A 57671-nucleotide genomic window follows, 5' to 3' on the forward strand; every position below is an offset into this window, starting at 1 on the left:
GCGTCGCGGTGCGCCGGGCCGTGGAGCAGAGCCTGGTGCTGGAGAAGGAACTGCTCGTCGATCCGGAGTACTTCGGGGCGCTCGTGCACCGCGTGCCGCAACTGGCCGGAGCCGACGTCCGGCTCAAGCACGGTGCCACCCACAACGAACTGACCCGCTACCGCTACGACGTCACCCTCTACAAGTCCGGCGTCGTCTGCCAGTCCCTGGCCGAGGCACCGGCGCGGCCCTGGGCCCGGGACCTGGACGCCCTGGCCGATCAGCTGCGGTCCGCGCGGCCCGACCGGCTGCGGGTGACCGGCGTTCCCAACGCGCGGATCTCGAAGGACCTGGCCGTACAGCGAGCGCTGGATGCCGGGAGTGCGGCGGCCGGTCCGGTCACGCCCGGCGTGGAGCCGGAGGAGTTCCGGCGCCTGGGCGAGGCGCACGGCTATTGGACCGCGATCAGCTGGAGCACCCACGATCCGGCCTCCGTCGACGTGGTCTTTCTCAGGCGGGAACTGCTCGGCGACGGCGTGCCCGTCGGGCTCTACGTGCCCGCGGGCCCGGCGGACACCGGTACTCCGCTGTCCGCGTGGACCACCAGCCCGGCCACCGGACGGGACACCGGTGCCCTGCTCACGGCCCTGCGGGAGCACGTGCGCCGGCAGCTGCCCGAGTACATGCGTCCCGCTGCGATCGTGCCGCTGGACCGGCTCCCGCTCACCGCCAACGGCAAGCTCGACCGTGCCGCGCTCCCGGACTTCGCCCCGGAGCCCGCCGATGTCGGCCGGGCTCCGGCCACCCCGCAGGAGCAGGTCGTGTGCGAGCTGTTCGCCGAGGTGCTGGGCCGGCCGGTGGTCGGGGTGGACGAGGACTTCTTCGACCTGGGCGGGCACTCCCTGCTGGCCACGCGGCTGATGGCCCGGCTGCGGTCCTCGTTCGGTGTCGAGCTGGGGCTGCGGCACCTGTTCGAGGCGCCGACCCCGGCCGGGATCAGCGCCCGGCTGGATGTCGACGACGCGGACGGCTCGTACGAGGTGGTGCTGCCGCTGCGGACCGGGGGCGGCCGGCCGCCGCTGTTCTGCATCCACCCGGGCGGTGGCCTCAGCTGGTCGTACAGCGCGCTGATCAAGCACGTCGATCCGCAGTACCCGCTGTACGGCATCCAGGCGCGCAGCCTGGCCCGTCCGGAGCCGCGGCCGGCCAGCGTGGAGGAGATGGCGGTGGACTATGCCGACCAGATCCAGACGGTGCAGCCGCACGGCCCGTACCACGTGGCCGGCTGGTCGTTCGGCGGGCTGTGCGCGCACGCCCTGGCCGCGGAGTTCCAGCGGCGGGGCGAGCCGGTGGCGCTGGTCGCGGTGCTCGACGTGATCCCCGACTGGCAGGGCCTGACCCATGCCGATGTGCCGGCCCCCGACGACCGGGTGATGCTGCTGTACCACGTGGGTCTCGTCGACGACGGCCACCGGTCCGACGACACGGAGCTGACCTTCGCCGAGGCGCGGGACATCCTGCGCCGCCAGGGCAGTGTGCTGGCCAACCTGGAGGAGGACCGGCTCGCGACGATCACCGAGATCTCGGCGAACAACACTCACCTGACCATCGACTACCGGCCCGGCCCGATCGACGCCGACCTGCTGCTGATCGCCTGCTCGGAGCAGCAGGACCCGCCGGTCGAGGCCGCAGCCTGGCAACCGTACGTCCGTGGCACCGTCGAGGCCCACGTGGTGCCCGGCGAGCACGGAACCATGCTGACCCGGCCGGACACGCTGGCCGAGGTCGGCCGGATCCTGTCGGCCAAGCTCCAGCAGCTCGCCGGCGACCGATGACGTGCGGAGGCCGCCCACGAGGCACTCCACCGTCCGCTTTCTGCGGGACCTACGCCCGAGGACTGACTACATGCTGACCGACGTGCTCTCCGTCGACCTGACCAAGGCCCTGGCGGCCGTGGACGGGTGGCTGAGCGACTACATCCGCAAACCGCACCCCCGATTGGGACGCCCCGGCCCGGTCTGCCCGTTCGTCGAACCGGCCCAGCGCGCCGACGCGCTGGAGATACGGGTCAGGCTGGTGGGCCCGACCCCGAGCCAGGCCCTGATCGACGAGGTGATCCGCTGTGCCCTCGACGAGTTCAGCGAGGTCGACTGGAAGGCCGGCAACCCGAACCTGCGCTCGCTGCTGCTCGTCCTGCCGGATCTGCCGCCCGAGCACCTGCACCTGCTGGACGCGGCGCACGCCGCGCTCAAACCGGAGACCGTGCGCCGGGGTCTGATGATCGCCCAGTTCCACGAGAGGTGCACCGAGAAGGCGGCCCGCAACCCGCACTTCGAGGTGAGCTACGCCCCGGTGCCGATGATGGCGGTGCGGTCCATGGCGATCCACGACGTGCTGTTCCTGGCGGACCGGCGGGAGTGGTTCGAGCAGTACGCGCAGCGCTTCGGCTCCCGCTACCGCGACTCGGGGCACGGTATCGACCCGCTGCTGACCGAGGTCTACGAGCGGGCCCGTGCCGCCCACGGTTCGGGGAGCTGAGCGGATGAGCGTCGGACCACGGTCCGCCAGGCGGGCGACGACCGGTGCCCCCGTGTACCGGGGTATGGATCGGGCCACGCTCGACCTGCAGTACTCGCCGAGTTCCCGGGTGCCGAGTCTGGACGCCTACCTCCGCGAGTACGCGCGGCTGAGCGAGGCGGCCCGCCGGGACCGGCCGGTGCGTGCCTCGCTCGCCTACGGCCCGCACCCGGCCGAGCTGCTCGACTACTTCCCCGGCGCGGGTCCCGGGTGTCCGCCGCTGCTGGTCTTCGTGCACGGCGGGAACTGGCAGGCGCTCGGCCGGTCCGAATCGGCGTTCGCGGTACCGCCGTTGCTCGAGGCGGGGGCGGCGGTGGCGGTGATCGAGTACGGTCTCGCCCCCGGTGTCGGCCTGGACGCGATGGCGGGCATGGTGCGGCGCAGCGTGGCCTGGCTGCTCGGGCACGCGGACGGGCTCGGGTTCGATCCGCGGCGGCTGCATCTGTGCGGCACCTCGGCCGGCGCCCACCTGGCCGCGATGGCCCTGCTGCCGGGCCCGTCGGACGGGCCCGACGTCTCCGCGCGGATCGCCGGGGCGGTGCTGCTCAGCGGCATGTACGACCTGGAGCCGGTCCGGCTGTCGTACGTCAACGAGGCGCTGCGGCTGGACGAGGCGGGGGCGCGTCGTAACAGCCCGCTGCATCGGCTGCCGGCCCGGCTGCCCCCTCTGGTGGTCGCCCGCGGCGGCAACGAGACCGAGGAGTACGTCCGCCAGCACGACCGGATGGTGAGGGCGCTGCGGTTCCGGGCCGCGGTGAGGGAGGTCGTCGCCGAGCGGCGCGATCACTTCGATCTCCCCTACGACCTGGGGGTGCGTGGCACCGGACTGGGCGACGCGGTCCTGGCGCACATGGGACTGGGAGGAACCACCGCATGACCACCGAGCAGACCGCACGGGACACCGGGCGGGCCGCACAAGGCAGCGAGCAGACAGCACAGGACACCCGGCGGACCGCACAAGGCAGCGAGCAGACAGCACAGGACACCCGGCGGGCCGCAGAGGGCACCGGGTCCGGGTCCGGGTGCCCGCTGGCCGCCGGCCCGCCGCCGGGCACCACGCCGTACGCACACTATGCGCGGATGGACGAGCTGCTGGCGCTGCAGCATCCGCTCAGTCCGGCGAGGACCGAGCCGGGCTTCATCATCATGAGCCAGGTGAAGGAGCTGCTGTTCAAGCTGCTGCACACCGAACTCACGGCGGCGCGCGACCAGTTGGCGGGCGACCGGCTCGGCGAGGCGCTGTGGACCCTGCGCCGGTCCGCGCGGGTGCAGCAGGTGCTGCTGGTCTCCTGGGAGACGTTCTCGGTGCTGTCACCGGTGGAGTTCGCCGAGTTCCGGGACGTCCTCGGATCGGCGTCCGGGTTCCAGTCGGCCGGATACCGGCGGCTGGAGTTCCTGCTCGGCAACAAGAACCCGGCCATGACCGGGCCCCACCGGGACACGGCCGGCTACGCGGCGGTGACGGCCCAGCTGTACGAGCCGAGCCTGTACGACGCGGCGCTGGCGCTGCTGGTGCGCCGCGGGCTGCTCGCGCCGGACGGCCCCGGGAACCGGGACGCGGCGCAGCCGTACCGCAGCGGCCCGCAGGTCGAGGAGGCATGGCGGGCGGTCTACCGGGACCCGGCGCGCCATCACGACCTGCACCTGCTGGCCGAGGCGCTGATGGACACCGCGGACCAGTTCGCCCGCTGGAGGTACACGCATCTGCTGACGGTGCAGAGGATGCTCGGCGACAAGCCGGGCACCGGCGGCACGGAGGGCGTGGCCTGGCTGGCCCGGATCAGTGAGCACCGCTTCTTCCCGGAGCTGTGGTCGGTGCGTTCGACGCTCTGACCCGCCGACCCACTTGAGAGAAGGAGGGCCCATGACGAGCGGGATCACACGCGCGGCGGCCGAGGAACTGGACGCGGCCGATGCGCTGGCCGGGTTCCGGGAGCGGTTCGTCGTCGACGATCCGGAACTGATCTACCTGGACGGCAACTCGCTGGGGCGGCTGCCCGCCGCGACCCCGGACCGGCTGCGTGAGGTGATCGAGGACGGCTGGGGCGCCGGACTCGTGCGGTCCTGGCAGGGCTGGATCGACTGGGGCGCCCGGCTCGGCGACCGCCTGGCGGCCCATGTGCTGGGTGCCCGGCCGGGCGAGGTGGTGCTCTCGGACTCGACGTCGGTCAACCTGTACAAGCTGGCCGGGGCCGCCCTGGACGCGGCCCCGGGACGGGGCACGGTGCTGATCGACGCCGAGGACTTCCCGACCAACCGGTACGTCCTGCAGGGGCTCGCCGGTCAGCGGGGACTGCGGCTGCGCCGGCTGGCCTCCGACCCGGACGGCGGACTCGACCTGGATCTGCTGCGGTCCGCCCTGGACGGGGACGTCGCGCTGGTGGTGCTGTCGCTCGTGTCCTACCGCAGCGGCGCGCTGCTGGACATGGCGGAGGTGAACGAACTGGCCCGGGCGGCCGGCGCGCGGGTCCTGTGGGACCTGTCGCACGCGGCCGGGGCGGTCCCCGTCGACCTGACCGCGACCGGTGCGGAGCTGGCCGTGGGCTGCACCTACAAGTACCTCAACGGCGGCCCCGGTTCACCCGCCTTCCTGTACGTGCGGCGGGAGCTGCAGGCCGGACTGCGGCAGCCGGTGTGGGGCTGGTTCGGGCAGCGCGAGCAGTTCCGGATGGGGCCCGACTACGACCCGGTGCCGGGCATCGAGCGGTTCCTGGTGAGCACGCCCCCGCTGTTGTCGCTGGCGGCGGTCGATCCGGCGCTCACGCTCGTCGAGGAGGCCGGTGTGGCGCGGATCCGGGCGAAGGGGCTGCAGCTAGGCCGGCTGGCCGACGAGCTGGCGGACGCCTGGCTGAGACCGCTGGGGTTCCGGCGCGCCTCGCCCCGCGAGCCGCAGCGGCGCGGCTGCCATGTGTCGATGTACCACCCCGATGCCTGGCGGATCTGCCAGACGCTGGCCGCGGACGCGAAGGTCGTGTGCGACTACCGGGTCCCGGACCGGCTGCGGATCGGCCCGTCCCCGCTGTACACGCGGTTCACCGAGGTCTGGGACGCGCTGGACCGGATCCGCGCCGTCACGGCCGACCGCACCTACACGTCCCGCTCCGCCGACCTGGCCCGGGTGACCTGACCGCCGTTTCCCAGCGGTCACCGCCCCGGCCCGGCCCCGCACCATCTCCCCCGACCACCCCGATACGGAGTGCCCATGGCAGACGCATCCCCGCTCAGCACCGACGGACTGGTCCAGATCCTGTTCGGCTCCTCGGCCTTCCAGATGCTCAACGCGGGCCGGAACCTTGGCCTGTTCGCCCTGCTCCACCGGCAGCCCGGGCTCACCGCCGGAGAGATCGGCCGGGAACTCGGCCTGGCGGAGCGCCCGGTACAGATCCTGCTGCTGGGCACCACCGCCCTGCGGCTCACGACCCGTCAGGGCGAGGGTTACGCCAACGCCGGCCTGCTCGACGCACTGTTCGCGGACGGAACCTGGGAGATCATCGAGGATCTGATCGAGTACGAGGAGCGGATCGTCCGCCCCGCCGAGGTGGACTTCACCCAGTCCCTGCGCGAGAACACCAACGTCGGCCTGCGGCGGATCAAGGGGACGGGCCCGGACCTGTACCACCGGCTGTCCGCGGACCCCGGTCTCGAGCAGCTCTTCTACCGCTGCATGCGGTCCTGGTCGCGGCTGTCGAACCCCGTCCTGGTGGGGAAGGCCGATCTGAAGGGGGTGCGCCGGGTGCTCGACGTGGGCGGCGGCGACGGCGTGAACGCCATCGCCCTCGCCCGGGCGAACCCGGGCGTCGAGTTCACCGTGCTGGACCTTCCCGGCACGGCCGAGATCGCCCGCCGCAGGATCGCCGAGCACGGGCTGAGCGACCGGATCTCCGTCCGGGCGGCCGACATCTTCGCCGACACGTATCCGCCGGGGCACGACTGCGTACTGTTCGCCAACCAGCTGGTGATCTGGTCGCCGGAGGAGAACACGAGCCTGCTGCGCAAGGCCTACGCCGCCCTGCCGGACGGCGGGCGGGTCCTGGTGTTCAACGCCATGTCCGACGACAGCGGCGACGGTCCGCTCTATGCGGCGCTGGACAACGTGTACTTCGCGACGCTGCCCGCCCGCAGCAGCACCATCTACCGGTGGGACCAGTACGAGGAGTGGTTCGCCGCGGCGGGTTTCGTGAAGTCCGAGCGGCTGCCGGGCGGCAGGTGGACGCCGCACGGCGTGATCAGTGCGGTCAAGTGACGACCCGTCACCGGACGTTGCCGCGCGCCGAGGGCTCCACGACGGTCGTCGTGGAGCCCTCGGTCCGGGGTGGTCGTCGGCCGGCCGGGTCAGCCGGCGGGTGTGAGGGCCGTCAGTGCCCGAGTTCGTCCGCGGCGGCCCGGTCGAGCGTGAGCAGTATCCATTCCTCGAAGTCCCGGTCGTCCTTGGACGCCGCCTCGCGCCAGCGCTCGACGCGGTCGGTGGGGACGCTGATGCGGGGCAGACTGGCGCGGGCGGGCACCCCCGTCCGGTTGCCGCGGCGGTTCTCCCGCAGCCGGAGTCTGAGTTCGTTCCTGGACCAGCCCTGCCGCTCGGCCCGGTCCAGCCAGCTGTCGGCCTCCGCGGGCGGCAGCGAGGCGACCTCGGCGTGGTGCCCGAAGCTCAGCGCCTCGCGCCGGCGCCAGAACTCGAAGTGCCGTGCCACCCATGCGTAGTTGCGCAGGGTCTGGTAGTCGAGCCCGGCGGCCTGCACTCCGGTCTGGTACCGGTCGGCATAGCGCTCCTGGCCGTAGACGAGCCAGTCGCCCAGACACCAGGCGGAGGAGTCGGCGATCTGGAAGATGTGCAGTCCGGCCTTCTCCCACCGGTCGTACGGAAGGGTGGCCGGGATCTTGAGGCCGACCCGGGTGGTCATGATCCGTTCCTGGCCCCCCGCGCTCCTGCGGGGAAGCGCCGCGTCCTCCGCTCTGCGGCCGGCCGGTAATGGACGGGCCCGCTGGTCCTGCTTGGCGATTTGCTGCACCGGCTTTCTCCTGGGATTGAGGCACTGACGCATCTCGCACCAGTCGTCGCGGCCTTGCGTCATCAAGGTGTCAAGCTGAAAAAACCGTAGATCACCGCCAAAGATGCCGTCAATGAACATTTCCGGCCGTGATCGATCCGATTGCGGCGCAATCTTTCACTGGAAGGGGATCCTCGGTCACCGCGCCTTTTCCGCCGCCGCCTCGACGCCGTCGAGGATCACCTCCAGGCCGACCCGGAACGCCTCCTGGGCCTCCCGCTCCATGTAGGGGGCGGCACCCTCCGCGTCCGCCTCCGCGCCGGTGTCGGCAGCGAGGGACGCGCGCGCCTCCAGCGCCGCCAGAGCGGGGAAGCGCTCGGCGAAGTCGGGCGCCACCTCCTTGAGCAGAGCGGACCGCTCCGCCCACCACTCCTCGTCGGACACCCCGGTCTCGGGCGCCGCCTGCCGGTGCTCGGCGGCGACCCGGGCCATGCCCCGCACGAACTGGAACAGCACGGCGATGACACGACGGAGCCGCAACGGGTCCAGGCCGGCCCCGTCGAGGATCCGCACCACCGTCTCCAGCTGCGCGTACTCGCCCGGCCCGAGCACGGGTCTGGCCTGGGACACCTGGAGCACCCAGGGGTGGCGCAGATAGAAGGCCCAGGCGTCGTCGGCCCACTCCGTGATCGCCCGGCGCCAGCCCACGCCCGTGTCGTAGGCGGTGGGCAGCTCGGCCAGCACCCGGTCGTGCATGAGGTCGACCAGTTCGCTCTTGCTCGGCACATAGGTGTAGAGCGCCATGGCGGTCCGCTTCAGCCGCGCCCCGACCGCCCGCATCGACAGGGCCGCCATTCCCTGCTCGTCGGCCACCGCGACACCCGCGGCCACGATCGTGTCGACATCGAGCCCGGGCTTGGGACCGGGCCCGGTTCTGGCGACCCCGGAAACGGCCGTACGCCACAGCAGGGCCATGGAGCGGCGAGCGTCTCCCTGTCCGGCAAAAACAACCACCTTGCAACTCCTTACTGCATAAAGTAACCTCACGCGAGGCATCTCTTTACGGTGTAAGGATATCAGGTGGACACCGGTCCGCCCCGGGATGCCCGACGTTCGCGGAAGGTTTTCGATGGCAACGCTCCCCGTCTCGTTCATCCAGGTCACCGACATCACGCGCATCACTCCCCGGATGGCGCGCGTGACCTTCGAGGCTGATCACCTCGAGGACTCCGTGGGCCTGAGTCCGGACCAGCAGCTCAAGCTCTGCTTCCCCAGGGCGGGTCAGGAGGTGCCCGTCCTGCCGGAGCAGACCGACGACGCGACGAGCTGGTACCAGGCGTTTCTGGCCATCCCGGAGGAGGAGCGGCCGTGGATGCGCAGCTTCACCCTCCGGCGGCGCGTCCCCGGAACCAGGACCATCGAGGTCGACTTCGTCCTGCACGGCGACACCGGCCCGGCCACCAGCTGGGCCGGCTCCGCCCGCCCCGGCGACCGGCTCGGCATGGTGGGCCCGTCGGCGGTGTACGCCCGGCCGGTCTCCCTGACCGACGCGATCACCGACGCCGACTGGCTCCTGCTGGCCGGCGACGAGACGGCGCTGCCCGCCATCGGCACGCTGCTGGAGGCCCTGCCGAAGGGGACACCCGCGGTGGCCTACATCGAGGTCGCCGACGGCGCCGAGCAGCAGGCCTTCGAGACGCCGGGCGAGGTCACCGTCCACTGGCTGCACCGCGACGGCGCTCCGGCGGGCCGCAGTGAGGTACTGACCGAGGCCGTCCGCACCGCCGAGTTCCCGCCGGGACGCGCGTTCGCCTGGCTGGCCGGCGAGTCGGGGGCGGTACGGGCGCTGCGCCGGCACCTGGTCGACGACCGTGGCGTGGACAAGCGGTCGATCGAGTTCAGCGGCTACTGGCGGTTCAAGCTCACCCAGGACGACGCACCCACCGCCGAGGACATGGCCGAGGCCCAGGAGCGGCTCGCCGAGTACCAGGCCACCGCCGATGACAACTCCTGACGAGCCACGCGGCGGGGTCCGGCTGCCGGCCGGACCCCGCGGGGAACCGGCCGCACGACGGCCGGCAGGAAAGAAGGGTCCCATGATCACAGTGCGAGGTCTCGCCCGTCGGTTCACCCTGCGCGGACGCAGCGTCGACGCGGTCAAAGGCATCGACTTCGACGTGGCGGACGGGGAACTGGTCGGCTTCCTCGGCCCCAACGGCGCCGGCAAGACCACGACCTTACGGATGCTCACCACGTTGCTCCGCCCCACCGGCGGCAGCGGCACCGTGGCCGGGTGCGATCTGCTGACGGACCCTCAGGGCGTCCGGCGCAGGATCGGCTTCGTCGCCCAGGGCGGCTCCAGCTGGCCGGAGTCCAAGGTCGCGGAGGAGATCGAACTGCAGGCCCGGCTGTACGGCCTGTCCCGGACCGAGGCGCGGCGGAGGGGGGCGGCACTGGCGGAGCGGCTCGACCTGGCCGGCCTGGACCAGCGGCCCGCCAAGACGCTTTCCGGCGGCCAGCGCCGTCGGCTCGACATCGCACTCGGACTGGTCCACGACCCGGCGCTGGTCTTCCTGGACGAGCCCACCACCGGCCTGGACCCGCAGAGCCGGGCCAACCTCTGGGACCACGTCCGCCGGATGCGCGCCGAGCAGGGCACGACCGTCTTCCTCACCACCCACTACCTCGACGAGGCCGACGCCCTGTGCGACCGGATCCTCGTCACCGACCACGGCACGATCGTCGCCGAGGGGACCCCGGACGAACTCAAGGCCCGCGTCGCCGGGGACGCGATCACCGTGGAGGTCGCCGCCGACCGGTCCGCGGAGGCGGCCGAACTCGCCGGACGGCTGCCCGGCGCGCACGAGGTGACCGTCGTCGCCGAGACAGTGCGGTTCCGGGTGCCGCGCGGCGACGCGGCCCTGCCGGATCTCCTGCGCACCCTCGACGGCCGTGGGATCACCATGGCCTCGGTCAAGGTCAGCCGGCCCACCCTGGACGACGTGTTCCTCGGCCTGACCGGGCGTTCCCTGCGCGACACAGAGCCCGCGCCCGAGGCGATGGAGGCCGCTGGTGCTGCGTGACACCGGGCTGATCTTCCAGCGGGACATGAGGCTCTCGCTGCGCAACCCGACCTGGCTGATCATCGGGATCATGCAGCCTCTGCTGTATCTGTTCCTGTTCGGACCGCTCATGGTCACCGTGGTCGACCACACCCCGGGCTTCCCGTCCGGCGACGCGTGGGAGGTGCTCACCCCGGCGCTGATCGTGCAGACGGCGCTGTTCAGCGGTTCCTTCGCCGGGGTCGGACTGCTCACCGAGTACCGGGTCGGGGTGGTCGACCGCTTCCGCGGGACGCCGGCCAGCCGGTCCGCCCTGCTGTTCGGCAAGGTGCTGGCCCAGGCCGTGCAGGCCACCGCGCAGTCCGCGCTGATCGTGCTGGTGACCCTTCTGGTCTTCGGCCTCGACGCCCCGGTGCCGGGCATGCTGCTGAGCCTGGTGATCGCCGCGGTGCTGGCCGTCACGCTGTCCTCCGGGTCGTACGCGCTGGCGATGGTCCTCAAGAGCGAGGCGGCGTTCCCCTCGCTGATGAACGCCGTACTGCTGCCGCTCCTCCTGCTGTCGGGCGTGCTGCTGCCGGTCACGTCACAACTGGCGCCCGGGTGGCTGTACAACCTGGCCCGCATCAACCCGCTGACCCATGTGGTCGACGCCGAGCGTGCCGCCTTCCGCGGGGACATGAGTTCGACGGAGCTGCTGACCGGCTCCCTCGTGCTGCTGCTCATGGCCGTACTCGCCCTGCTGTGGGGCACGCGGACGTTCCAGAAGGAGAACGCCTGAGGCTCCGGACGGACACCGTCCGGGGACACGAGGGAAATCGGCCCGACGGCGCCGCCCGCCGAACGGCCCCTGGACCGGGCTCCCCCTTTCCCCCGGAGGGGGAGCCCTCCCCGCACCACCGGGGAGCACATGCGAGTACCGGCGCCGTCAGGGTGGCCGGTGCCCAGGTGCACGCCGTTCCCGGCCGAACGCGCGACCGAGCGAATCAGCCATGCTGAGCCCTACGAGAGGGGCATCGACGGATTCCGCGGCCGGGCCCACCGCATCCTCGACGAACTCGGCGGACACGGCACGTACCTGCCCGTCCTGCGGGACCTCGTGGACCTGTCGTCCCGACTGCTCCTCAAGGCCCGCGTCCGACGTCATCGCCGCCGTCGGTTCAGCGGCTCGCCCGCTGCGCCGCCACGATCGCGTCCACGGTCTTCTCCGCACCCGCGCGCCGCTGCACCCGTTCGGCGAACCCCGGGAACTGGGAGGCGATTTTGGTCAGGAGACGCAGTTCGAGCGGGGCGACGTTGACCTCGGCGACATCGCGCTCGATCGCCCGCGTCACGCCCCTGACGACCTGCTGGGGGGAGACGGTACGCACGCCGCCCGGCGTAGGTGAGCCGGTGTTGGCGAACATGCCCAGCTCGCGTACGAAGCCGGGCTGGACGATGGAGACGCCGACACCGGTGCCGTGCAGGTCCTGGCGGAAGCCCAGGGAGAGGCCGCGCAGCCCGAACTTCGTCGCGTTGTACAGGGACGACGACTTGGTGGCGGCCATGCCCGACAGTGACCCGACGAAGCAGATGTGACCGCGGCCGCGGGCGACCAGGCCGGGAGCCAGCAGTCGTGCGAGCATCGCGGGCGCGCGCAGGTTCACCGCGAGCGCCCGGTCGATCTGCTCCGGCGTGTAGTCGAGCAGGTCGCCGCTGGAGGGCAGGGCCGCGTTGGCGATCAGGACGTCCGCACCGGCCGCCTCCTCCGCGAGACGCCTGACGTCGTCGTCGGCGGCGAGATCGGCGAGGACCGTCCGCGCGCCGTAGCGGTCGGCGAGGGGTTCGAGCGCCTCTTTCCGCCGGCCGCTGAGGATCAGCCGCGCGCCGCGCGCCGACATCTCCGCGGCGATCGCACTCCCGATGCCACCCGTGACTCCGGTGAGCAGAACAGTTGCCCCTGCAATGCGCACGACGACCCTCCCAGTCCTGTTCGTTCGAACGAACAATAGGCAGGGCGGGGCCGCGTGTCCACCGGAACGGCCCGGACGGGGCGGGCCGCCTGTCCACGGGTGCCGCCCGGACGGGGCGGTGGGGGTGTCCACCGGTGCCGCCCGGGGCGTGGCGGGACCGGCTGTTCACCCGGGCCGCGAGGCTGGAGCGGCCGATCCGGCGGCTTCCGGCGCCCGTCGGACCGGTGACGGGGCCCCGACGCCCTGTTCGGCCCGAGGCCGTAGGCCCGCGGCCGCTGATGGAACAATGCATGGCATGCCGAACGCCGCTTCCTCCGCCTCGACGCGCCAGCGCATCATCACCGCCGTCCTGCAGATCATCGGCAAGGACGGGGTCGCGGCCGTCACCAACAGGCGGATCGCCCGGGAAGCGGGCGTGTCGCTCGGCTCGGTGACGTACCACTTCCAGACCCAGCACGATCTGCTGCGCGAGAGCCTGCTGTACTTCGTGCGCGAAGAGGCCCGTCACTTCACCGAACTGGCCGACCAGTGCCGGACCGACGGCATCGACGTGGAGGACGCCGCGTCCCTGGCCGGCCAGGTCGCGTGCGGGACGGCACTCGACACCGCCCACCTCGCCCCCTTCGAGCTGTACCTCCACGCCGGGCGCGACGAGCGGCTGCGGGAGGCGGCGGCGCAGGCTTTCAGGGCGTACGACCGGCTCGCCGCCCAGATCCTCACCGCGCTCGGCGTCCCCGACGGGGAGCGCCTGGCGGCCACCACGGTCGCCGTGGTGATGGGACTGCAACTCCGGCGTCTGGCCACGGGAAGTCCCGCGGAGGACCTGGTCGACGCCCTCCTGCTGCTCGCGCGCGGCGCCGCCGTCCCGCCGGCGGACCAGCAGGGCCTGCCGGCGTGAGAGAGTCCCGGCCGGACCGCCCGCGGCCCCGGCCAGGCGCCCGGCGGGGATCCGGGACCCCGGGCCGGCGCCCGGCGGATCCCCGGCCGCGCTGACCGCCCGGGCGCCGAGACCGGCGAGGGCGTCTCAGCGATAGCCCAGGGCACCCCGTCCTTCCCGCGTTGCGAGCCCTCCGGGGCGGATCGATGCTGAGGAAGAGGCCTGCCCGCCGACGGCACGGACCGCGCACACAGTGGCCGCGGGGCCGGTGGCTGACGCGGAGCGCGCGGTGCGCGGGTTTCCGATGAGGGCCGCCGTCGCGCCGACGGGTCACTCACCGGGCCGCGCTGCGCGTCGAGTTCGCTGCGCCGCACGCCTGATCGCCGGGCCCGTACGTCCGGAGCCCCAGGGAGACACCATGACGACCGGTACCCTCTCCGCGCAGATCCTCGATCCCGCCAACCGAGCGGATCCGTACCCGCTCTACGCGGAATTGCGCAAGCAACCGGTCATGCGGGAGGACGACGGCACCTACCTGGTCAGCACCTACCACGAGGTGCGGAGCCTGGCCAACGACCCCCGGCTGAGCCAGGACACCCGCAACCAGCCGCCCGGTCGCATCCGGCACCCGGAAGAGCCGGGCTCGGGGCTGCCGCCGAGCTTCATCCTCACCGACCCTCCCCTGCACGACCGGTTGCGCGCCACCGCGAACCGGCCGTTCGGCCCCCCGCACAGCCCCAGGTTCCTCGACGGCCTGCGCGGGGAGCTGGCCTCGGTCGTCACCGGACTCCTCGACCGTTTCGACGGCAAGGACCGGGTCGACATCGTCGACGACTTCTCCTACCCGCTTCCCGTCACGGCCATCTGCCGGGTCCTCGGCGTTCCCCGCGAGGACGAGCCGCGCTTCCACAGCCTGGCCGACGCGGTGGCGTCCGGCATCGATCCCCAGCAGCAGGCCGGCGAAGGCCTGGAGAAGACCCAGCAGGCACGCCAGGAACTTGGCGCCTACCTGGCCGGACTGATCGACGCCGAACGCCGTCACCCCGGCCCCGGGCTGCTCAGCGCCCTCGCTCCCGAGACGGGCCCGGGCGGCAGCATGACACCGGAGGACCTGGTCGCCACCGCGATCCTGCTCCTGGTCGCCGGCCACGAGACCACCGTCAACCTGATCACCAACACGACGCTCACCCTGCTGCGCCACCCCGGCATACTCGAACGGTTCAGGAACGAACCGGAGTTGACGGTCCCGCTCATCGAGGAAGTGCTGCGGTACGAGCCCCCGGTGCAGTTCGTCCCGCTGGCCACCGCCATGGCCGACATCGACCTCGCCGGCACCACCATTCCCAAGGGCTCACCGGTCTGGCTGATGATCGCCGCGGCCAACCGGGACCCCGGACGCTTCGAGGACCCCGACAGCTTCGTTCCCGACCGGAAGGACAACCAGCACCTGGGCTTCTACACCGGCATCCACTACTGCTTCGGCGCCCCGCTGGCCCGGATCGAGGCGCAGCTCGCCCTGCCCGAACTGTTCCGCCGGGTCAAGGACCTCCACCTGCTCGAGGACCCGCCGCCGTACCGCGCCAACGCCGTGCTGCGCGGCCCCCGTCACCTTCCCGTGACGATCGGCGGCCTCACCGGCTGAAGCCCGTCGAGGAGCCGTTCAGCGTGCCGCGTGCAGCTCGGCGTACAGGTGCGGGCCCGACCAGGTGCGCGGTGCGGACTCCGCCTGGTGCACCAGCTCGACGAGTCGCGCGTTCGCGGGTGCCGTCCGGCCGTGCGCGGCGGCGAGGGCGACGATCTCGCCCTGGAGTGACTCGATCTCAGTGCGCCGGCCCCGCTGCAGGTCCTCCCACATCGAGGAGCGGGCGTGGGCGTCCATCCGGAGGGTTGCCGCCGCCACCCGGCGGAAGAAGGCGTCGGGCAGACCCAGCACGTACGGGGTGACGGCGGGCGCGGTGGGGCCGAGGCGGGCGGGGGTGATCCCGGCGGCGCGGTACGCGGCGAGTGCCTCGCGCTGGCACAGGGCCAGGCAGCGGCGGTACGCCCGCTGGCCGAGCTGGTCGCGCAGCGGTAGCCCGGAGAGGGCGTTGACGGCGTTGTTGAGGTTCATCAGCAGCTTGGCGTGCTGCACTTCGGACATGTCGGTGCGGGGCTCGACGGCCAGGCCCGCCTCGCGGAGGGCGGCGAAGAGCGTGTCGTCGGGCTCGGTCATGAGCCTGCCGGGCATGCCCTGGTGCACGGTGCCCGGTTCGGTCTGCACGACGTTGTAGGGCACCATCCCGGCCAGCACGGTGTGTCCGGGGAGCGCGGCGCGCAGGGTGGCGGGGTTGTGCAGCCCGTTCTGGAAGCTGACGGCGACCGCGCCGGGGGCGAGGTGCGGGGCGAGGTCCTCGGCGGCGGCCCCGGTGCCCGCGGTCTTCACGGTGACCAGCACGAAGTCGGCGCCGGCCGCCGCTTCGGGGCCGGTGGCGAGGGTCAGCCGGTCCGGCGTGAGGTGGACCGGCGGCCGGGCGGAGGTGCTGAGGGTGAGTCCCCGCTCGCGCAGCACGTCCATGGCGCCGGACCGGCCGATGAAGGTCACGTCGTACCCGGCGGCGACGAGGTGGCCACCGAGGTGGCAGCCGATACTTCCGGCGCCGAGGACGGCGAAGCGGGGCTTGGGCACGGGTGACTCCTGCGGGAGACGGGAGCGGGCAGGGCGGGGCTGGGCGGGCAGGCAGGCAGGCAGGCAGGCAGGCAGGCAGGAGCATGACAGTAGCGGGACGCCGGCTGCGCGAGGGGGCCGGCCCGGGGCGCGCGGCGGCGGGCGTGCGGCGGCCGGGCTGTGGCCGCTCGCTAGGCGAAGGTCCAGCGCGTGTGGCTGAACACCCCTGAGTGCCTGCCGAAGCCGTACGCCGTCGCCGGTGCCACCGCGAAGACCACCGCGTCGCCCTTGCGCATGGCGTCCCCGATGCCGTGGAAGGTGCCTTCGGGTGACGTGATGTGGTCCCCGTACTTCTCCTCGTAGGCGGCGACCACCTGTTCCAGCGCCGCGGGATCCGTCACCCGCTGCGCCGTGCCCTCGACCACGAGGTCGAGCCCCTCGGTGAGCGAGTTCCGGCCGGTGGTCAGCGCGCAGTGCGCGTCGTGCGCCAGGTTCTTCGCCTTCTGCTCGGCGGGCCCGGTGGCGAAGTACAGCACGCCGTCGTGCCATGCGGCGATCACCGGCGTGATGTGCAGACGGCCGTCGGAGCGGACGGTGGACAGCCAGAAGATCTCGGCTGCCGCGAGTTCCCGCCGGGCCTGTGCCCACTCGGTGGCGGTGACGCCCTCGGCCCCGGGGCGGGGATTGAGCGCGGAGCTGTAGCGGGCGTCCAGCTCCGTCCGGGGTTGCTGTGCGGACATGCGAACACCTTCCTTCCTGTGGTGGCTCTCCCGTCAGTCTCCTTTGGTGGCTCTCCCGTCAGTCAATGCCCCACGGACGGACAGGACGCCTCGCGTGCACCCGTTCGGGCGTCGTCGCGGGCAGGCCGGCCGTAGGCTTCCCCGCGGCTTTTCGGCCATGTGCACGAGGGCGTCAGGGCGCTGGTTCAGGACATCCGCCGGCCATGATCTTCCCACTCTCCCGAGCCGCTGGTAGCGTCATATGCCACCACTTGACTGAAGTTGTCTTCTGTGTAAACCGGTGAGGGCGACACACCGGCGCATGTCCGCGATCGATGTTTCACGACGCGACCGCCGACTACGGGAGCGAACGGGGGAGGTTCAAGCGGATGTTCATCATGGCCGAGTACCGCCTTCGGTTCCCGCCCCGGAGACGGACGCGGGTGTTCGGCCGGCCTCCGGTCCGCCCGCCGGGGAGCCGCGTGCCTGCGCGCCCCGTCTCCGGCGCCTGCCGACCACGGGGCCGGTGCCACGGGCGGCCCCGCTCCACGGGTCACTGATCCGGCCCCGCCCCTGCGGCGGATCGGCGCATGCGCCGATCGCCGGCCGCCGGCCACAGCTGCCGCCGGGCGGTTCCCCCACGTTCCCATCGCGATCGCGGCCGGCATGAGGAAGAGGGTTGCCCGATGAACATCCCGTCCGACCACCCGGCAGGGGACGATGCCCACCCGGGTGAGCTGTCACCGGCGGACATGGCTCTGTACCGCGAACTCGCCGAGCACGGTCCGCTGCACGTGCAGGAACTCATGGCGCGCGAGAACCGCGAGGTCCTCGCGCGCAGCGTCGCCGTCCTCACCGCGGCAGGGCTGCTCAGACGCGTCGGGGCGGACCGGCTGGCCGTGGCCGACCCGGCGGACGTGTCGGCCCGGTTCCTCAGGCGCTGGGAGGACCGGGTCCAGGCCACCCAGCTGGACCTGCTGCGCGTGCGGGGGCAGCTCGCCGAACTGGCCCTGATCCACGCCACGCAGCAGCACGGCCACGCGGGGCCGCACCTGGAACGCCTGGCATCGCTGGAGGACGTGACACGGCTGCTCGACCGGCACGCCGACGAATGCACGCAGGAAGTGCTCGCCGCCCAGCCCGGCGGCCCCCGTCCCGCCGCCCAACTGCTGGCCGCCCGGGACCGGGACCGGCAGCTGCTCCACCGGGGCGTCCGGCTGCGCACCCTCTACCAGCACTCCGCACGCTTCCATCCGCCCACGGTGAAGTACGCGGAGGAGGTCACCAGACTGGGCGCCGAGGTCCGCACGGTCACCGGCGACCTCGCCCGGTTCATCGTCTTCGACCGCAGCGCCCTCTTCCTGCCGTTACAGGACAGCCCCGGCGGCGCGCTGGTGGTCCGCAGTCCTGATCTCATCGCTTTCACGGTGCAGATCTTCGAGTTGCTCTGGTCGTCGGGCGAACTCATCCACAAACCCCGGGAGAAGTCCTTCGTCCAGGGCATCGCCGACCAGACGAGACGCTCGATCGTCCAGCACCTGGTCCAGGGCCACGACGACCGGACGACCGCGCGGGCCCTCGGGATATCCGTGCGGACCTGCCAGCGGCACGTATCGGAGATCATGAACCGCTTCGGTGCCTCCAGCAGATTCCAGCTGGGCTATCTCATAGGCCGGCACGGCCCCCTGGAACAGGAGGGCTCGATCTCCGCCCTCTCCCTGAAGAAAGGGTGACAGGGGCGGAACCGGAAACCGGGAAGCGGTCATGTCCGGGGCCGCCACGGCGATTTTCGGCCGAAGAGGCACCGTCCGCTCCGGACCCCTACACCCTCGGGTACGGAAGGCGGAGCGGAATCGCACATTCAGGCCTTCGCTGCATATTCCTGTTTCCGCCAGTCATGATCCCGCCGGAGCCGATTCGAAAAAACCGGCGACCCGCTGGGACATAATGCTCGACGGCCGCTTGCCGGTCGATCCCGCAAGCGGTGGTCCGTACCGCCACGCCTTCCTGACAGGAGAACGAAGCATGACAGCTCGTCCGGCCGGCATAGGTGCCACAGCCGGCCTCCTCCTCGCTCTGGCCGTCGGCTGCCTCACCGCGCTCCACGTGTCCCCCACGCCGGGTCCGACGGCCGCCGCGGCGACCCCGTCGCTGTCCCCCGACGCCGACACGGGCTGGGGCACGGCCCCGGTGGACGACACCGGTTGGGGCCGCTTCGCCCCGTGACCGCCGTCCGCCGACCGACGGGGCCGGCGCGACCGCCGTCCGCCGACCCGTATGAGCGGCGGACGGCGCCGACCGTATTCTCGGCTCACCTCACTGCGGCCGCGCGGACTCCTGCGTGGCCGCAGTGCTGTGCGCGGCGGCGGCAGCGGACTGGGGCGGCGGCGCCGGGCGCAGGCCCAGGACGGTCAGGAGCAGGCCGAAGGCGACCACCACGGTGGAGAAGACGAAGACGGACGTGAACACGTCGCTGCCGCTGATCGTGCGGTGCCCGTCGACCAGCACGGCGAACGCGGCGACCCCCAGCGCGCCACCGAACTGACGTGCCGTGGTGTTGAGACCGCTGGCCGTCGCGAACCGGGCGGGCGGCGCGGAGAAGGCGGCCGACGCCGACGTCCCCATGGTCACCAGACCCATCCCGATGCCGGCCAGCGAGGCCACCGGGAACCACAGCGACCAGAAGGCCGGCCGGTCGCCGAGCGCCAGCACCAGCCAGATGCCGCAGGCGAGGAAGACCGCCATGCCGGCGACGGCGGCGGTGCGCGGCCCGCCGAGCCGGGGCGCGAGACGGCTCATCCCGAGCGCAGCGACGGACGCCGTGACCGCACCGGGCGTCATGGCGAGTCCGGCCTCCAGCTCGCTGTAGTGCCAGACGTCGGTCAGACACAGCACACTGGCCAGCAGCCACGGGTACTGCGCCATGCCGTAGAGCAGCGAGACGACGTTGGTGACCGCGAAGGGCCGGTGGCCCAGCAGTGACATCTCCACCGCAGGCGCCGGGTGCCGCAGCGAGCGCGGCACCAGCACGCCGATGGCCAGCACACCCGCCGCGAAGACGGCGAGCGTCCGTGGGTCGAGCCAGCCCCAGTCCGGACCCTCGGTGATGCCGAGGGTCAGGGCGCCGACACCGACCGTCAGGCACACGGTGCCGAAGGGGTCGGGGAACCGGCGCGCGACCGTGACCGGTGCGGGCGCCGGCAGCCGGGTGAGCGCGGCGGCGGTGAGCAGGACGCCGAACGGCAGGTTGATGTAGAAGACCGCACGCCAGCCGAGGCTGTCGACCAGCAGGCCGCCCACGCTGGGGCCGACCGCCGCGGCGAAGGCGGACGCCGCGCTCCACACGCCGATCGACCTGACGCGGTGCTCGGCGGGGCCGTCGAGCAGCAGGATGGCCAGCGAGGCCGGGATCATCGCGGCGGCGCCGGCGCCCTGCACCATGCGCATGGCGACCAGGACGGGCAGGCTGGGGGCGAGCGCGCACAGCAGCGAGGCCAGGGTGAAGGTGACGATGCCGCCGACGAAGAGCCGGCGGCGCCCCAGGACGTCGGCCAGCAGGCCGGCCGAGGCGAGCAGGGCGGCGAAGACCACGGCGTACCCGCTGATGACCCAGGACAGCGCGGACAGGGAGGCGTCCGCGAAGTCCCGCTGCAGGTCGGGTACGGCCAGGTTGGTCACGGTGGAGTCGAGCATCGCGAGGAACGTGCCGCCTGACGCCGTGAGCGTCAGGGCGCGTAAGGCACGCGGGGCGGGAGCCGGAGCGGCCTGCTTCACTGGTGAGCACTCCTTGAGTGGTCCGGTGTGGTGCGGTCACGCCTCCCCGGACGCCAGCCGGATGGTCCGCTCGACCTGCGCGACACGCTCCCTGTCGAAGGCTTCCGCGATGTTCTCGTCCTGTGTGGCCAGCGTGTCGATGTCCTGCTGCTCGAAGCCGATGATTCCCATGCCGGCGAACGTGTCCCTCATACGGGTACCGAAGAGGCCGATGTCCTTGAGCGTAGGCACGATCCGCGAGAACAGATAGGTCTGGAACATGCGGTAGTGCTCGGATGATCGCATGTGGCTGATGCATTCGTCAGCGTCGACGTCGAGATTCCGCCAGACTTCCTCGCCCAGGAAGCGCTGTTGCATCAGATGGCAGGCTTCCGCACAGAACTCCTCGCGCTCGTTCCGTTCCGTTTCGGTCAGTTCGGGATAGAAATCCCGCAACGCCAGTCTGCCGAAGGCGACATGACGCGCTTCGTCCTGCATCACGTATGCGTTGAGCGCCTTGGCCAAGGGCTCGGAGGCGTGGTCCCGGATCAGACTGAAGGCCGCAAGAGCCAGTCCCTCGATCAGCACCTGCATGCCGAGATACGTCATGTCCCAACGGGAGTCCGCGATGACGTCGTTGAGCAGCGCCTTGAGCCCGGGATTGATGGGATAGGCCAGTTGGAGCTTCTCGCGCAGGTACCGCGAATACACCTCGACGTGCCGGGCCTCGTCCATCACCTGGGTCGCCGCGTAGAACTTCGAGTCGAGGTCGGGAACCGTGTGCACGATCTTCGAGGAGCAGATGAGCGCGCCCTGTTCACCGTGCAGGAACTGGGAGAACTGCCAGGCGGCCAGGTGGTGGCGGACCGTGCCGCGTTCCTTGGCGCCGAGCCGCTCCCAGACCCGGGTCCCGTAGATCGCGATCGTCTCCTCGGGCACCCCCATCGGGTCGTCGAGGTCGATCTCGGTGGACCAGTCGATCCGCTCGTTGGCGTCCCACTGCTTCTGCTTGCCCTTCTCGTACAGGCCGAGCAGCCGGTCACGCCCCTCGTCGTACTCCCAGTCGAACACCGTGGTGGAGCCGTCGGGGACCTGCCACCGGGTCTGTTCGACGGGCAGCGCGTAGATGCGAGTGCTCACGAGAATCCCTTCTCCTGGGGTGACCGCCTGGTCAGTCTGGAGGAGCCGCGCCCCCGGGTGCAGTGGGGATATCCCTGGGTGTTTCCCGGCCGGCCGGCGCGCGGTCCCCGGGGCACCTTCGCGTTTCCGCCTGTCGTGATGACGTCGATCTCCGCCCGGCCACCGCGGCGAGTGCCGTCGGCTAGGGTGACGTCTCTGTGAACGAGCCGACGGTCCCACGCACTTGACGAACAGCAGTCTTTCCACTTGCCACGGGGGCTCGATGACACGTATCAGCCATGACCCGCATCATCCGAGAGGGGCATCGGTGGATCATGCTGTCCACATCGTTCAGGATTTCACGGCGGGAAACCGGGAATTGGCCGGCCGCAGAGCGGCGCTGGAATCCCTGGAGAACTCCCTGACCCAGTTACAGGCCACCGGCACCCCCCGTGTGGTCCTGGTGACCGGGGACCCGGGTGTGGGCAAGACGGCGCTCCTGGGGGAGTTCGCGGACACGGCGCGCTCCCGGGACGCCGTGGTGGCCACGGGGCGGGCCGGTGCGTCACTGGGCACGTCCCTGGGCGCGTTCGCCGACGCCTTCGACGAACAGCGCGAACTGGTGCGCACCGTGCTGGCCGACTGGCCGCGGGAGCGCCGCGAGCGGATGACCCGCATCCTGCGTGGTGAGCACGCACGCCACGACGTCACCGCGGCCGGGGGACAGCCGGCGCGCAGAGTGGTCCACGAACTCGTCGAGGCCCTCGCCAGGCCCAGCCTCGTTCTGATCCTCGACGACCTCCACCTGGCCGACCCGGACTCCCTCGAGCTGCTCGCCGGGCTGCTGCGCCGGCCGCCCAGGGCCCGGTTCCTGGCCGTCCTCGGCTACCGCGACCGGCAGGTGCCGGAGCGGCTGCGCACGGCCGTCCACGGCCGGTCCGAGCGGATCGCACTCGACCACCTCCCGCTGGCGCCGCTGTCCGAGCAGGACGTCGGCCTGCTGCTCGCCGACGCCACCGCGCTGCGCCGCAGGGAGCTGTACCGCCGCAGCGGTGGCAACCCCGGTTACCTGCGCATGCTCCTCACCGAGCGCTCCCCCGAGGCGCGCGCCGGTATCCTCGACGAACTGGTCCCGCTGGCGCCGCCGGTGCGCCGTACCGTCCAGGCGGCGGCGATCATCGGCTGCGAGTTCGACACGGAACTGCTGACGCGGCTGCTGGAGGAACCCGAGAACGCCGTGCTGGCCGCGCTCGGCGAACTGGTCCACCGCGACATCGTCCGGCCGGTGGCCGCCGGCCATCACTTCGTCTTCCGGCATCCGGTGGTGCACCGCGCGGTCTACGACGCCGGCGATCTGGCCTGGCGGGTGGAGATGCACGCGCGGGCCGAGGAGGCGCTGCGCACCCGCGGCGCGTCGGCGATCGAGCGGGCCCCGCACGTGGAGCAGTGCATCAGGTTCGCCGAGTCGGAGGGGGTCGACCTGCTGTGCACGGCCGCCCGCTCGGTGGCGGCCACCGAACCGGCCCGGGCCGCCGCCTGGTTCCGCACCGCCCTGCGGGTGCTGCCGCGCGGTGCCGGCCTCGCGGTGCCCAGGGCCCGGCTGCAGACGGAGCTGGCGCGTGCCCTGGCGGACCGCGGCCGTCTCCACGAGGCGAGGGAACTCGTCCACGAGGCGCTGCGCGTGCTGCCACGGGAACCGGCCGCCGAGCATGCCGAGGCGGTCGTGCTCGCCGCCACCGTGCAGCGGATGCTCGGTGCCCGCGAGGAGACCGAGGTGATGCTGCGCAGGGAGCTGGACGGTCTGTCGCAGCAGGACGAGGTGGTCGCCGCCGCCCTCAAGTGCCAGCTGGCGGCCGGACAGCTCTACACCGCCTGTCACGACGGAAGCGCCGCCCGGTGGACCGAGGAGGCGCTGGGGGTCGCGCGCCGCACCGACCGGCGCGCGTTGCAGGCCTCCTGCCTCGGCCTGCTCGCCCTGATCGAGGCGGCCGAATGCGGCGGGCGGGCCGGGAACGGCCGGCTCGCCGAAGCGGCCAGGATCCTGGACGGCATGCTCGACGACGAGCTGGCCGGCAGCCTGGACGCCGCACTGTGGATCGGCTGGAGCGAGATCCTGGGCTGCGCCTGGGAAGACGCCCTGCGCCACTTCCGCAAGGCCGTCGACTTCGCCACCCGCACCGGCCATCTGCTGTACCTGCCGCATCTGCTGGTGGGCCAGTCCTACGCCCTGCTCGCCAGGGGCGAGCTGGCCGAGGCCCAGATCACCGCCGAGCACGCGGTCCACCTGACCGCGGACGCGGAGTGCCTGGAGGGTGTGATCAACGCCCGTGCCATGCAGGCCCTCGTCGACGTCGCCCGGGGGCGCACGGACCGCGCCCTCGAAGCCGCGGTCGCCGCGACCGTCCACCCCCGCCACTCGGCGAGCAACTGGAAGGAGGCGATGGCCCTGCGCATCCTGGCCGAGGCGCGGCTGGCGAGCGGCGATCACGAGGGATGCCTGGCCGTGGTCTCCGAGGCCGGCGGCCCGGACCTGCCGACGGCGGACGCCGGCTCCCGTCCGGTCTGGTACGAGATGCTCACACGCGCCGAGCTGTCCGCCGAGCGGTACGCCCGTGCCGCCCACTGGGCCGCACGGGCCGCTTCCGTCGACCCTGCCGGGGCGATGGCCGAGCTGGCCCGGGCGCAGGTGCTCGTGCACACCGACCCCGGGCAGGCATGCGGCCCCGCCGAGCGTGCCGTGGCCGGGCTGGAGTCCTCGGGCCGGGTGCTCGACGCGCTGCGGGCGCGGATCGTGCTGGGGGTCGCGCTGTGGCACCAGGACCGTTTCGACGATGCGGCGCGGGAGCTGAAGGCCGCGGGGGCGGCCCTCGACCAGTGCGGCGCGGTGCTGTCGGCCCGGACGGCCCGTCAGGAGCGGCGCAGGCTCGCGGCGCGGGCCCCGCGGACCAGGGGCCCGATCGGTGGCTCGGAGATATTGCCGGCCCTGACCAGCCGGGAAAGGCAGATCGCGGATCTCGTCGGTGAGGGGCTGACCAACCGGCTGATCGCCAGGCGGCTGCACATCGCGGAGAAGACCGTCGAGATGCATCTGTCACGCGTCTTCGCGAAGCTCGGGGTGTCCAACCGGGCCGCGGTGGCGGCCGTGATCACCCGGGAGCCACCCGGGTGGGCGACGCCCAGACCGGCGTGAGACCCGGCCGACGTGAGATCCGGCCGGCGTCAGACCCGGCCGGCATGAGATCCGGCCGGCGTCAGACCCGGCCGGCATAAGCCCAGGCCGACATGAGACCCGGCCGACGTGAAACCCGCGGGCATGAGACCCGGACGGCCGGCGGACTTCGGCACCGGCCGGCCGGGGTTCGGGCTCGCCCCTCCCGGAGCGGGGGGCTCACCGCTCCGGGTCGGGGCCCAGCGGGATGCCGGCGATGACGCTGACGAAACGGGCGAGCGCTCCGGCGACGGATTCGGCCGGGGTCTCCTCCCCGCGGACCTGCTCCTCGGGGTCGTGCTCGGTCTCTGTGGACGGCAGGACCCACCTCGGTACGATCACAGGTGCCGCCTTCCTCGTCACAGGGGGATGTTGCTGTGCTTCTTGGGCAGCGCCGTGACCCTCTTGGTGCGCAGCGAGGCCAGTGCCCGGGCGACCGCGATCCGGGTCTCGGCCGGTGCCACCACGTCGTCGATGCACCCGCGCTCGGCCGCCACGTACGGGCTGATCAGCTGTTCCTCGTACGTCTCGGTCAGCCGGGCCTCCAGCTCCGCGGGGTCGTCGGCGGCCGTCAGGTCTCGGTGGAACAGCATGTCCACGCCTCCGCGCGCCCCCATGACGCCGATCTCGGCGGTCGGCCAGGCGAAGCAGATGTCGGCACCCAGTTCCTTGGAACCCATGGAGGCGTAACCGCCGCCGTACGCACGCCGGGTGATGACCGTGACCTTGGGAACCGTGGACTCGATGTAGGCGAAGCCGAGCTTGGCCCCGCGCCGGATGATGCCGCCGTGCTCCTGTACCAGGCCGGGCAGGAAACCGGGCACGTCGACGAAGGTGAGCAGGGGCAGATTGAAGGCGTCGCAGAACCGTACGAACCTGGCGGCCTTCTCGGAGGCGTCGATGTCCAGGGAACCGGCCAGGTGCAGCGGCTGGTTGGCCACGACACCGACGGTGGCACCCTCCACCCGGGCGAAGCCGCAGATGATGTTGCGGGCGAAGTCCTGCTGGATCTCCAGCAGATCACCGTCGTCGACCACCGTCTCGATGGCGGTGTGCATGTCGTACGGCGCCTCGGGGCTGTCCGGGATCAGCCTGTCCAGGGCCCGGTCGCGTTCGGTCCGCCCGCTGCCGGCCGGCGCCAGATAGGCCGGGGGTTCGGTGGCGTTGTTGGCCGGCAGGAACGACAGGAGGTCCTTGACGAAGGCGATCGCCTCCTCCTCCCCGTCGGCGTGGTAGTGGGCACTGCCGGTGCGGCGAGCGTGCACGTCGGCGCCGCCCAGCTCCTCCAGTCCCACGCTCTCGCCGGTCACCGCCCTGATGACGTCCGGGCCGGTGACGAACATGTGCGAGGTCCGCTCCACCATGACGACGAAGTCCGTCGCGGCCGGCGTGTAGACGGCGCCACCGGCGCACATGCCCATGATCAGGGAGATCTGCGGGATCATGCCCGACGCCTCGACCGTACGGCGGGCCACCTGCCCGTAGGCGGACAGCGCGAGCACGCCCTCCTGCAGCCGGGCCCCGCTGGAGTCGTTGATGCCGATGACGGGGCATCCGGTGCTCATGGCGAGGTCGAGCAGCTTGCCCACCTTGGTCCCGAAGACCTCGCCGACGCTGCCGTTGAACGAGGTGGCGTCCTGGGCGTAGACGCACACCTGACGGCCGTCCACGGTGCCGACGCCGGTGATCACGCCGTCGCCGTAGGGCCGCTGGGCGTCGATACCGAAGGCGGTCGAGCGGTGCCGGGCCAGCGCGTCGGTCTCCATGAACGAGCCCGCGTCCAGCAGCAGCGCGATGCGTTCCCGCGCGGTCAGCCGGCCGAGGATGCGTTGCCGCTGGGCGGCGCGCGGCGAACCGGGTCGGCGCGCCCGGCTCTTGCGCTGCTCCAGCTCGGCGATCCGCTCCGCGGTGGTCCTGCGGGTGAGCGTGACGCGGGCGGCGGAGCCGGCGTCCTCCGTGGATTTCATCGGACTCCTTGTGCGGCGGCGCCGTGGTGGGCGCCGAAGGCGTGGGCGAATTCGGTGGTCATGCGCCCGACGGTGGACAGCTGCTCCCGGGCACGCGCACCGCGCCCGTTCTCCGCGGTCAGCGCGACGCCGAGCGGCACCGGCCAGGCGCGCAGGGCGTGCACGATGGAGCGCAGCGCGGCCATCGTGGTGCCCCCGGACTGCGAGCCGTCGCAGCTGACCACACAGCCCACCGCCCTGCCGTGCAGGTAGGGCCGGTGGTCGTCGCGCAGGTCCTCCAGGAAGTCGAGGGCGTTCTTCAGCAGCGCGGCGACTCCTCCGTGGTAGCTGGGGGTGGCCAGGACCACGCCGTCCGCGCGGGCCAGCAGGGTCAGCATGTGCCGGACCGCGGGGCCGCGTTCGCGGTGGTGCGGCAGGAACAGCGGAAGCGTCCCGAGGAAGGCGCCGTCGAACTTCACCGTGCGGGCACCGGACTCCTCGGCGCCCCGCAGGGCCAGGGACAGCGCCCAGTCGGTGGTGGAGTCCGCCCGGCCGGTGCCGCCCACGCCCACCACCAGGGGCCCGTCACCCCCGGTGGTCGTCCCGATGCCGTTCACCGGCCGGCGGTGCGCAGACTCAGTGGCCGCATGTCGGTCCACACCGCCTCGATGTGCTCCAGGCACTCGGCCCGGCGACCGGAGAACCCGGCCCGGCGCCAGCCCCCGGGGACCGGCAGGCCGGTGTCCCAGACGGCGTACTGCTCCTCGTCGTTGACGACCACCACGTATTCCGCGGCGTCGGTGTGTTCGGTGTGCTCGGCGGTCATGTCCGTCTCCCTCGGCTGGTCCTGGCTACTTCCGTGTGTCCTTGACGATCCGGCCGCCCTTGACCACCAGGACCACGCGGTCCGGGTCGTCGAAGAGTTCCGGCTCGGCGAGCGGGTCGAAGTCCACCGCGATCAGGTCGGCGAGCTTGCCGCTCTCGACGGAACCGATCCGGTCCGCGACGCGCATGATGCGGGCGTTGACCGAGGTGGCGGACATGATGGCCTCGCGGGCCCCGAGGACGCGCGCCTTGAGGGCGATCTCCAGTCCGCGCCGGTTCTGGTTCGGCCCGATGAGATCGGAGCCCGACCCGATGGGCACGCCCGCGGCGCGCGCGGCGAGCAGAGCGTCGGTCATGCCCTGGAGGGTGTCGCCGACCCGGCAGCGGATCTGCTCCGGCAGCCCGTGCTGGTCGAAGTTCTCCTCCAGCACCTTGGCGATGGCCAGGGTCGGCACCAGGCTCACACCGCGCTCGGCCATCATCGCGGCCGTCGCCTCGTCGATCCCGGTGCCGTGCTCGACGCACTCCACCCCGGCGCCGACGGCATTGCGGACCCCGGCGACGTTGTGGGCGTGCACCGTGACGTAGGTGTGCCGGGCGTGCGCCTCGGCGACGGCGGCGGCGATCTCCTCGACCGTGAACTGTGTGTCGTCCAACGAGTCCGAAAGGGAGACCACCCCTCCCGTGACGGCCATCTTGAGGAAGGACGCCCCCTGCCGGAAGCACTCCCTGGCGGCCTTGCGCACCTCGTCGCAGCCGTCCGAGATGCGGCCCACGGCGGTGAGCCCGCGGACCCGGAAGTGGAAGGTGGCGTCCGGCGGCAGGAAGGGCGACCCCAGGTGCCCGTGGCCGCCGCCCTGGACCAGCGGGGACGCCGAGGCCCAGATGCGCGGCCCCGGCACCAGGCCCCGGCCGACGGTGCGCAGGACGCCGTGGTCGATGCCGCCGCAGTCGCGCACCGCGGTGAATCCGGCGTCCAGGGTCTGGCGCAGGGTGCGGAAGATGTCGGCGGCCCGTTCGGCGACGGACAGCTCCATGTTGAGCACCGCCCGGGTCTCGCTGGAGTGCCCGATGTGCACGTGCGCGTCGATGAGACCGGGCAGCAGGGTCAGTCCGCCCAGGTCCAGCACGTCGGCGTCACCGACCGGCCCGCGGTCGTGGACCGCGCCGATCCGGTCGTCCTCGATGCGGACCGCGCCGCCGCGGACGGGGTCGTTGCCCAGACCGTCGAGGACGGTGGCTCCGGTCAGCAGCAGTGTCATGTCAGTTCTCCCTTGCGCGCGGGCGCGTGGTGGCGGAGGCCTCGGTGCCTGACGGGTCCTGGGGCGGGGGCAGCAGCCCCCGGCGTACGAAGAAGCCGAGCATCCGGGTGAAGTAGCGGCCGTCCAGGGCGGGTGCCGCGTCGAGTTCGGCCCCGGCGTGCGCCCGGACGCCGGCGCAGTCCATCACCGGCATCCGGCGGTCGGGCACTTCGCCGATCATGGCCAGCAGCGGTGCCAGGGCGTTGTCGTCGCCCTCGCTCTCGACGCGTTCGACGAGTGCCGTGCGCCAGGCGTCGAACGCGACGCTGCGGACGGGGAAGCCGTGGGCCCGGATGTGTTCGAAGATGTCGTCCCAGGCCAGCGGCCGGGGGTCGATGGTGTGGTAGGTGCGGCCGAGGGCGCCCGGCCGCAGGGACAGGGTGACGACGAGCCGTGCGAGGTGGTCGACGGTGCCGACGGACAGCGCGTACCGGCGCCGCGGGGCCAGGCCGAGTTGCACACAGCCCTGGATGACCTTGGTGATGTAGTCCTCGCTGTTGGCGGCACCGCTGCGCGCGTCGGGCAGGACCCCGCCGGCCCGGTAGACGGAGACGGGGACGCCGCGTTCGCGGGCGAGGCCGATGATCCCCTCGGCGACCCATTTGCTCTGGCTGTAGGCGGTGTCGTGACCGACGGGCGGCGGCAGCGGGTCGTCCTCGCGGATGCGATCGGCGTCACCGAGCATCGCGCCGGCGAGCACGGCGAGGGTGGAGATGTGGTGGACCGGCTTGAGCCGCTTGCGGGTGGCGAGCCGCAGGATCTCCTGGGTGCCGAGGACGTTGGCGGCTTTCAGGGCGCGGTAGGGGCGCACGAAGTTCACCCAGGCACCGCAGTGGTGGACGGCGTCGATCCGGTCGGCCAGTTCGTCGAAGGCGGCCTCGTCCAGCCCGAGTCGTGGCCGGGCCAGGTCACCGGTGACGACCCGCAGGCGGGGGCTGTCGCCGCCTGGCAGACCGTAGGAGGCCAGGGCCGCGCGGATCCGTTCGCGGCCTTCCTCGGCGGACCGGGCACGTACGAGGCAGACGACGTCGGCCGGGGTCTGCCGCAGCAGTTCGGCGCAGAGGAAGGCTCCGACGAACCCGGTGGCTCCGGTGAGCAGGACGGCCCGGAGCGGCCGCTGCGGGTCCGGCGCCGGGAGCCCCTCGGCGGTGATGTCCTCGTCGAGCGTGACCTCGGCGTCGAGATCGGGGCCCTCGGGCGCGGGTCGTCCTTCGCCCGCGAGAATCCGGTCCACGAGTTCCGCCAGGGAGGCGACCGTGGGGGCGCCCAGGACGTCGCGGGCGCTGAGCGCGGTGGCGCCCGCGCGGCGCAGCTGACGGGTCGCCTGAGTCACCATCAGGGAGTGCGCCCCGAGGTCGAAGACGTCCTCGTCGACGCCGATCGCCTCCAGGCCCAGCAGGTCGCACCAGATGCGCGCCACCTGCCGTTCGCGCTCGGTGCGGGGTGTGCCGTTCCGGTCCGGCGGCTCGTTGCGCCCCTGTGGCCGGGCCTCGGGCGAGGCGGCGGACACGGGTACGGCCTCGGACTCGGGCGCGGCGGCGGACACGGGTACGGCGTCGGAGTCGGATACGGCGGTGGGCTCCGGCGGCACCTGCCGAGGGAGGGTGCCGCCGTGCTCCACCCAGTGCCGTGGCCCGGCGAACTCGCGCCCGGGCAGCGGGACGCGGCGCGGTACGGCGGCGCCGTGGAACGCCCTCCAGTCCAGGGGGACGCCGGACTGCCACAGCCGGCCCACGGCGGTCACCAGGTGCGCAAGGTCGGGCAGCGGGTCCCGGGGCAGCCCCATGGTGGGCACGGCCACGGGGGCGGGGGCCAGCTGCTGGACCGTGGCCAGCTGGGTCAGTGCCCGCCCCGGGCCTACCTCGACCAGCACGCGGCCGGGCCGGTCGAGCACCGTACGCAGTCCGTCGGCGAAACGGACCGGCTGCCGCAGGTGCCGCGCCCAGTGGCCGGGGTCCTTCGCCTGCGCGTCGTCGATCCAGTCGCCGGTGACACCGGACACGAACGGGATGCCGGGGGACGACGGGCGCAGGGCGGACAGCCGCTCGGTGAACTCCGGCAGGTACGGCTCGACCATCCACGAGTGGCTCGCCACCGGCACGCCGACCTTGCGGCAGTCCACGTCCTCGGCCCGCAGCCGGGTCAGCAGTGCGGCGACGTCCTCGTCGGGCCCGGAGACGACGGTCAGTTCCGGCGCGTTGACGGCGGCGACCGACAGCCGGTCCCCCAGCAGGGGCAGCAGCCGCTCCTCGGGGAGTGCGACGACGAGCATCCGGCCCGGCGGCATCGCGGCGAACAACTCGCCGCGGGCCCGGGTGATCTCGAGCGCCTCGGGCAGGGTGAGGACGCCCGAGAGGGCCGCGGCGACGTACTCGCCGAGACTGTGTCCGATCATCGCGGCCGGGCGGACGCCCCAGGCCATGAGCTGCCGGGCCAGCGCGTACTCCACGGTGAACAGCGCGCAGACCGCGCCCGCGCCCTGAGCGCGCCCCATGGTGGCCGCCCCGCTCACCAGCTGGCGCCCCTCCAGTGGGGGGAAGGCCGAGGGGAACAGCAGACGCCTGAGGTCGAAGCCGAGCCGGTCCCCGAGCAGGTCCGCGCACCGGTCCACCTCCTCGCGGAAGACCGGTTCGGCGCGGTAGACGTCGAGCCCCATGTCGGGGTGCTGCATGCCGCCGCCGGGGAACATGAAGACGGCCTCGTGGACGCCCTCCGGCGCCGGGCGGACGGCCAGCCGGCCCGGGTCGGTGCCGCGCAGGGCGTCCACGGCGTCGCGGCGGTCGCGGCAGACCGCGAACCCGCGCACCGCGAAGGCCCTGCGGCCCTCCTGGAGGGTGAACGCCACGTCGTGCAGCGGGAGTCCGGCACCGGGGCCGTCCAGGTGGCCGGCGAGGCCGGCCGCGCCGGACGTGACGGCCTGCCGGGTGTCGCCGGACACCGGCAGCAGCTGCCAGGGGCGTGCCGGGGCGGCGGGCCGCGGCACCCGGGGGGCCTGTTCGAGCACGACGTGGGCGTTGGTGCCGCCGACACCGAAGGCGCTGACTCCCGCCCGTCGCGGGCCGTCCGGCCGCCAGGCCCTGGCCGCCGTCGGGACGTGGAACGGCGTCCGGTCCAGGCGCAGTTCCGGGTTGGGCGTATGGAATCCGACCGTGGGCGGGATGATGCCGTGGTGCACGGCCAGGGCCGCGCGCATCAGGCCGGCGGCGCCCGCGGCCGCGTCCAGGTGCCCGATGTTCGCCTTGACCGAGCCGAGCGCGCAGTGTCCGCCCGTGTCGCCGAACGCCTGCGCCAGGGCGGTCACCTCGATGGGGTCGCCGACCCGGGTGGCCGTGCCGTGCGCCTCCACGTAGCCCACGGTCGCCGGGTCGACGCCGGCCAGGGCGAGCGCGGTGGCGACGACCCTGGCCTGCCCGTCCACGCTCGGCGCGGTGAAGCCCGCCTTGAGCGATCCGTCGTTGTTGACGGCGGAGCCCCGCACGACCGCGTATACGTGATCGCCGGCGGCGAGCGCGTCGGACAGCCGGCGCAGGACCAGCACCACGACGCCGTTGCCGGGCACGGTGCCCCGGGCCCCGGCGTCGAAGGGCCGGCAGTGGCCGTCGGCGCTGAACAGGCCGCTCTCCGCGACCGGGTAGCCGGCCTTCAGCGGTACGTTCACGGTGACCCCGCCGGCCAGGGCGATGTCGCACTCGTGGCCCAGCAGCGACTGGCAGGCCACGTGGGTGGCGACCAACGAGGTCGAGCAGGCGCTCTGCACCGTGTAGGCGGGCCCGTCCAGGTCGAGGAGGTGGGCGACGCGGGTGGCGAGGAAGTCCTTGTCGTTGTAGATGCGTGCGGCCGCGGCCAACGGGGACCGCTGGAAGCGGGGGTTGGTGGACAGGTTCGCGGTGAGGTACTTGTTCATGAACGAGCCGGCGAAGACACCGACCGGCGCGTTGACGCGTGCCGGGTCGTAGCCGCTGTTCTCGAAGGCCGCCCACGCGGTCTCGCAGAAGAGCCGGTGCTGGGGGTCCATGGCCGCGGCCTCGGCGGGGCCGATCCCGAAGAAGGCGGCATCGAACCGGTCGGCGTCGGGCAGGTGCCCGGACACCGGCACATGGTCGGGGTCGTCGGCCACCGCCGGGTCGACCCCCGCGGCCAGGAGTTCCTCCCGGCCGAACCGGGTGAGGGACTCCACTCCCTCGCGCATGTTGTGCCAGAAGGTGTCCGCGTCACGGGCCCCGGGGACCCGGCAGCCCAGTCCGATGAGGGCCACCGCCTCGATGTCCTCGTCGGCGCCGTCTCGTCGCCCGTCGGTCATGTGTCCCTCCGCTCCCGTCGCAGCTTGCCGTGGCGGCTTCGGGCCCGGGCCTGCCGCGCGGCGTGCTGCCGCGCCCCGTCCCGCAGGGCCTCGCGCGTCCCGGCGTGCCCGTCCGTGGCGTCCGCGAACGCCGTGGCGAGCGCGCGCACGGTGGGGTGGCGGAAGATGTCCACCAGCGTCAGGCTCTCGCCGAGCACCGGTTGCAGCCGCGTCCGGGCCTGCACGGCGAGCAGGGAGTTGCCGCCGCGCTCGAAGAAGTTGTCGGTCACGCCCAGCCGCTCGACCCTGAGCACGCCGGCGAGGACCTCGGCGATGCGCCGCTCCAGGTCGCTGCCCGGGGGTTCGCCGGACGTGGTGCCGCGCGGCCGGGGCGCGGGCAGGGCCGCCTTGTCGACCTTGCCGTTCGGGGTCAGCGGCAGCGCGTCGAGCAGGACGATCTCGGCGGGGACCATGTGGGCGGGCAGGGCGCCGGCGGTGTGCGCCGTCAGCTCGGCGGTGTCCGGGGTGCGTCCGGCCGCGGTGGCGACGGCGCAGTAGGCCACGAGCCTGGCGTGATTCCCCTCTCCGAGGACCGTGACGGCCGCCGCGCGCACGGCCGGGTGCTCGCGCAGGACGTTCTCGATCTCGCCCGGTTCGATCCGGTGGCCGTGCAGCTTGACCTGCTGGTCGAGCCGGCCGAGGAATTCCAGCCGGCCGTCGGCGCGCCGCCGCACCAGGTCACCCGTGCGGTACAGGCGCCCGCCGTCCCCGGCGAAGGGGTCCGGCAGGAAGCGCTCGGCGGTCAGGGCGGGCCGGCCCAGGTAGCCGCGGACGATCCCGGGGCCGCCGAGCAGCAGTTCGCCCGGGCTGCCGAGCGGAGCGGGCCGCAGCCGGGCGTCGACGACGTGGGCCCGGGCTGCGGGCAGGGAGGTTCCGATGGTCACCGGGCCGGTTTCGTCGATCGCCGCGGCACTCGCCCACACCGTGGCCTCGGTGGGGCCGTACATGTTGTACGCCCGTCCCGGCAGCAGCTCGGCGAGGTCCCGGGCGAGCGGGCCGGCCAGGGCCTCACCGCCCACCAGCAGCCGGTCGAGTCCGGCGAGCGCGTCGCGGGCCCCGGGGTCGGCGGCCAGGACGCCGGCGAGCGAAGGGGTGCACTGCAGATGGGTGACCCCGTGCCGGACGAGCTGGCGGCCGATCGGCTCGTCGGCGCGGGCCCTGCGCCGGCGGTCCTCGGACAGCTCCCGCACCCTGGGCAGGAACGCCAGCGACGCGAGCACCTCGTCCGGGGGCACGCCGAAGTCGATGAGGCAGGCGATCTCGTCGACGCCGACGCCCTTGAGGCGGTCGACGACGTCGGCGCAGTGCTCCGGCGTGCCCAGGAGTCCCGAGGTCTCGAAGAAACGCTCGAAGGCACGTTCCACGAGGGCGTCGAGTTCCGCCTCGGGCAGCAGCCGGGGGTCCGTCTCCCGGCCCAGGGCCTCGCCGAGTCCGGAGAGCAGGTCGAAGGAGGACTTGATGTACGCGCACAGCGGTGCCCGCACCGTCTCGCGTACGGCGTCGGTGTCGGCGCCCACGAAGGTGTGCAGCATCAGGCTGACGTGCCCGTCACCGGGATGCCCGGCCTCCCGCCAGGCCGCCCGGTAGAGGCGGACCTTCTCGGCCAGTTGGTCGGCGGTGTGGCCCAGCAGGTGGGTGAGCAGGCCGGCGCCGGCCTCACCGGCCAGGCGGAAGGTCTCGGGACTGCGTGCGCTGGTGATCCACAGCGGCAGGTCGGGCTGGAGGGGCGGCGGGAAGATCCGCACCTCGCTGTCCTTGCCGATGCCGTTGCGGCGGGTGACGGTGCCGCCTCGCCACAGGGACCGCAGTTCGGTCAGGGCCTGCAGCATCCGCTCCTTGCGGTCGCGGTAGCGGTCGGGGGCGAGGACGAAGTCGTCCGGCTGCCAGCCGGAGGCGACGGAGATGCCCGCCCGGCCGCCGGAGAGGTGGTCGACGACCGCCCACTCCTCGGCCACCCGGATGGTGTCGTGCAGCGGCAGGACGACCGATCCCGCCCGGACGGCGACGCGCTCGGTGACGGCGGCCACGGCGGCGGCGGTGACCGCCGGGTTGGGGTAGAGACCGCCGAAGCTGTGGAAGTGGCGCTCGGGTGTCCACACGGCGGTGAAGCCGTTGGCGTCGGCGAACCGCGCGCCCTCGAGCAGCAGCCGGTAGGCCGCCGAGGCCCCCGCGTGGTCGGGACTTCCGCCGAAGTAGAACAGGCTGAAGCCGACGGCCCGGGTCTGGTCCGCCGCGGTCACCGCCACACCGCCCGTGCCCGCGGTGACGGCGGTCGGTTCGTCGCCGCGCACGACGATCCGGTGCCCTCGCGTCAGCGGCCACAGCAGTTCCAGCACGGAGATGTCGAAGGACATCGAGGTGACGGCGAGCCAGGTCGCACCGGGACCGGCGTCGCCCAGCCGCCGGTCCATGGCGGACAGGAACCAGGACAGGTTGGCGTGCGTCACCATGACGCCCTTGGGCCGGCCGGTCGAGCCCGAGGTGTAGATGACGTAGGCGAGCCGTTCGCCCGCCGGGGCGGGGTCTTCCCGGTCCGCCGCCGTGGCCTGCGCGTCCTGCGGTGCCGGGTCGTCCGTCAGCAGCGGTACGGCCGCGGTGCGGGGGAGCCGGTGCACCAGCCCGCGCCGGGTCAGGACGATCGGTGTCCGGGAGTCCTCGACCATGAGGGCGAGGCGCTGCGCCGGGTAGGCCGGGTCGAGGGGGAGGTAGGCGCCACCCGCCTTGAGCACGGCCAGGAGCGCCACGACGAGCTGCGGGGAGCGGTCGAGGCAGACGCCCACGGGGGTGTCGGCCCGCACCCCGGCGGCACGCAGTCGATCCGCCAGCTCGTCGGACTGCCGGTCGAGCAGGCGGTAGGTGAGCGGTGCGCCCCCGTCCTGGGCGGCGGCCTCCACGGCGACGGCGTCCGGGGTGCGGCGAGCCTGGAGGCGCACCAGTTCGTGGACGGGTGCCGGCTGCGGTGCCGGCCCGGGGGCGGGGTTCCACGCGGTGAGGATGTGCCGTTCCTCTTCCGGGGTGAGCACGGGCAGCGCCCCGACCGGCAGGTCCGGGTCGGCGACCGCTGCGGTGAGGAAGGTGCGGTAGTGGGTGCCGAACGCCTCGATCGTCCGCCGGTCGAAGAGATCGCTGCTGTACTCCAGCCGGGCCCGCAGCCGCTCGCCTCGGCGGGTCAGGCTCATGGTGAGGTCGAACTTGGCCGTCGCGGTGTCCCCCGGTTCCATGCGGACGGTGCAGCCGGGCAGGACGAGTCCGGTCTCGGCCTCCTCGTGGTAGCTGAACATCAGCTGGAACAGCGGGTTGTACGCGGGGTCGCGCTGCGGCCGCAGTTCCTCGACCAGCCGCTCGAAGGGCAGGTCCTGGTGGGCGACCGCGGCCCGGGTGCCGGTGCCGGCCCGTGCGACCAGCTCCCGGAAGGGGGCGTCGTCGTGGACGCCGATCCGCAGGACCACGGTGTTGGCGAAGAGACCTATCAGGCGTTGCCAGTCGGCGTGCGGGCGGCCCGCGACCGGCGAGCCGACGATGACCTCCTCGGCGCCGGTGTGCGCGTGCACGACGGCCGCGAACGCGGCCAGGAGGACGGCGAAGAGGGTGGTCCCCCCGGCGCGTGCCAGCTCCCCCGCCCGCTCGACGGCGTCGGAGGGCAGCGCGAGGTCGACATGGCCGCCGCGGTGGCTCTGCACGGGCGGCCGCGGCCGGTCGGTGGGCAGCGTGGCGAGCGCGGGGGCACCGGCCAGCCGGCCCCTCCAGTGGTCGAGCAGTGCGGCCAGCGGCTCGCCGGTGAGCAGTTCCTCCTGCTGCGCGGCGACGTGCCGGTACTGCACCGGGAGAGGCTCAGGCGGATCGGTGTGCGGGCCCGGGTGCAGGAAACCGGCGTAGAAGGCGGCCAGTTCCCCGGCGAGGAGGTTGAGGGACCAGCCGTCGCAGGCGATGTGGTGCAGCGTCAGGCACAGCCGGTGCTTCTGCGGTGCGAGCCGGAGCAGCACCGGCCGGAGCAGGAGGTCCGACTCCAGGTCGAACACGGTGCGGGCCTGGTCGGCGCAGAGACGGTCGGCCTCGGCCTCCGGGTCCGCGGCCTCGGACAGGTCGATCAGCTCGACGGGGACGGGCGCGGCCGGCCGGACGAACTGCCGGGGCACGCCGTCCACGGGGCGGAACACCGAGCGCAGCACCTCGTGGCGTTCGACCACGGCGGTCAGCGCGTGTTCCAGGGCCGGGCGGTCCAGCGGCCCGGTGATCCGGTAGGTCAGGGGGACCACGTAGACGGCGCTGCCGGGGTCCAGCTGGTGGAGGAACCACAGCCGCTGCTGCGGGTACGACAGGGGGTGGTGCCGCTCGGCGATCCGCTGCCGGAGTCCGGCCGCCAGCCGGGCCCGCCGTTCTCCGGGTGTTTCCCCGGCTGATGTCCCGGGTGATTCCCCGGGACGGTCCTGCGGTGTCGGATGCTGCGTCATCGTTCGACCTCGTTGTCAGCCATGTCCCGCAGGAGCCGGGCCACTTCGTCGTCGGAGAGTTCGTCGAGCCGGGCGAGCAGCCGCTCGTCGTCGGTGGGGTCGTGCGCCGGGGCGCCGTCGCGGGGTGCGGCGGTCACCTCGGCGGCCAGCCGGGCCGCCGTGGGGTCGGCGAGGAAGCGGCTGAGCGGTACGCGTACGCCGAAGTGCTCGCCGACTCCCGCCACCAGCCGCATGGCGAGCAGCGAGTTGCCGCCCAGGCCGAAGAAGTCGTCGGTGGCGCCCACGGCGGAGTGGCCGAGCAGTTCCGCCATCCGCTCGGTGACGGCGCGTTCGGTCCCGTTGCGGGGGGCGACCCGCTGCGCGGCCGGGGGTGCGGTCTGCGCGACCGCGGGCAGCGCCGCACGGTCGATCTTGCCGCTCGTGGTGAGCGGCATGGACGGCAGGAATCCGAACGCGGAGGGCAGCAGGAAGGGCGGCAGCACGGCCGCGAGGAAGGTGCGCAGGTCCGCGGCGGACGGCGCGTCGGTGCCCGCCGGCGGGGCGACGTAGGCGACCAGCCTGCGTCCCGCCGGGCCGTCGTCGACCACGACCGCGGCCTGGCCGACGCCCGGGTGGCGGGTGAGCGTGGCCTCCAGTTCCCGGGGCTCCACCCGGTAGCCGCGGATCTTGACCTGGTCGTCGGCGCGGCCGAGGAAGTCCAGGGCGCCGTCGGAGCGCCGGCGGACGATGTCACCGGTGCGGTACATGCGCGAGCCGTCGGCGGCGAACGGGTCGGGCAGGAAGCGCCCGGCCGTGGCCCCCGGCCGCGCCGCGTACCCGCGGGCCACGCCGGGCCCCCCGATGTACAGCTCCCCCGGGACCCCGGGCGGTACGAGACGCAGCCGGCCGTCGAGCACGTAGGCCGTGGTGTGGGCGATGGGCCGTCCGATGGGGACCGAGGCGGCTCCGGCGGGGACCGTGTCGATGCGGTGGCACACGGCGAAGGTGGTGGTCTCGGTGGGCCCGTAGCCGTTGCTGAGGGCGGCGGGCCGACGGCCCGGGTCCTGTTCCAGCAGGGCGCGCACCCGCCCGGGGTGCAGGGCGTCACCACCGACGATCAGGTGCTTCAGGCCGGCGAAGGTGTCGGGGTGCCGGCTCATCACCTCGTTGAAGAGGGCGGAGGTGAGGAACATGGCGGTGATCCGGTGACGGCGCAGCGCCTGCCTCAGCCCGCCGGGGGCGAGCAGTTCGTCCGTCTCGACGACACACACCGAGCCGCCGTGCAGCAGGGCTCCCCAGACTTCGTAGGTGAGCGCGTCGAACGAGGCGTCGGCCACCTGGGCGATGCGCTCGTGCGGGCCGAAGTCGGCGTAGTCGGCGCCGCAGACCAGCCGCAGCACCGCGCGGTGGGGCACCATCACGCCCTTGGGGCGCCCGGTGGAGCCGGAGGTGAACAGGATGTAGGCGAGACTGTCCGGGGTGGCGTGCGACTCGGGCGGGACGGGGGGCACGGCGGCCAGCTCGTCCTCGTCGAACGTCAGGATCCGCGCGGTCGTCCCGTCCCCGAGCCTGGACCGCAGGCCGGGGCGGGTGATCACCAGGGGCGCCGCGGTGTCCTCCAGCATGGCCTCCAGCCGCTGCGCGGGGTACCGGGGGTCGAGCGGCACATAGGCCCCGCCCGCCTTCACCACCGCGAGCAGCGCCGTCAGCATCTCCTCGCCGCGGTCGAAGAGGACGCCCACGGGGACGTCACGGTCCACGCCGGCGGCCCGCAGCAGCCGGGCCGTCCGGTTGGCCCGCTCCTCCAGTTCCGCGTAGGTGACCGTGCGGTCGCCGTGCACGAGCGCGGGGGCGCCGGGGTGGCGGGCCGCGCACTGCGCGAACAGCTCGGGAAGGGTCCGGTCGGCGGGGTACGGGGTGCGTGCTCCCCGTGCCGCCTCGAGGACCTCGGCCTCGGCCGCCGGGGTGAGCAGGCCGACCCGGTCGACGGGCGTGTCGGGGGCGTCCAGGGCGCGGTCCAGCAGGGTGAGGTAGCGGTCCACGAGATGGCGCATGGTCGCCGCGTCGAACAGGTCCGTGGCGTACTCCCACAGGAGGGTGACGGAGTCGTCACCGGTGCCGTCGTCGGTGCCCGGGACGCCGTGCCCGGCGCGCTGTTCGGCGCGCGGCAGCACCACCACGTTGAGGTCGGTCTTCGCCGACTCGTTGTGCAGCTCCCTGACGGTTCCGGTCAGTCCGGCGAAACGCAGGTCGGGGATGTGGGAGTCGTGGAAGCTGAACATGACCTGGAAGAGGGGGTTGCGCGAGGTGTCGCGGGGCAGGCGCAGTGCTTCCACGAGCCGGTCGAGGGGCACGTCCTGCCACTCGTGGGCGCGCGCCGTGGTGGCGTGCACCTGGCGCACCAGTTCCCGGAATGTGGGTGCCGCGTTCAGGTCGACGCGCAGCGGCAGGGTGTTGACGACCATGCCGATGAGGTTCTCGACCTCGGTGAGCCGCCGGTTGGCCACGCCGGTGCCGACGACCAGGTCCCGCTGGCCGCTGTAGCGGCTCAGCACGGCGGCGAAGCCGCTGAGCATGGTCGTGTAGAGGGTCACGGACGAGGCACGGCTGAAGGCCCGCAGCCGGCGCGTGAGCCGCCCGGGCAGTTCCACGCGCAGCGCGGAGCCGGTGAAGCTCTGCGCCCGGGGCCGGGGCCGGTCGGTGGGCAGTTCCAGAGCCGGTGGCACGCCGTCGAGTTCGGCGGTCCAGTGCGCGAGGTGGGCGTCCAGGACGTCACCGGACAGCCAGGAGCGCTGCCACAGGGCGAAGTCCGCGTAGCTCGGGATGTCCCGGCGGACGGCCGGGGTGCGCCCGGCCGCCAGGTCGGTGTAGACGGCGCGCAGTTCGCCGAGGAACACGGCGAAGGACCAGCCGTCGTGGACGAGGTGGTGCTCGACGTGGACGAGGGTGTGGTCGTCGGGCGCGTGCCGGATCAGCACCCAGCGGGCGAGGGGCGGCGCGTCGAGGTCGAACGCGGGCCGCACGGTGTCCCGGACGGTCTGTTCGGTGCGCCGTGCCCGCTCGTCCTCGGGGAGGTCCGACAGGTCGACGAGCGGCAACCGGACCGGCATGGGCGGCTGCCGGAACTGCCGGGGCACTCCGTCCACTTCGCGGTACGCCATCCGGAAGACGTCGTGGCGCCGGACGATCTCCGTGAGGGTGTCCGCGAGGAGGCGGTCGTCGAGGGGACCGCGCAGGCGCAGGGTGGCCTGCGCGTTGTAGGCGAGATTGCCGGGGGCCAACTGTTCCAGGTACCAGATGCGTTCCTGCGGGAAGGACAGCGGCACCCCCTCGCCGTCCGCGGCTCCCTCCGGGGTGAAGGGCGGTGCGGGCGGCGCCGGACGGCGTGTTCCGGCACCGGGTTCCCCGCCGGGCGCGTCGGACCGCCCGTCGAGGTGGCGGGCCATGGCGCGCACCGTCGCGGCCTCGTAGAGGGTCTGCAGGGACAGGTCCCTGCCCAGTTCCTCGCGGATGCGGGCGGCGAAGCGGCCGGCGAGGAGGGAGTGGCCGCCGAGCGCGAAGAAGTCGGCGCCGGCCGGGACCGGGCCCTGGCCCAGCAGTTCGCCGAGGATGCGGGCGAGATCCCGTTCCGTGGGCGTGGCGGGCGGGTCGGCGCTCGCCGGGGCCTGCCCGGGCCCGGGCGCGGGCAGCCGGGGCCGGTCGATCTTGCCGCTCGGCGTGAGCGGCATCCGCTCCAGTACGACGACGGCGGCGGGGACCAGATGGGCGGGCAGGCGCCCGGCCAGGTACTCCCGCAGCCGCTCGGCGCCGGGCCCGGCGCCCGTGACGTAGCCGATGAGTCCGGGCCCCGCGGGGGTCTCCCGGACGGTCACCACCGCGTCCGTCACGTCGGGGTGCTCGGCGAGGTGGTGGGCGATCTCGTCCGGCTCGACGCGAAAACCACGGATCTTGACCTGGTGATCGATGCGGCCGAGGAACTCCAGCGCTCCGTCCGGGTGCCGGACCACGCGGTCCCCGGTGCGGTAGATGCGTCCGCCGGGGCGGAGCGGATCCGGCACGAAGCGCTCCGCGGTCATGCCGGGGCGGCCCCGGTAGCCCCGGGCCACGCCGTCGCCGCCGACGACGAGTTCGCCGGGCTTCCCGTCGGGCAGTGGACGCAGGCGGTCGTCGACGACCAGGGCGTGCGCGCCCGGGACCGGCGTGCCGATGCGGGGTTTGCCGCCGCCCGGCGCGAGTTCGGCGACGGTGGCCCACACGGTGGTCTCGGTGGGGCCGTACGCGTTGAACATGCGCCGGCCGGGCAGCCAGCGCTCGGCCAGGTGTCCGGGCAGCGCCTCGCCCGCGCAGATCAGCACGGTCAGGTCCGGCAGCTCGGCGGCCGGCAGGGTGGCCAGCACGGACGGCGGCAGCGTGACACGGGTGATCCGCAGGTCGCGCAGTGCCCGGACCAGTTCCGGCCCGGGAGGTATGTCCTCGCGGGCCGCGAGGACGAGGGTGGCCCCGGCCGACAGGGCCATGACCACCTCGAACACGGAGGCGTCGAAGCTGGCCGGCGCGAACTGCAGGACCCGGTCGCCGGGCGCCGTCCCGAATGTCCGCGCCTGTGCCCGGGCGAGGTGCACCAGGCCCCGGTGGGTGAGTTCGACGCCCTTGGGGCGGCCGGTGGAGCCGGAGGTGTAGATGACGTAGGCCAGGTCGTCCGGGCGCACCCGGGGCGGGGGTGCGGCGCCGGGGCGGGCGTCGGCGGACGCGACGCCCGGGTCGAGGAACTCGGCCTTCCCGGCGGGCAGCCGGGCGGCCGTCGGCTGGTCTGCGATCACCAGCCGGACCCCCGCGTCATCGATCATGTAGGACAGCCGCTCGGCGGGGTAGCCGGGGTCCAGGGGCAGCCAGGCCGCTCCGGCCCGCAGCACGGCGAGCAGCGCTGCCGGGAAGTCCGGGGAGGCGCTCGGCGCGACTCCGACCAGGCTGCCGGTCGTGACCCCGCGCGTGGTCAGCTCGGCGGCGAGCGCGGCCGAACGGGCGTCCAGCTCCCGGTAGGTGATGCGCTGCCCCCGGTACTCCACGGCGACGGCGTCGGCACCGGACGCGACGACGTCCTCGAAGATCTCGCAGAAATTCATCCCTGGTCCGTTCCCGCAGCACCGGCGACGGCTTCGTCCGCCGCACCCGTATTCGGCTTCGAATCCCGCGGCTCGTCGAAGCACCAGCGGGCCCTGCCCGGTTCCACGACCAATCGGGAAGTGTCCCCGAAAACGTATTCCGCAGCACCCGGAGAATTCCCGTCGGCGTTTTCGGCCGTGGCCATCTCTATTTCCGTGACACGCTCGGCCGGTCCGTCCGCGAACGCCAGGTGCAGCCGCAGCCCGTGCCCCTCGACGCACAGCCCACCGGGCAGGGTGGCGACCGTGTAGCCGAACGCGGCGAGGGCCCCGGCGACGGCCCGGGCGCGCTCGGGCCGCAGGGCGAGGGTCACGCCCACGATGTCCCGCAGCAGCCAGGAGCCGTCGTCGGGGGCGCCCAGCGCAGCGTCCAGGTAGGCGCTGCGGCACAGTGCTCCGTCGGGTCCCGGCCGGGCGCCGAGCGCGGTGAAGTACTCGGGCGTGACCTCGTTCAGGAAGAGCAGCACCGGACTCGCCTCGCCCAGCACGACATTGATCAGGTGGTACCAGGGCCGCCGTTCGCCGCCCTGGTCGTCGGCGCGTCGCACCAGGTCGTACGTGTGGCGCACGGTCCCGGTGGCGTCGAGCAGTTCGCGCGCGGCCTGCGAGGAACCGGGTTCCTCGAAGGAGAAGACGAGGCCCGCGGTGATCGGCGACGCACTCGGCAGTCCCGTGCCGAAGCACTCGACGAGCGTGTTGCGGCCGGCGACGCCGAGCGTGGAGTACTGCCCTGCCAGGGAGCTGTCGGCCTCCTTGCGCTTCGTGCGGCCGAAGCGCCGTGCGAGGAAGGCGCTGGCGGCCGCGGAACGGTAGGCCGCCTCGTCCAGCAGGACCATGACGTGATCGAGGCGGGGCACGGGGCGCCTGCCGTCCGTTGCTGATCCGGTCGTCACTCATTCACTCCGATCGGCCGTCGCCCAGGGTTCGCACCCAGGTGGAATTCGGTGCGAGAAGTCTTGCCGCACCGGCGCTCCGGACATCATTGGGGGAATCCCGGGGTCCCCCTGGGGCACCCCCTGGGTCACCCCCCGGCCCGGGCCCCTGTACGGCTTCCCTGTTTCAACCCTGGGAGATATGGCAGCGGTTGACACTGCTTCTTTCCGGCGACCACCATCGAATATCGCCGAACTACCTAGGAGAGCTGTGCGCATAGAGATTCTTGGCACCGTCTCTGTGTACGTGGACGAGCGCGAGCGTCCGATCAGGGCCCACAAGGTGCGCGCTCTGCTGGCCACCCTGGCGCTGGACGCCGGCCGCTCGGTCTCGAACGTGGAACTGGCGGACGAGCTGTGGTCGGGTCAGCCCCTCGGCAACGTCCAGAACGCCCTCCAGGCGCACGCCGCGCGGTTGCGCAAGGTCCTCGACGGGCCGAAGCGACGGCCCGGCGGGGAGACGGTCCTGCGCACCGTGCAGGGCGGGTACGTCCTGGACGTACCCGGCGACCGTGTCGACGCCAACCGGTTCCTGGAACTGGCGGGCCAGGGAGCCGCCGCCCTCCGGGTCGATCCGCGGCGGGCGGTGCGGCTGCTGGAGTCCGCGCTCCGGCTGTGGCGCGGCCCCGCGCTGCTGGACGCCGGCGACGGGCTGCGCTGCCGGGCGGGTGCGGCGCTGTACGAGGAGCGCCGGCTCGCGGTGTGCGAGAACCTCGCGTTCGCCCGGCTCGTCGTGGGCGATGCCGGGCAGGCGGCGGCCGAACTGCGCCGCCTGGAGACGGAGCACCCCCTGCACGAACGGTTCTGCGAACTGCTGATGATCGCTCTGTACCAGCTGGGACGCCAGGGCGAGGCGCTGCACACCTACCACCGCATCCGCGAACGCCTCGACCGGGAACTCGGCCTGGAACCGAGCGCTCCGCTGCGCGCCCGGCACACCGAGATCCTGGCCCAGCGCCAGGTGCTCACCCTGATGCCCACGCACGCCCGCGCCGGCGGTCCCGTGCTCGCGGTCCCGGCCGTACCGGCCTGGTCGCGCTCCGCCTGAACAGCCCGCGCGCCCCTCGCGTGAACAGCCCCGCGTCCCTCGCGTGAACAGCGCCGCACGTCCCTCGCGTGAACAGCCCCGCACGTCCCTCGCCTGAACAGCCCCGCACGTCCCTCGCCTGAACAGCCCCGCACGTCCCTCGCCTGAACAGCCCCGCACGTCCCTCGCCTGAACAGCCCCGCGCGTCCCTCGCGGACCGTGCCGTACCGCCCGGTCCGTCGACGGCCGCCGGCACGCCGCCGGACGTGCGGACCCTGATCCGTCGTTCTCACATCCTTGGAGCAGCCGTGTACGAAAAGCTCGCCGACATCCTCGTCAACCACTTCCAGGTGGACCGCTCCGCGATCAGCCCGGACGCCACCTTCGAGGACCTGGAGATGGATTCGCTCTTCCTCGTCGAACTGCTGCTGGTGGTGGAGAAGGAGCTGGGCGTCAAGGTCGACGACGACGCCGCCACGCCCCGCGACACCATCGGCCGGGCCGCCGAGGTCATCGCCGCGCAGGCCGACGCCGCGGCGGCGTCATGACCCGGCCGGCCGTCGCCGTCACCGGCCTGGGCCTGGTGACCGCCGCGGGCATCGGTGTGGAACCCACGTGGTCGGGGGTGTGCTCCGGCGTGTCGACGGCCCGCAAGGATCCCGCGCTCGCCGGCATCCCGGTGGACATCTCCTGCACCGTCCCCGGCTTCGACGCCCGGCGGCACGTGGGGCGCCGCAGTGTCCTGGTGCACGACCGTTTCACCCAGCTGGCCGTCGTGGCGGCGCGCGAGGCGGTCGCCGACGCCGGCCTGGATCCCGCGAGCTGGGACGGCGCGCGGGTCGGCGTCGTCGTCGGCTGCGGCCTCGGCGGTGTCGCGACCTGGGAGAAGCAGTACAGGACCCTGCTCGACGACGGCCCGGGATCGGTCTCGGCCCTGCTGATCCCGATGCTGATCCCCAACATGGTGGCGGGCCATCTGGCCATGGAGTTCGGCGCCCGCGGGCCCAACCTCGTCACCGCGACCGCCTGCGCCTCCGGTGCGACGGCCATCGGGACGGCGCTGGACCTGTTGCACGACGACGTCTGCGACGTCGTGCTCACCGGCGGCACCGAATCCGGGGTCGTCCCGCTGATGGTGAGCGGCTTCGCACAGATGGGTGCGTTGTCCTCGCGGCGTCTCGACGCCCCGGCGGCGGCCTCCCGCCCGTTCGACGCCGACCGCGACGGCTTCGTCATCAGTGAGGGAAGCGGCATGCTGGTGCTGGAACGGCAGGCGGACGCACGAGCCCGCAACGCCCGCACCCGTGCCCTGCTCGCCGGCTACGGGGCCTCGGCCGACGCGCACCACATCACCGCGCCCGACCCCGAGGGCACGGGCATGACGGCGGCCCTGGAGGCGGCGCTGGCCCAGGCCGGCGCCACCGCGCAGGACGTCGACCACGTCAACGCCCACGGCACCTCGACGCCGCTGAACGACGTCGTCGAGGCCCGGGCGCTGCGCAAGGCGCTGGGCACCGGCCCGGCGGTGACCTCGGCCAAGGGTGTGCTCGGCCATGCGCTCGGCGCCGCCGGCGCCATCGAGGCGGCCCTCACCGTGCTGTCCGTCGAGCGGTCGCTGATCCCGCCGACGGCGAACCTGTCGACGCTCGACCCCGCCGTCGAGGTGGACGTGGTGGCCGGTGAACCGCGGCAGCGTGCCGTCGAGGTCGCGGTCAGCAACTCGTTCGGATTCGGCGGCCAGAACGCCGTGCTGGCCTTCACCTCCGCCTGAGCCGGGCGGACGGCCGACGGACGGCCGACGGCACCGCGTCCGACACGTCATCCGGCACGGCATCCGACAGGGCACCGGGCACGACGCCCGAAACGGCATCCGGCACGGCATCCGACAGGGCACCGGGCACGACGCCCGAAACGGCATCCGGCACGACGTCCGACAGGGCGTCCGGCACACCTCACTCCGCCAGGACCTCACAAGGAGAGCGGCACACGTGACGCGATCACACAGTTCGGGGCCGCCCGCCCCCGACCACGACGTCATCGTCGTCGGGGCGGGCTCGGCGGGCTGCGTCGTGGCCCGCCGGATGACCGACCGGGGAGCACGCGTGCTCCTGCTGGAGGCGGGCGGACCCGCCGACAACCCGGCGATCCACGACCCCCGGCGCTTCGGCGAGTTGTGGCTGAGCCCCCAGGACTGGGGCTACCGCACCGTCGGGCAGCAGCACGCGGCCGGGCGCAGACTGTTCTGGCCCCGCGGCAAGGTGCTCGGCGGCTCCAGTGCCCTGAACGCGATGATCTACGCCCGGGGCGCCGCCGCCGACTTCGACCACTGGGCGTACCTCGGCAACGACGGCTGGTCCTGGCAGGACGTCCTGCCGGTCTACCGGTCCATCGAGGACTTCGACTCGGGTGCGGACGAACTCCACGGCGTCGGCGGACCGTTGCGCGTGCTGTCCGCCTACCGGGCCGACCCGGTGCACAGGGCACTGATCGAGGCGGCGGCCGAGATCGGCGTTCCCCACCAGGACGACTACAACACGGGCTTCCCCGAGGGGATCTCACAGACCCAGCTGAACATCGCCGACGGCCGCCGGCACAGCGCCGCGGACGCGTACCTCACCCCCGTCCTCGGCAGGCCGGAACTCACCGTGCGGACCGGCGCACGGGTCCGCAGACTGCTGCTGGACGGCACACGCTGCACCGGCGTCGAATGGGCCGAGGACGGCCGCGTCCACACGGCCCGTGCGGCCCAGACCGTGCTGGCCGCCGGCGCGCTGGAGTCACCGCGCGTGCTGATGCTCTCCGGCATCGGCGACCCGGAGCACCTGCGGTCCGTCGGTGTCACGCCCGTCGTGGAACTGCCCGGAGTCGGCAGTGACCTGCACGACCACGTCCTGGCCCCCGTGGTGTTCGCCACGGACCGTGACCCGGGCCGCACTTCGGCCGGCCTGTCGCCCGCCCAGACCCATCTGTTCTGGCGCAGCCGCTCCGGTCTCCCCGTCCCCGATCTGCAGCCGCTGCACTTCCCGGTGCCGATGTATCCGCAGGGAACGGGCGGACCTGCGACGGGCTTCACGCTGCAGGCGGGCATCGTACGGCCGTCCAGCCGTGGCACCGTCCGGCTCACCGGTCCCGGTCCCGAGGACGAGCTGCTGATCGACCCGGCGACCTTGCGGACGGCCGCCGACACGACGGCGCTGCTGGCCGCGGTGGCCCTGTGCCGGGAACTGGGTTCGGCCCCCACCCTGCGCAAGGAGTGGGGTGCGCGGGAGATGTACCCCGGGCCGGACGCCGCGGCCGGCGTGCGGGAGCCGGTCCTGCTCGACCGGATCCGGCGCACGGTCGCGACGTACCACCACCCGGTGGGGACGTGCCGCATGGGCGTCGACTCCGGGGCGGTGGTCGACCCACGGCTGCGGGTGTACGGGGTCGACGGGCTCCGGGTCGCGGACGCCTCCGTGTTCCCGTCGGTGACCACCGGGAACACCCACGCGCCGGCCCTGCTGGTGGGCGAGCGCGCGGCGGCCTTCATCGGAGGGTGAAGGCCGCCGCCGCGCGCGTCACGGGCGCGGGGCGGCGCCCAGGCGGGCCGGCGCGTGCGCCTCGACGAACTCGGCGAGCTGGTCGGCCGTCAGGTCGACCGGCGGGACCACCACCAGCCGGTCCACACCGAGGTCGCGGTAGGACCGGACGACCTCGGGACCGAGGCGGCGGGCCGGCGCCACGGAGATGTGCAGCGGCCTGTCCCGCCCGTGCTCGGCGGCGAGCGCACGCAGCCCGGCCACGTGCTGTGCCGTGGCGCGCAGGCCCATCAGATAGCCGAACCAGGCGTCGCCCCGGGTCACCGCGCGCCGGTGTGCCGCCGTGCTGTGTCCGCCGATCACCACCGGGATGCGCGTCTGGGCGGGGCGCGGGTGGGCGTCGACCGCCTCGAAGCTCGTGTGGGTGCCCCGGAACGCGGGGTTCTTGTCGTACCAGAGGCACTCCATGGCCTCGAGGTACTCCTCCGCCCGCCGCGCCCGGTCGCGTGGATCCACGCCCAGGGCACGCAGTTCAGGCTCCAGATAGCCGACTCCCACCCCGAAGAGCAGCCGGCCCGAGCTGAGGACGTCCACGGAGGCCAGTTGCTTGGCCAGGACCAGCGGGTTGCGCTGGGGCAGCACGATGCAGCCCGCTCCGAGCAGCAACTGCTCGGTGCGGGCCGCCAGATGGGTGAGTGCCACCACCGGGTCCAGCAACGGCGTACCGGGGTCCAAGGGGGACGCCTCGGTGCGCGGGGACGGCAGGACGACATGGTCGCCGACCCAGAGCGAGTCGTAGCCCAGCCGCTCGGCGAGCCGCGCGATCCGCTCGGCCGTCGCCGGGTCCGCCGCGGCGTTCATGTTCATGGAGAAGAGCCCGATGGTGGGTGCCATGGGGGCATGCTACTGGTCGGCGTGATCGATGAACTTCCTTACCAGATCCAGGAATTCGGCGGGCTGGTCCAGGTGGGGATGGTGGCTGGACCCCTCCAGGACGGCGCGTTCGGCGTACGGCAGAGCCTCGTACAGCTCGTCCGCGGCGGCCGGTGTCACTTCGTCGTGGCGTCCCGAGGCGACCAGGACGGGCGTTTGCACCAGATGCAGCCGGTCGCGGATGTCCCACGTGCGCAGGCTGCCCGTCATGCTGAACTCGCTCTCGCCCATCATGGCCCGGCACACCGTCGGATCCTCCCGCATCGCCGCCACCGTGCGCAGCAGGCACTCCGGCACCGGGCGGGCCAGGATGACGTGCCGCCGGTAGAACTCCAGCATCGCCTCCTGGTAGGCGGCCGAGTCCGTGGTGCCGGCCGCCTCGTGCCGCAGGATGACCGCACGCGTCGGCTCGGGCAGGGCGTCGACCAGCCCGCGCACCTCGGATATGTACGTCCGCGAGGCGGCGAAGGCGCCGGTCGTGGTGAGGCTGCGCAGCCCCCGGGGCCGGGTGACCGCGAGTTCGAGACCGAGCATGCCGCCCCAGGAGTGGCCCAGCAGATGGAACGCGTCCTCGATGCCCAGGTGGGCGAGCAGCAGCCGCAGCTCCTCCAGGAACAGCTCCACGGTCCAGAAGCCTGCGGGCGCGTCGGCGCGGTGTCCCGAACGGCCGCCGCCGTACTGGTCGTACAGGACGCAGGGCCGTCCGCCGCCGGCCGGCCCGGACAGCGCCTCGGCGAGCGGCGTCAGGTAGTCGTGCGTGAGGCCGGGACCGCCGTGCAGCAGCACCACGGGGGTCCGTCCGCCCTCCAGGCCGCCGAGGACCCGGTACCAGGTGTGCCGTCCCTCCCAGTGCATCGTGCCGTCGAGCGCGGTCATGGGGCCTCCCGTCGTCGGGCTCCCGCACGGCAGCGGGCGCCCGGACGAGTCTGGGCCGAGGCGCTGACCGGCGGCTGACCGGTGCCTGACGGCCCGGGCTGCGAACAGGCCCGGCAGCGCACGCGCGAGACGGTCAGACAACCGTCAGGGCCCGGTCAGCCCGCCCCCGCAGACTGCTCCTCGACGGACCATCGGACGAACCGCCGGAGGTACACACGGTGAGTGACGACAAGGCTCAGCAGGCCGCGCAGATCGCGGCCGCCATCAGGCAGGTCCTCGGGGACTCGCTCGGGTACCTCTACCCCGCCGCCCTGCGCGTGGCCATCCGCACCGGCATCCCCGACCACCTCGCGGCAGGCCCGCTGACCACCGGGCAACTCGCCGAGGCCACCGGGCTGCACGCCCCCTTCCTCTACCGCGTCCTGCGCTTCCTCGCCACCCGCGGGGTCTTCCGCGAGGACGACACCGGCGCCTTCCACCTCACCCCCGCCGCCCAGGTGCTGCGCTCCGACGTCCCCTACTCCGTCCGTACGACCGCGCTGCTGCTGACCGACGAGATGTACTGGAAGTCGGCGGAACGGCTGGAGGACACGGTCCGCGAGGGCACCACGGCCTTCAACAAGATCTTCGGTGCCCCGCTCTTCGACTACCTCAACACCCATGAGGAGAGCGCCCGGATCTTCCACACGGGCATCGCCGACCTGTCCACGATCGAGCAGGGCCGCGTGGCCGACAGCTACGCGTTCCCCGAGGAGGGGACGGTCGTCGACGTGGGCGGCGGTCCCGGCGGGTTCCTGCGCACCATCCTCACCAAGAACCCCGGTCTGCGCGGGGTTCTCTACGAGCAGGCGCAGGTGCTGGAGCAGCACATCCTGGACGCACCGGAGATCGCGGGCCGATGGGAGACGGCCGAGGGCGACTTCTTCGAGACCACCCCGACCGGTGGCGACCTCTACCTGCTCAAGCGCGTCCTGCACGACTGGTCCGACGAGGACTGCCTGCGCATCCTGCGCGCCTGCCGCAAGGGGATGGACGCCGGCGCGAAGCTCCTCATCGTCGATTGCGTGGTGCCGCGGGGCAACGATCCCGACCCGGGCAAGCTGTACGACATCGCCATGATGACGATCTTCGACGGCATGGAGCGCACCGAGGCGGAGTTCGACAGGCTGCTGACCGCCACGGGATTCAGGCTCGTCAGGATCGTCCCGACGAACGGGCCGGTCTCGATCGTGGAAGCGATGCCGGTCTGACATGACGGACGACAAGGCTCAGCAGGCCGCGCAGATCGCGGCCGCCATCAGGCAGGTCCTCGGGGACTCGCTCGGGTACCTCTACCCCGCCGCCCTGCGCGTGGCCATCCGCGCCCGCATCCCCGACCACCTCGCGGCAGGCCCGCGGACCACCGGGCAACTCGCCGACGCCACCGGGCTGCACGCCCCCTTCCTCTACCGCGTCCTGCGCTTCCTCGCCACCCGCGGGGTCTTCCGCGAGGACGACACCGGCGCCTTCCACCTCACCCCCGCCGCCCAGGTGCTGCGCTCCGACGTCCCCTACTCCGTCCGCACCGCGGCCCTGCTCTTCACCGACGAGATGTACTGGAAGTCGGCGGAACGGCTGGAGGACACGGTCCGCGAGGGCACCACGGTCTTCGACGACATCTTCGGCGTACCCGTCTTCGACCGGGTCGACGGCGACGGCGCACCGGCCGTGCTGTTCTCCGAGGCACTGGACAGTCTGTCCATGACGGAGCAGGCCGCGATCGCCGACAGCTACGCCTTCCCGCCCGCCGGCACCGTGGTGGACCTCGCGGGCGGGACCGGGGGCTTCCTGCGCACGGTGCTGGCCAGGAACCCCAAGCTGCGCGGGGTCCTGTTCGAACGCGCGCCGGTGCTCGCCCGGCACCGGCTGGACGATCCGGCGATCGCGGGCCGCTGGGAGACCCTGGCCGGCGATTTCTACGAGTCGGTGCCCGCCGGCGCCGACGTGTACGTCCTGAAGCGGATCGTGCACGACAAGTCCCGGGCCGACTGCCTGCGCATCCTGCGCAACTGCAGGAAGGCCATGGGCGAGGGCTCCCGGCTGCTGATCGTCGACGCCGTGGTGCCGGACAAGGACGTGCCGCCGGGCATCGTGCTCTCCGACGTCCTGATGCTGACGGTGTTCGAGGGCAAGGAGCGGACCAAGGACGAATTCGCGTCACTTCTCGGAGAGGCGGGACTGAACCTGTTGCGCATCCATCCGACTCCCGCAAGCCTGTCGATCATCGAGGCCGGCACCGGCTGACACCTACTGCGGGAGGCACAGAGATGACCGCCCTGCCCCGGATCGTCGTCGAACAAGGGCATGTGGAGCCCGGGTACGCCCACTACGACGACCTGGACCTGATGGGATTCGTCCACAACTGCCGGTACCCCGTGATGGTGGAGCGGGCACTGACCGGATTCTGGTCGCGCAACGGCTTCACCTACGCCGAGGGCAAGTACAGCCAGCCGGACATCTTCCTGGCCGTGGCCGAGTTCTCCATCCGCTACCGGGCGCCGATCCGCGGCACCGTGCCGTACGCCGTCCACTTCTGGATCAGCAAACTGGCCGAGTCGAGTGTGGTCTACGACTTCCGGGTGCTGTCGGAGGACGGTGGGACGGTGCACGCGGAAGGGCACCGGGTGCACATACGGATCGACACGGAGACGTTCCGGCCCACTCCGTGGACCCCCGCCTTCCACGAGGTGGCCGAGAAGCTGCTCTAGCGGCCGGCACGACGGCGCGACGGCCCCGGGACTCCTCCCGGGGCCGTCGTCGTGTCCGCCCCCGGGCCCGCCCCTGTACTCCGCCCACGTGTCCGTCCTCGTCGTCCGCCCACGTGTCCGTCCTCTTCGTCCGCCCGCGTGCCGGTGCCGGGGGCCACCGGTCTCGCCGTGCTCGTGCGTCGTCAGGCCGCGGTCAGTGCTCCGTCAGCGGAGCCGGACAGACTGACGGGCGACCCGAACGATGGAGGCTGCGATGTCCGAGGAACACCCGACGATCGCCTATCCGGTGGTCCGCACCGACCCCACCCGGCCGCCCGAGGAGTACGCGCGGCTGCGGCGCGAGCAGCCCGTGTGCCCCATCACCCTGGCGACCGGTGACCCCGCGTATCTGGTCACGCGCTACGACGACGTGCGCACCGTCCTCGCGGACCGCCGGTTCAGCCGGGCGCTGATGCTGGAGCCCGACGCCCCCCGTTTCCAGGCCGCCGCCCCTTCCCCGGACGTGATCCTGAACATGGACCCGCCCCGGCACACCCGGGTCCGCAAGTTCGCCTCCCAGGCCTTCACGCCCCGCCGGGTCGACGAGCTGCGCCCCCGGATGGAAGTGATCGTCGGCGAGGTGCTGGACGAGATGGCGGCCGGCCCCCGGCCGGCCGACCTCAACGAGGCCTTCGGCCGGCCGATCCCACTGCGCATCGTCTGCGAGATGCTCGGTGTGCCCCTCGAGGACCAGGAGCAGTTCGTCGGCTGGACCGAGCGGATGATGTCGCTGCGGGACCACCCGCCCGAGGAGGTGCGCCGGGCCTACATGGACATGCGCGCCTACTTCTCGGACCTGGTGGACCGCAAGCGCGCCGATCCCCAGGACGACCTGCTCAGCGCCCTGACCACGCTCACGGACCACGAAGGGCCGCTCACCCAGGCCGAGTTGGTGGGCATGGGCACGGCGCTGCTGGTCGCCGGGCACGACACCAGCATCACCGTCTTCGCCAGTTCGGTGCTGACCCTGCTGCGTCACCCGGAGCAGCTGGCGGAGCTGCGCAAGGACCCCTCCCTGTGGCCGGCGGCGGTCGAGGAGCTGCTGCGTCTGGACAACCCCGGCGGTGTGATCTCACCCCGCCGCGCCTCGACCGACATCCGGCTCGGCGACACCGTCATACCGGCGGGTGCCGCGGTGATGCAGCACATCGGCTCCGCGTGCCGTGACGAGTCGGTGTTCCAGGACCCCGAGCGTTTCGACCTCCACCGGACCGGGTCCACCCAGCTGTTCTTCGGCCACGGTCCGCACTACTGCATCGGGGCGCCCCTGGCCCGGGCCGAGATGGAGATCGGGCTGCGCATGCTCTTCGAGCGTTTCCCCGGTCTCCGGCTCGCGGTCGACCCGCGGTCCCTGAAGTGGCGGGACTTCGCGGCGCTCGGCGGCTACACGGAGTTCCCGGTCACATGGGGATGACCGACGCCGGGCGCCCGTCGTCGTCACCGGCAGGGAAGCGCACGACGGACCGGACCGGTGGCACCGCGGGGCCAGGGAGCACGGACGGGCCCGTGACCCGGGTCCGGGCCCCGTTCGTGGCCGGTCTCGCGCTCGCCTCGCTGGGTCTGTGGACCGCCTTCTACACGCCCGTACAAGTACTGCTGGCCCGGCAGTTGGAGGCGATCGACCCCGGCGGCAAGGAGACGGCCCTCGCCCTCGTCACCGGGGCCGGGGCCCTCGTCGGCCTGGTGGCCACACCACTGGCCGGTGCGCTGTCGGACCGCACCGCCTCCCGGTTCGGCCGCCGCCGCCCCTGGCTGGCGGGCGGCGCGCTGTGTGCCGCCGTGGGTCTCGCGCTGCTGTCGCAGCAGGGGACGGTGGCCGCGGTGGCCGGTGCCTGGTGCCTGGCCCAGCTGGGGCTCGGCGCCGTGCTGGCCGGTCTCGTCGCCGAGATCCCCGATCAGGTCCCGGTGTCCCAGCGCGCCCGGGTCAGCGCCTGGATCGGTGCCGCCCAGCCGGTGTCGGTGCTGCTGGGCACGGTCCTGGTCACCGGCGCGGTGACGGGCACGGCCGCCGGATACGCGGTGCCGGCGCTCGCCGTCGTGACGGGTGCCGCCCTGTTCCTGGCGCTCGTCAAGGACGCCCCGCCGGGGTGCCGGCCGGCGTCGTCCGGCGGCCCGCGGCACGTCCTGCGGGGTGCCTGGGGGTCGTTGCGCCGCCACCCGGACTTCGCGCTGGCCTGGGTCACCCGCTTTCTGATCCAGTCCGGCAACGCGACCGGAACGCTGTACCTGCTGTACTTCCTGCGCGACGAGGTCCACTACGAGCAGCGGTTCCCCGGCCGCAGCGCCGAACAGGGCCTGACGGTGCTGGTGTCGCTGTACGCGCTGGGCATCGTGGGGGCCGCCTTCGCCGGTGCGGCGTACTCCGACCGGCACGGGCGCCGGCGTGCCCCGGTCACCGTGGCCGGCACCGTCATCGCCGCCGCGGCGCTGCTGCTCGCGGTGTGGCCGAGCTGGACGGCTGCCCTCGCCGCGGCTCCTGCGCTGGGGCTCGGCTACGGCGTCTACGTCTCCGTCGACCAGGCCCTGGTCACCGACGTGCTGCCGAGTTCGGGCGACCGGGGCAGGGACCTCGGCGTCATCAACGTCGCCAACGTACTGCCGCACGTGCTGGGCCCGCTCCTGGCGGCGGCCCTGGTGAGCGCCCCGGGCGGCTACCGGTCGCTGTTCACGGTCACCGCCGTCCTGACACTCGCCGGCGCGCTGCTGGTCCGCCGCATCCACGGCGTGCGCTGATCCGCAACCGGGCCCCGGGCAGGTCCGCCGTCTCCGCGACGTGCGCCGAGCCGCGACCGGACCCCGGGCCCGGCGGCTGCGGCGTGCGCTCGGCCGCAATCCCGGTCCCCGGACCCGCGGCCCGTGCCACCTGCCCGGCCACCCGTCCCTGCCACCCGTCCCTGTTCAGTGAACCTCCTCAGCGAAGAAGGACCTGATGACCGACGAGTTGTACATCGCCGGCTGCGCCGCCTGGCTGCCGCCGCCCGTTCCGGCGGCCGACGCGGTGGCATCGGGAGCGTTTCCGGTGGCCGAGGCCCGCAGGACCGACGTGCAGTCGGTCACGGTCGCCGCCGAGGAGGACTCGGCACCGGCGATGGCCGCGCGGGCCGCACGAGCCGCCCTGGGCCGCGCCGGACTCTCCTCCCGCGAGGTGGGACTGCTGCTCCACGCCACGCTGTACGACCAGGGCCACGACCTGTGGGGCACGGCCTCGTACGTCCAGGCGCTGGCACTCGGCACCGGCCAGCCGGCCTGCCCCGCCGTGGAGGTCCGCCAGGTGTCCAACGGCGGAATGGCCTCCATGGAACTCGCCCGCGCGTTCCTGTCCTCGGCCGAGGGGCCCCGCGCGGCCCTGCTCACGGCGGGCGACGTCTTCTGCCCGCCCGCCTTCGACCGGTGGCGCGCCGATCCGGGTACCGTCTACGCCGACGGGGGCGCGGCCCTCGTCCTGGCCCGGGACGGCGGCTTCGCGCGCGTGCGCAGCCTGGTGACCGTCTCCGATCCGGGCCTGGAACGCATGCACCGGGGGGACCACCCGTTCCGGCCGCCCGCCGACGGGCGGGTCCGGACGGTGGACCTCGAGGAGTGCAAGGAGCAGTACCTGGCCCGGCACGGGATGCGGGCCACCGTGGACCGGGCCGCGCGGGGGCAGCGGTCCGCCGTGGACGAGGCGCTGGCCGGCGCCAAGGCCGAACTCTGCGACATCGCCCGGTTCGTACTGCCCCACCTCGGCCGCCGCAGGCTCGAGTCGGCCTACTTCCGGCCGTTCGGGATCGCCCCGGAGCGCACGACCTGGCCATGGAGCCGGACCGTGGGGCACCTCGGGGCGGGTGACCAGTTCGCGGGCCTGGCCCGGCTGGTCGAGCGACGCGAGGTGCTGCCCGGCGACCTGGTCCTGCTGCTCGGCGTCGGGGCGGGGTTCACCTGGTCCGGCGCCGTGGTGGAGATCCTCGAACTCCCGGACTGGCAGGTATGAGCCACACCGCCCAACCCGGCGGCCCCGTGCCCCAGCCGTGCCAGAGGCTTGAGGGCAGCTCCACCTCGCTGCCGAGCCGGATGAGATCAGCGCTACGAGGAGGCGGGCGACCTACGCCGGCCCGCACCTTCGGACCCTTGGCTGGACCAGCCGATCCTGCCCTCAGCCAGGCCAGGCGACGGGTCCCGAGCACTGTTCCAGGCCGCCGGTGGTCGCATCGTCGTCGGCCTCGTCGAATGCGTGCCCTTCACCACAATTTACCCATTTATGGGCCAGGCCTGCCTATAAGTGGATAGGAAGCTGATTGCACCCCCTCGGCGATCAGTGCAGGAATGCAAAGCCAAGTGGGATGGAGAAGCGCTTGATCACGCTGTGTAAACGACGCACCGGGCTCGTGGCTACGGCCGGCGTACTCGGCGGCGTGCTCGCAGTCACAGCCCTCGGCGGTACGAGCAACGCCGCCCCCAGCGACGATGACGCCGGGAACCGTCCGAAACCCCAGGCGCAGGCACAGGAGGCGGCGCCCGCCCCGGAAGCCTCCGATGCCCGGATGGAGATCACGCCCGGGCCTGGTTCCCACAACATCGGGACCAACGGACCGGTGGGTGTCACCGTCCGCAACGGCAAGCTCACCAAGGTGACCATGACCGCCGTCGCGACCGGTGCCGAGATCCCGGGCACGCTGTCCGCGGACGGCACCTCCTGGAAGGCGAACGGCCGGCTGGAGCGTGCCACCAAGTACCAGATCGCCGCA

At 73.0% G+C, this 57671-nt stretch carries 44 protein-coding genes (1 of these 44 running past the window's edge); 25 read left to right on the forward strand and 19 right to left on the reverse strand.

The annotated features are described in order from the left end of the window. The 6 genes from JK359_RS11835 to JK359_RS11860 all read left to right on the forward strand — a co-directional run. Positions 1-1814: alpha/beta fold hydrolase (locus JK359_RS11835; protein ID WP_201834784.1), on the forward strand; the 1814-nt coding region annotated here is incomplete at its 5' end. Between the two features lie 70 nt (positions 1815-1884). Beyond that, the gene (locus JK359_RS11840) at positions 1885-2517 is read left to right on the forward strand and encodes a DUF6875 domain-containing protein (RefSeq protein WP_201834786.1); all 633 of its coding nucleotides are present in this window, start codon (positions 1885-1887) and stop codon (positions 2515-2517) included. A gap of 4 nt (positions 2518-2521) precedes the next feature. Then, positions 2522-3433: an alpha/beta hydrolase gene (locus JK359_RS11845; RefSeq protein WP_201834789.1), complete on the forward strand. Its 912-nt coding sequence runs from the start codon at positions 2522-2524 to the stop codon at positions 3431-3433. Beyond that, positions 3430-4389 carry a tryptophan 2,3-dioxygenase gene (locus JK359_RS11850; RefSeq protein WP_201834791.1) on the forward strand — a complete coding sequence of 320 codons (960 nt, stop codon included), beginning with the start codon at positions 3430-3432 and terminating at the stop codon, positions 4387-4389. The genes JK359_RS11845 and JK359_RS11850 overlap by 4 nt, the downstream gene beginning before the upstream one ends. Before the next feature lie 31 nt (positions 4390-4420). Beyond that, entirely contained in the window at positions 4421-5683 is a 1263-nt protein-coding gene (locus JK359_RS11855; protein WP_201834792.1) for a kynureninase, read from the forward strand. 75 nt (positions 5684-5758) lie between these two features. Continuing rightward, entirely contained in the window at positions 5759-6799 is a 1041-nt protein-coding gene (locus JK359_RS11860; protein ID WP_201834794.1) for a methyltransferase, read from the forward strand. Between the two features lie 112 nt (positions 6800-6911). Here the strand turns inward: JK359_RS11860 and JK359_RS11865 are convergent, their stop codons facing one another. Both JK359_RS11865 and JK359_RS11870 read right to left on the reverse strand, forming a co-directional pair. Then, positions 6912-7454: an LmbU family transcriptional regulator gene (locus tag JK359_RS11865; RefSeq protein ID WP_201834796.1), complete on the reverse strand. Its 543-nt coding sequence runs from the start codon at positions 7452-7454 to the stop codon at positions 6912-6914. Between the two features lie 285 nt (positions 7455-7739). Then, a complete protein-coding gene (locus tag JK359_RS11870; RefSeq protein ID WP_201834798.1) occupies positions 7740-8555 on the reverse strand; it encodes a TetR/AcrR family transcriptional regulator C-terminal domain-containing protein in 816 nt (271 codons plus the stop codon). A 115-nt stretch (positions 8556-8670) separates the two neighbouring features. Between JK359_RS11870 and JK359_RS11875 the strand changes: the two genes are divergently transcribed. The 3 genes from JK359_RS11875 to JK359_RS11885 all read left to right on the forward strand — a co-directional run bounded on the left by JK359_RS11875 (position 8671) and on the right by JK359_RS11885 (position 11381). Beyond that, positions 8671-9555 (forward strand): siderophore-interacting protein, encoded by an 885-nt coding sequence (locus tag JK359_RS11875; RefSeq protein WP_201834800.1) that lies wholly within the window; start codon positions 8671-8673, stop codon positions 9553-9555. Positions 9556-9637: 82 nt separating this feature from the next. Then, positions 9638-10624, forward strand: coding sequence for an ATP-binding cassette domain-containing protein (locus JK359_RS11880; RefSeq protein ID WP_201834802.1), 987 nt, complete (start codon positions 9638-9640; stop codon positions 10622-10624). Continuing rightward, the gene (locus JK359_RS11885; RefSeq protein WP_201834804.1) at positions 10614-11381 is read left to right on the forward strand and encodes an ABC transporter permease; all 768 of its coding nucleotides are present in this window, start codon (positions 10614-10616) and stop codon (positions 11379-11381) included. Before JK359_RS11880 ends, JK359_RS11885 begins: the two co-directional genes overlap by 11 nt. 379 nt (positions 11382-11760) lie before the next feature. Here JK359_RS11885 and JK359_RS11890 read toward each other — a convergent pair whose 3' ends face one another. Beyond that, positions 11761-12552 carry an SDR family NAD(P)-dependent oxidoreductase gene (locus JK359_RS11890; protein WP_201834806.1) on the reverse strand — a complete coding sequence of 264 codons (792 nt, stop codon included), beginning with the start codon at positions 12550-12552 and terminating at the stop codon, positions 11761-11763. Positions 12553-12847: 295 nt separating this feature from the next. On the opposite strand from JK359_RS11890, the gene JK359_RS11895 reads away from it, so the two are divergent. Together JK359_RS11895 and JK359_RS11900 are read left to right on the forward strand one after the other, a co-directional pair. Further along, complete coding sequence (locus JK359_RS11895; RefSeq protein ID WP_201834808.1) at positions 12848-13450, forward strand: TetR/AcrR family transcriptional regulator; 603 nt, start codon at positions 12848-12850, stop codon at positions 13448-13450. A gap of 397 nt (positions 13451-13847) precedes the next feature. After that, positions 13848-15071, forward strand: coding sequence for a cytochrome P450 (locus tag JK359_RS11900; RefSeq protein WP_201834810.1), 1224 nt, complete (start codon positions 13848-13850; stop codon positions 15069-15071). An 18-nt stretch (positions 15072-15089) separates the two neighbouring features. On the opposite strand, the gene JK359_RS11905 is transcribed toward JK359_RS11900, so the two are convergent. Together JK359_RS11905 and JK359_RS11910 are read right to left on the reverse strand one after the other, a co-directional pair. After that, positions 15090-16094 carry a 2-dehydropantoate 2-reductase gene (locus JK359_RS11905; RefSeq protein ID WP_201834812.1) on the reverse strand — a complete coding sequence of 335 codons (1005 nt, stop codon included), beginning with the start codon at positions 16092-16094 and terminating at the stop codon, positions 15090-15092. A 170-nt stretch (positions 16095-16264) separates the two neighbouring features. Continuing rightward, complete coding sequence (locus tag JK359_RS11910; protein ID WP_201834814.1) at positions 16265-16813, reverse strand: pyridoxamine 5'-phosphate oxidase family protein; 549 nt, start codon at positions 16811-16813, stop codon at positions 16265-16267. 665 nt (positions 16814-17478) lie between these two features. Here JK359_RS11910 and JK359_RS11915 point away from each other — a divergent pair. Beyond that, the gene (locus tag JK359_RS11915; protein WP_201834816.1) at positions 17479-18525 is read left to right on the forward strand and encodes a LuxR C-terminal-related transcriptional regulator; all 1047 of its coding nucleotides are present in this window, start codon (positions 17479-17481) and stop codon (positions 18523-18525) included. A 292-nt stretch (positions 18526-18817) separates the two neighbouring features. Next, positions 18818-19018, forward strand: a complete 201-nt coding sequence (locus JK359_RS11920) for a hypothetical protein (RefSeq protein WP_201834818.1) — start codon at positions 18818-18820, stop codon at positions 19016-19018. Between the two features lie 90 nt (positions 19019-19108). Here JK359_RS11920 and JK359_RS11925 read toward each other — a convergent pair whose 3' ends face one another. Both JK359_RS11925 and JK359_RS11930 read right to left on the reverse strand, forming a co-directional pair. Then, positions 19109-20566 carry a DHA2 family efflux MFS transporter permease subunit gene (locus JK359_RS11925; protein WP_201834820.1) on the reverse strand — a complete coding sequence of 486 codons (1458 nt, stop codon included), beginning with the start codon at positions 20564-20566 and terminating at the stop codon, positions 19109-19111. A gap of 36 nt (positions 20567-20602) precedes the next feature. Continuing rightward, on the reverse strand, positions 20603-21685 hold the full coding sequence (locus JK359_RS11930; RefSeq protein ID WP_201834822.1) for a ferritin-like domain-containing protein: 1083 nt from the start codon (positions 21683-21685) through the stop codon (positions 20603-20605). 358 nt (positions 21686-22043) lie between these two features. Here JK359_RS11930 and JK359_RS11935 point away from each other — a divergent pair, with 358 nt between their 5' ends. After that, a complete protein-coding gene (locus tag JK359_RS11935; protein ID WP_201834824.1) occupies positions 22044-24854 on the forward strand; it encodes an ATP-binding protein in 2811 nt (936 codons plus the stop codon). A gap of 198 nt (positions 24855-25052) precedes the next feature. Here JK359_RS11935 and JK359_RS11940 read toward each other — a convergent pair whose 3' ends face one another. The 9 genes from JK359_RS11940 to JK359_RS11980 are packed head-to-tail and all read right to left on the reverse strand — an operon-like array spanning position 25053 to position 43732. Continuing rightward, the gene (locus tag JK359_RS11940; RefSeq protein WP_201834826.1) at positions 25053-25214 is read right to left on the reverse strand and encodes a hypothetical protein; all 162 of its coding nucleotides are present in this window, start codon (positions 25212-25214) and stop codon (positions 25053-25055) included. A gap of 17 nt (positions 25215-25231) precedes the next feature. After that, positions 25232-26839 carry an acyl-CoA carboxylase subunit beta gene (locus tag JK359_RS11945; protein WP_201834828.1) on the reverse strand — a complete coding sequence of 536 codons (1608 nt, stop codon included), beginning with the start codon at positions 26837-26839 and terminating at the stop codon, positions 25232-25234. Then, on the reverse strand, positions 26836-27435 hold the full coding sequence (locus tag JK359_RS11950) for an NADPH-dependent FMN reductase (RefSeq protein ID WP_201834830.1): 600 nt from the start codon (positions 27433-27435) through the stop codon (positions 26836-26838). Before JK359_RS11950 ends, JK359_RS11945 begins: the two co-directional genes overlap by 4 nt. Next, positions 27432-27644 (reverse strand): MbtH family protein, encoded by a 213-nt coding sequence (locus JK359_RS11955; protein WP_201834838.1) that lies wholly within the window; start codon positions 27642-27644, stop codon positions 27432-27434. The genes JK359_RS11950 and JK359_RS11955 overlap by 4 nt, the downstream gene beginning before the upstream one ends. 25 nt (positions 27645-27669) lie before the next feature. Further along, positions 27670-28905 (reverse strand): metal-dependent hydrolase family protein, encoded by a 1236-nt coding sequence (locus JK359_RS11960; protein WP_201834840.1) that lies wholly within the window; start codon positions 28903-28905, stop codon positions 27670-27672. Between the two features lies 1 nt (position 28906). Beyond that, complete coding sequence (locus tag JK359_RS11965; protein ID WP_201834841.1) at positions 28907-33244, reverse strand: type I polyketide synthase; 4338 nt, start codon at positions 33242-33244, stop codon at positions 28907-28909. Then, entirely contained in the window at positions 33241-37734 is a 4494-nt protein-coding gene (locus JK359_RS11970) for a MupA/Atu3671 family FMN-dependent luciferase-like monooxygenase (RefSeq protein WP_201834843.1), read from the reverse strand. Before JK359_RS11970 ends, JK359_RS11965 begins: the two co-directional genes overlap by 4 nt. Continuing rightward, positions 37731-42836, reverse strand: a complete 5106-nt coding sequence (locus JK359_RS11975) for a non-ribosomal peptide synthetase (RefSeq protein WP_201834845.1) — start codon at positions 42834-42836, stop codon at positions 37731-37733. The genes JK359_RS11970 and JK359_RS11975 overlap by 4 nt, the downstream gene beginning before the upstream one ends. Next, positions 42833-43732 carry a DUF5829 family protein gene (locus JK359_RS11980; RefSeq protein WP_201834847.1) on the reverse strand — a complete coding sequence of 300 codons (900 nt, stop codon included), beginning with the start codon at positions 43730-43732 and terminating at the stop codon, positions 42833-42835. The genes JK359_RS11975 and JK359_RS11980 overlap by 4 nt, the downstream gene beginning before the upstream one ends. Before the next feature lie 286 nt (positions 43733-44018). Here JK359_RS11980 and JK359_RS11985 point away from each other — a divergent pair, with 286 nt between their 5' ends. The 3 genes from JK359_RS11985 to JK359_RS11995 all read left to right on the forward strand — a co-directional run bounded on the left by JK359_RS11985 (position 44019) and on the right by JK359_RS11995 (position 46605). Then, entirely contained in the window at positions 44019-44855 is an 837-nt protein-coding gene (locus JK359_RS11985; RefSeq protein ID WP_307788073.1) for an AfsR/SARP family transcriptional regulator, read from the forward strand. A gap of 287 nt (positions 44856-45142) precedes the next feature. Beyond that, the gene (locus JK359_RS11990) at positions 45143-45382 is read left to right on the forward strand and encodes a phosphopantetheine-binding protein (protein ID WP_307788074.1); all 240 of its coding nucleotides are present in this window, start codon (positions 45143-45145) and stop codon (positions 45380-45382) included. Continuing rightward, complete coding sequence (locus JK359_RS11995; RefSeq protein WP_201834850.1) at positions 45379-46605, forward strand: beta-ketoacyl-[acyl-carrier-protein] synthase family protein; 1227 nt, start codon at positions 45379-45381, stop codon at positions 46603-46605. Before JK359_RS11990 ends, JK359_RS11995 begins: the two co-directional genes overlap by 4 nt. On the opposite strand, the gene JK359_RS12000 is transcribed toward JK359_RS11995, so the two are convergent. Further along, entirely contained in the window at positions 46592-46783 is a 192-nt protein-coding gene (locus tag JK359_RS12000; RefSeq protein WP_201834852.1) for a hypothetical protein, read from the reverse strand. The genes JK359_RS11995 and JK359_RS12000 overlap by 14 nt on opposite strands. Positions 46784-46822: 39 nt before the next feature. Here JK359_RS12000 and JK359_RS40115 point away from each other — a divergent pair, with 39 nt between their 5' ends. Next, positions 46823-48373, forward strand: coding sequence for a GMC family oxidoreductase (locus JK359_RS40115; RefSeq protein WP_307788075.1), 1551 nt, complete (start codon positions 46823-46825; stop codon positions 48371-48373). Positions 48374-48391: 18 nt separating this feature from the next. Here JK359_RS40115 and JK359_RS12010 read toward each other — a convergent pair whose 3' ends face one another. Together JK359_RS12010 and JK359_RS12015 are read right to left on the reverse strand one after the other, a co-directional pair. Beyond that, positions 48392-49246 (reverse strand): TIGR03619 family F420-dependent LLM class oxidoreductase, encoded by an 855-nt coding sequence (locus tag JK359_RS12010; protein WP_201834854.1) that lies wholly within the window; start codon positions 49244-49246, stop codon positions 48392-48394. Between the two features lie 9 nt (positions 49247-49255). Continuing rightward, on the reverse strand, positions 49256-50161 hold the full coding sequence (locus JK359_RS12015; RefSeq protein ID WP_201834856.1) for a proline iminopeptidase-family hydrolase: 906 nt from the start codon (positions 50159-50161) through the stop codon (positions 49256-49258). 218 nt (positions 50162-50379) lie between these two features. On the opposite strand from JK359_RS12015, the gene JK359_RS12020 reads away from it, so the two are divergent. From JK359_RS12020 to JK359_RS12050, 7 genes are all read left to right on the forward strand, one after another. Further along, on the forward strand, positions 50380-51411 hold the full coding sequence (locus JK359_RS12020; RefSeq protein ID WP_201834858.1) for a methyltransferase: 1032 nt from the start codon (positions 50380-50382) through the stop codon (positions 51409-51411). 1 nt (position 51412) lies between these two features. Beyond that, positions 51413-52444, forward strand: coding sequence for a methyltransferase (locus JK359_RS12025; RefSeq protein WP_201834860.1), 1032 nt, complete (start codon positions 51413-51415; stop codon positions 52442-52444). A 23-nt stretch (positions 52445-52467) separates the two neighbouring features. Then, positions 52468-52908: an acyl-CoA thioesterase gene (locus JK359_RS12030; protein ID WP_201834862.1), complete on the forward strand. Its 441-nt coding sequence runs from the start codon at positions 52468-52470 to the stop codon at positions 52906-52908. 253 nt (positions 52909-53161) lie between these two features. Continuing rightward, positions 53162-54361, forward strand: a complete 1200-nt coding sequence (locus tag JK359_RS12035) for a cytochrome P450 (protein WP_201834864.1) — start codon at positions 53162-53164, stop codon at positions 54359-54361. A 92-nt stretch (positions 54362-54453) separates the two neighbouring features. Further along, positions 54454-55680, forward strand: a complete 1227-nt coding sequence (locus tag JK359_RS12040) for an MFS transporter (protein WP_307788076.1) — start codon at positions 54454-54456, stop codon at positions 55678-55680. Between the two features lie 196 nt (positions 55681-55876). Then, complete coding sequence (locus JK359_RS12045; protein WP_201834866.1) at positions 55877-56917, forward strand: ketoacyl-ACP synthase III family protein; 1041 nt, start codon at positions 55877-55879, stop codon at positions 56915-56917. A gap of 349 nt (positions 56918-57266) precedes the next feature. Then, positions 57267-57671, forward strand: the 5' end (the start) of a protein-coding gene (locus JK359_RS12050; protein WP_201834868.1) for a L,D-transpeptidase. Its footprint extends 849 nt past the window's final position; only the first 405 of its 1254 coding nucleotides appear in the window; it begins with the start codon at positions 57267-57269; the stop codon falls past the right edge of the window.

Origin of the sequence: Streptomyces actinomycinicus (assembly GCF_016741775.1) — a bacterium.
Classification (GTDB): domain Bacteria; phylum Actinomycetota; class Actinomycetes; order Streptomycetales; family Streptomycetaceae; genus Streptomyces; species Streptomyces actinomycinicus.

Excerpts from the sequence above, each read along its gene's own strand:
- JK359_RS12030 (WP_201834862.1), top strand. The coding sequence starts at position 52,468 with ATGACCGCCCTGCCCCGGATCGTCGTCGAACAAGGGCATGTGGAGCCC.
- JK359_RS12010 (WP_201834854.1), bottom strand. The coding sequence starts at position 49,246 with ATGGCACCCACCATCGGGCTCTTCTCCATGAACATGAACGCCGCGGCG.
- JK359_RS11850 (WP_201834791.1), top strand. The coding sequence starts at position 3,430 with ATGACCACCGAGCAGACCGCACGGGACACCGGGCGGGCCGCACAAGGC.
- JK359_RS11965 (WP_201834841.1), bottom strand. The coding sequence starts at position 33,244 with ATGACCGACGGGCGACGAGACGGCGCCGACGAGGACATCGAGGCGGTG.
- JK359_RS11920 (WP_201834818.1), top strand. The coding sequence starts at position 18,818 with ATGACAGCTCGTCCGGCCGGCATAGGTGCCACAGCCGGCCTCCTCCTC.
- JK359_RS11915 (WP_201834816.1), top strand. The coding sequence starts at position 17,479 with ATGAACATCCCGTCCGACCACCCGGCAGGGGACGATGCCCACCCGGGT.
- JK359_RS11845 (WP_201834789.1), top strand. The coding sequence starts at position 2,522 with ATGAGCGTCGGACCACGGTCCGCCAGGCGGGCGACGACCGGTGCCCCC.
- JK359_RS11840 (WP_201834786.1), top strand. The coding sequence starts at position 1,885 with ATGCTGACCGACGTGCTCTCCGTCGACCTGACCAAGGCCCTGGCGGCC.
- JK359_RS11900 (WP_201834810.1), top strand. The coding sequence starts at position 13,848 with ATGACGACCGGTACCCTCTCCGCGCAGATCCTCGATCCCGCCAACCGA.
- JK359_RS11960 (WP_201834840.1), bottom strand. The coding sequence starts at position 28,905 with ATGACACTGCTGCTGACCGGAGCCACCGTCCTCGACGGTCTGGGCAAC.
- JK359_RS12025 (WP_201834860.1), top strand. The coding sequence starts at position 51,413 with ATGACGGACGACAAGGCTCAGCAGGCCGCGCAGATCGCGGCCGCCATC.
- JK359_RS11875 (WP_201834800.1), top strand. The coding sequence starts at position 8,671 with ATGGCAACGCTCCCCGTCTCGTTCATCCAGGTCACCGACATCACGCGC.
- JK359_RS11970 (WP_201834843.1), bottom strand. The coding sequence starts at position 37,734 with ATGACGCAGCATCCGACACCGCAGGACCGTCCCGGGGAATCACCCGGG.
- JK359_RS12035 (WP_201834864.1), top strand. The coding sequence starts at position 53,162 with ATGTCCGAGGAACACCCGACGATCGCCTATCCGGTGGTCCGCACCGAC.
- JK359_RS11865 (WP_201834796.1), bottom strand. The coding sequence starts at position 7,454 with ATGACCACCCGGGTCGGCCTCAAGATCCCGGCCACCCTTCCGTACGAC.
- JK359_RS11995 (WP_201834850.1), top strand. The coding sequence starts at position 45,379 with ATGACCCGGCCGGCCGTCGCCGTCACCGGCCTGGGCCTGGTGACCGCC.
- JK359_RS11855 (WP_201834792.1), top strand. The coding sequence starts at position 4,421 with ATGACGAGCGGGATCACACGCGCGGCGGCCGAGGAACTGGACGCGGCC.
- JK359_RS11945 (WP_201834828.1), bottom strand. The coding sequence starts at position 26,839 with ATGAAATCCACGGAGGACGCCGGCTCCGCCGCCCGCGTCACGCTCACC.
- JK359_RS11880 (WP_201834802.1), top strand. The coding sequence starts at position 9,638 with ATGATCACAGTGCGAGGTCTCGCCCGTCGGTTCACCCTGCGCGGACGC.
- JK359_RS12045 (WP_201834866.1), top strand. The coding sequence starts at position 55,877 with ATGACCGACGAGTTGTACATCGCCGGCTGCGCCGCCTGGCTGCCGCCG.
- JK359_RS11975 (WP_201834845.1), bottom strand. The coding sequence starts at position 42,836 with ATGAATTTCTGCGAGATCTTCGAGGACGTCGTCGCGTCCGGTGCCGAC.
- JK359_RS11955 (WP_201834838.1), bottom strand. The coding sequence starts at position 27,644 with ATGACCGCCGAGCACACCGAACACACCGACGCCGCGGAATACGTGGTG.
- JK359_RS11895 (WP_201834808.1), top strand. The coding sequence starts at position 12,848 with ATGCCGAACGCCGCTTCCTCCGCCTCGACGCGCCAGCGCATCATCACC.
- JK359_RS11910 (WP_201834814.1), bottom strand. The coding sequence starts at position 16,813 with ATGTCCGCACAGCAACCCCGGACGGAGCTGGACGCCCGCTACAGCTCC.
- JK359_RS11860 (WP_201834794.1), top strand. The coding sequence starts at position 5,759 with ATGGCAGACGCATCCCCGCTCAGCACCGACGGACTGGTCCAGATCCTG.
- JK359_RS12015 (WP_201834856.1), bottom strand. The coding sequence starts at position 50,161 with ATGACCGCGCTCGACGGCACGATGCACTGGGAGGGACGGCACACCTGG.